General features: G+C 69.8%; 58 protein-coding genes (2 of these 58 only partly in view). 30 read left to right on the top strand and 28 right to left on the bottom strand.

Going from position 1 to position 54,578, the window contains the following annotated elements; translation table 11 throughout:
- The 4 genes from AB0E56_RS03875 to AB0E56_RS03860 form a co-directional block, all read left to right on the top strand.
- Window positions 1-506: the 3' portion of a DMT family transporter gene (locus AB0E56_RS03875; RefSeq protein ID WP_359796800.1), read on the top strand. It extends 388 nt beyond the left edge of the window; only the last 506 of its 894 coding nucleotides appear in the window; the start codon falls outside the window, past its left edge; it ends in the stop codon at window positions 504-506.
- Between the two features lie 40 nt (window positions 507-546).
- Window positions 547-1,206 carry a GTP cyclohydrolase II gene (gene ribA / locus AB0E56_RS03870; protein WP_359796798.1) on the top strand — a complete coding sequence of 220 codons (660 nt, stop codon included), beginning with the start codon at window positions 547-549 and terminating at the stop codon, window positions 1,204-1,206.
- Window positions 1,207-1,223: 17 nt separating this feature from the next.
- Window positions 1,224-1,694: a MarR family transcriptional regulator gene (locus tag AB0E56_RS03865; protein ID WP_359796796.1), complete on the top strand. Its 471-nt coding sequence runs from the start codon at window positions 1,224-1,226 to the stop codon at window positions 1,692-1,694.
- Window positions 1,695-1,772: 78 nt separating this feature from the next.
- Window positions 1,773-2,126, top strand: coding sequence for a helix-turn-helix transcriptional regulator (locus AB0E56_RS03860; protein WP_359796795.1), 354 nt, complete (start codon window positions 1,773-1,775; stop codon window positions 2,124-2,126).
- Between the two features lie 156 nt (window positions 2,127-2,282).
- Here the strand turns inward: AB0E56_RS03860 and AB0E56_RS03855 are convergent, their stop codons facing one another.
- The 3 genes from AB0E56_RS03855 to AB0E56_RS03845 all read right to left on the bottom strand — a co-directional run bounded on the left by AB0E56_RS03855 (window position 2,283) and on the right by AB0E56_RS03845 (window position 5,045).
- Entirely contained in the window at window positions 2,283-2,876 is a 594-nt protein-coding gene (locus AB0E56_RS03855; RefSeq protein WP_359796793.1) for an ATP-dependent Clp protease proteolytic subunit, read from the bottom strand.
- Window positions 2,873-3,487, bottom strand: a complete 615-nt coding sequence (locus tag AB0E56_RS03850) for an ATP-dependent Clp protease proteolytic subunit (RefSeq protein ID WP_359796792.1) — start codon at window positions 3,485-3,487, stop codon at window positions 2,873-2,875. Before AB0E56_RS03850 ends, AB0E56_RS03855 begins: the two co-directional genes overlap by 4 nt.
- A gap of 130 nt (window positions 3,488-3,617) precedes the next feature.
- The gene (locus AB0E56_RS03845; protein ID WP_359796791.1) at window positions 3,618-5,045 is read right to left on the bottom strand and encodes a hypothetical protein; all 1,428 of its coding nucleotides are present in this window, start codon (window positions 5,043-5,045) and stop codon (window positions 3,618-3,620) included.
- A gap of 213 nt (window positions 5,046-5,258) precedes the next feature.
- Between AB0E56_RS03845 and AB0E56_RS03840 the strand changes: the two genes are divergently transcribed.
- Window positions 5,259-5,726 carry a hotdog domain-containing protein gene (locus AB0E56_RS03840; RefSeq protein ID WP_359796789.1) on the top strand — a complete coding sequence of 156 codons (468 nt, stop codon included), beginning with the start codon at window positions 5,259-5,261 and terminating at the stop codon, window positions 5,724-5,726.
- Here AB0E56_RS03840 and AB0E56_RS03835 read toward each other — a convergent pair.
- Window positions 5,660-6,901, bottom strand: coding sequence for a PLP-dependent aspartate aminotransferase family protein (locus AB0E56_RS03835; RefSeq protein ID WP_359796787.1), 1,242 nt, complete (start codon window positions 6,899-6,901; stop codon window positions 5,660-5,662). The genes AB0E56_RS03840 and AB0E56_RS03835 overlap by 67 nt on opposite strands.
- Before the next feature lie 113 nt (window positions 6,902-7,014).
- Between AB0E56_RS03835 and AB0E56_RS03830 the strand changes: the two genes are divergently transcribed.
- Both AB0E56_RS03830 and AB0E56_RS03825 read left to right on the top strand, forming a co-directional pair.
- Window positions 7,015-7,482, top strand: coding sequence for an Lrp/AsnC family transcriptional regulator (locus AB0E56_RS03830; protein WP_359796785.1), 468 nt, complete (start codon window positions 7,015-7,017; stop codon window positions 7,480-7,482).
- Window positions 7,483-7,554: 72 nt separating this feature from the next.
- Window positions 7,555-9,264 carry an AMP-binding protein gene (locus AB0E56_RS03825; RefSeq protein ID WP_359796783.1) on the top strand — a complete coding sequence of 570 codons (1,710 nt, stop codon included), beginning with the start codon at window positions 7,555-7,557 and terminating at the stop codon, window positions 9,262-9,264.
- A gap of 4 nt (window positions 9,265-9,268) precedes the next feature.
- On the opposite strand, the gene AB0E56_RS03820 is transcribed toward AB0E56_RS03825, so the two are convergent.
- Together AB0E56_RS03820 and AB0E56_RS03815 are read right to left on the bottom strand one after the other, a co-directional pair.
- Window positions 9,269-9,673: a hypothetical protein gene (locus AB0E56_RS03820; protein ID WP_359796782.1), complete on the bottom strand. Its 405-nt coding sequence runs from the start codon at window positions 9,671-9,673 to the stop codon at window positions 9,269-9,271.
- Window positions 9,674-9,807: 134 nt separating this feature from the next.
- Window positions 9,808-11,280: an MATE family efflux transporter gene (locus tag AB0E56_RS03815; RefSeq protein WP_359796780.1), complete on the bottom strand. Its 1,473-nt coding sequence runs from the start codon at window positions 11,278-11,280 to the stop codon at window positions 9,808-9,810.
- Between the two features lie 153 nt (window positions 11,281-11,433).
- Here AB0E56_RS03815 and cycA point away from each other — a divergent pair, with 153 nt between their 5' ends.
- On the top strand, window positions 11,434-12,900 hold the full coding sequence (cycA, locus tag AB0E56_RS03810) for a D-serine/D-alanine/glycine transporter (protein ID WP_359796779.1): 1,467 nt from the start codon (window positions 11,434-11,436) through the stop codon (window positions 12,898-12,900).
- Between the two features lie 6 nt (window positions 12,901-12,906).
- Here cycA and AB0E56_RS03805 read toward each other — a convergent pair whose 3' ends face one another.
- Window positions 12,907-13,350: a DUF2871 domain-containing protein gene (locus AB0E56_RS03805; RefSeq protein WP_359796777.1), complete on the bottom strand. Its 444-nt coding sequence runs from the start codon at window positions 13,348-13,350 to the stop codon at window positions 12,907-12,909.
- A 121-nt stretch (window positions 13,351-13,471) separates the two neighbouring features.
- Here AB0E56_RS03805 and AB0E56_RS03800 point away from each other — a divergent pair, with 121 nt between their 5' ends.
- Window positions 13,472-14,080, top strand: a complete 609-nt coding sequence (locus tag AB0E56_RS03800) for a hypothetical protein (RefSeq protein ID WP_359796775.1) — start codon at window positions 13,472-13,474, stop codon at window positions 14,078-14,080.
- 19 nt (window positions 14,081-14,099) lie between these two features.
- Here AB0E56_RS03800 and AB0E56_RS03795 read toward each other — a convergent pair whose 3' ends face one another.
- Together AB0E56_RS03795 and AB0E56_RS03790 are read right to left on the bottom strand one after the other, a co-directional pair.
- Entirely contained in the window at window positions 14,100-14,723 is a 624-nt protein-coding gene (locus AB0E56_RS03795) for a response regulator transcription factor (RefSeq protein ID WP_359796773.1), read from the bottom strand.
- The gene (locus tag AB0E56_RS03790; protein ID WP_359796771.1) at window positions 14,720-15,958 is read right to left on the bottom strand and encodes a sensor histidine kinase; all 1,239 of its coding nucleotides are present in this window, start codon (window positions 15,956-15,958) and stop codon (window positions 14,720-14,722) included. The genes AB0E56_RS03795 and AB0E56_RS03790 overlap by 4 nt, the downstream gene beginning before the upstream one ends.
- 94 nt (window positions 15,959-16,052) lie before the next feature.
- Here AB0E56_RS03790 and AB0E56_RS03785 point away from each other — a divergent pair, with 94 nt between their 5' ends.
- From AB0E56_RS03785 to AB0E56_RS03765, 5 genes are all read left to right on the top strand, one after another.
- A complete protein-coding gene (locus AB0E56_RS03785; protein ID WP_359796769.1) occupies window positions 16,053-16,706 on the top strand; it encodes a YigZ family protein in 654 nt (217 codons plus the stop codon).
- A 77-nt stretch (window positions 16,707-16,783) separates the two neighbouring features.
- On the top strand, window positions 16,784-17,704 hold the full coding sequence (locus AB0E56_RS03780) for a DnaJ domain-containing protein (RefSeq protein WP_359796768.1): 921 nt from the start codon (window positions 16,784-16,786) through the stop codon (window positions 17,702-17,704).
- 64 nt (window positions 17,705-17,768) lie between these two features.
- The gene (locus AB0E56_RS03775) at window positions 17,769-18,191 is read left to right on the top strand and encodes a Fur family transcriptional regulator (protein ID WP_359796766.1); all 423 of its coding nucleotides are present in this window, start codon (window positions 17,769-17,771) and stop codon (window positions 18,189-18,191) included.
- Window positions 18,192-18,258: 67 nt separating this feature from the next.
- The gene (locus tag AB0E56_RS03770; protein WP_359796764.1) at window positions 18,259-19,725 is read left to right on the top strand and encodes a catalase; all 1,467 of its coding nucleotides are present in this window, start codon (window positions 18,259-18,261) and stop codon (window positions 19,723-19,725) included.
- 161 nt (window positions 19,726-19,886) lie between these two features.
- A complete protein-coding gene (locus AB0E56_RS03765) occupies window positions 19,887-20,687 on the top strand; it encodes an alpha/beta hydrolase (RefSeq protein ID WP_359796763.1) in 801 nt (266 codons plus the stop codon).
- 13 nt (window positions 20,688-20,700) lie between these two features.
- On the opposite strand, the gene msrA is transcribed toward AB0E56_RS03765, so the two are convergent.
- On the bottom strand, window positions 20,701-21,243 hold the full coding sequence (gene msrA, locus AB0E56_RS03760) for a peptide-methionine (S)-S-oxide reductase MsrA (RefSeq protein ID WP_359796762.1): 543 nt from the start codon (window positions 21,241-21,243) through the stop codon (window positions 20,701-20,703).
- Entirely contained in the window at window positions 21,240-21,728 is a 489-nt protein-coding gene (gene msrB / locus AB0E56_RS03755; RefSeq protein ID WP_359796760.1) for a peptide-methionine (R)-S-oxide reductase MsrB, read from the bottom strand. Before msrB ends, msrA begins: the two co-directional genes overlap by 4 nt.
- 153 nt (window positions 21,729-21,881) lie before the next feature.
- On the opposite strand from msrB, the gene AB0E56_RS03750 reads away from it, so the two are divergent.
- Window positions 21,882-22,799 (top strand): DUF808 domain-containing protein, encoded by a 918-nt coding sequence (locus AB0E56_RS03750; protein WP_359796758.1) that lies wholly within the window; start codon window positions 21,882-21,884, stop codon window positions 22,797-22,799.
- 23 nt (window positions 22,800-22,822) lie between these two features.
- On the opposite strand, the gene AB0E56_RS03745 is transcribed toward AB0E56_RS03750, so the two are convergent.
- A complete protein-coding gene (locus tag AB0E56_RS03745) occupies window positions 22,823-24,172 on the bottom strand; it encodes a DUF222 domain-containing protein (RefSeq protein ID WP_359796757.1) in 1,350 nt (449 codons plus the stop codon).
- Between the two features lie 141 nt (window positions 24,173-24,313).
- Here AB0E56_RS03745 and AB0E56_RS03740 point away from each other — a divergent pair, with 141 nt between their 5' ends.
- The 3 genes from AB0E56_RS03740 (at window position 24,314) to AB0E56_RS03730 (ending at window position 27,318) form a co-directional block, all read left to right on the top strand.
- A complete protein-coding gene (locus AB0E56_RS03740) occupies window positions 24,314-24,841 on the top strand; it encodes an N-acetyltransferase family protein (protein WP_359796755.1) in 528 nt (175 codons plus the stop codon).
- A 4-nt stretch (window positions 24,842-24,845) separates the two neighbouring features.
- Window positions 24,846-25,559 carry a nicotinamide riboside transporter PnuC gene (pnuC, locus tag AB0E56_RS03735; protein WP_359796753.1) on the top strand — a complete coding sequence of 238 codons (714 nt, stop codon included), beginning with the start codon at window positions 24,846-24,848 and terminating at the stop codon, window positions 25,557-25,559.
- A gap of 376 nt (window positions 25,560-25,935) precedes the next feature.
- A complete protein-coding gene (locus AB0E56_RS03730; protein ID WP_359796752.1) occupies window positions 25,936-27,318 on the top strand; it encodes an LLM class flavin-dependent oxidoreductase in 1,383 nt (460 codons plus the stop codon).
- A gap of 9 nt (window positions 27,319-27,327) precedes the next feature.
- Here the strand turns inward: AB0E56_RS03730 and AB0E56_RS03725 are convergent, their stop codons facing one another.
- Together AB0E56_RS03725 and AB0E56_RS03720 are read right to left on the bottom strand one after the other, a co-directional pair.
- On the bottom strand, window positions 27,328-27,504 hold the full coding sequence (locus AB0E56_RS03725; RefSeq protein WP_359796751.1) for a hypothetical protein: 177 nt from the start codon (window positions 27,502-27,504) through the stop codon (window positions 27,328-27,330).
- A 9-nt stretch (window positions 27,505-27,513) separates the two neighbouring features.
- Entirely contained in the window at window positions 27,514-27,879 is a 366-nt protein-coding gene (locus tag AB0E56_RS03720) for a DUF4406 domain-containing protein (protein ID WP_359796750.1), read from the bottom strand.
- A 54-nt stretch (window positions 27,880-27,933) separates the two neighbouring features.
- Here AB0E56_RS03720 and AB0E56_RS03715 point away from each other — a divergent pair, with 54 nt between their 5' ends.
- Entirely contained in the window at window positions 27,934-28,686 is a 753-nt protein-coding gene (locus AB0E56_RS03715) for a DeoR/GlpR family DNA-binding transcription regulator (RefSeq protein WP_359796749.1), read from the top strand.
- Here AB0E56_RS03715 and AB0E56_RS03710 read toward each other — a convergent pair.
- Together AB0E56_RS03710 and AB0E56_RS03705 are read right to left on the bottom strand one after the other, a co-directional pair.
- Window positions 28,665-28,841 carry a hypothetical protein gene (locus AB0E56_RS03710; protein ID WP_359796748.1) on the bottom strand — a complete coding sequence of 59 codons (177 nt, stop codon included), beginning with the start codon at window positions 28,839-28,841 and terminating at the stop codon, window positions 28,665-28,667. The two genes, AB0E56_RS03715 and AB0E56_RS03710, sit on opposite strands and share 22 nt — an antisense overlap.
- Before the next feature lie 157 nt (window positions 28,842-28,998).
- On the bottom strand, window positions 28,999-29,736 hold the full coding sequence (locus AB0E56_RS03705) for a MerR family transcriptional regulator (RefSeq protein ID WP_359796747.1): 738 nt from the start codon (window positions 29,734-29,736) through the stop codon (window positions 28,999-29,001).
- 61 nt (window positions 29,737-29,797) lie between these two features.
- Here AB0E56_RS03705 and AB0E56_RS03700 point away from each other — a divergent pair, with 61 nt between their 5' ends.
- From AB0E56_RS03700 to AB0E56_RS03675, 6 genes are all read left to right on the top strand, one after another.
- Complete coding sequence (locus tag AB0E56_RS03700; protein ID WP_359796746.1) at window positions 29,798-30,244, top strand: DUF6194 family protein; 447 nt, start codon at window positions 29,798-29,800, stop codon at window positions 30,242-30,244.
- Entirely contained in the window at window positions 30,241-30,774 is a 534-nt protein-coding gene (locus tag AB0E56_RS03695; protein ID WP_359796745.1) for a putative immunity protein, read from the top strand. The genes AB0E56_RS03700 and AB0E56_RS03695 overlap by 4 nt, the downstream gene beginning before the upstream one ends.
- A gap of 53 nt (window positions 30,775-30,827) precedes the next feature.
- A complete protein-coding gene (locus AB0E56_RS03690) occupies window positions 30,828-31,505 on the top strand; it encodes a response regulator transcription factor (protein WP_359796743.1) in 678 nt (225 codons plus the stop codon).
- 16 nt (window positions 31,506-31,521) lie between these two features.
- A complete protein-coding gene (locus AB0E56_RS03685) occupies window positions 31,522-32,814 on the top strand; it encodes a HAMP domain-containing sensor histidine kinase (RefSeq protein ID WP_359796741.1) in 1,293 nt (430 codons plus the stop codon).
- 79 nt (window positions 32,815-32,893) lie between these two features.
- Window positions 32,894-33,748: a hypothetical protein gene (locus tag AB0E56_RS03680; RefSeq protein ID WP_359796740.1), complete on the top strand. Its 855-nt coding sequence runs from the start codon at window positions 32,894-32,896 to the stop codon at window positions 33,746-33,748.
- A 19-nt stretch (window positions 33,749-33,767) separates the two neighbouring features.
- Window positions 33,768-33,995, top strand: coding sequence for an RNA-binding S4 domain-containing protein (locus tag AB0E56_RS03675; protein ID WP_359796739.1), 228 nt, complete (start codon window positions 33,768-33,770; stop codon window positions 33,993-33,995).
- 50 nt (window positions 33,996-34,045) lie between these two features.
- On the opposite strand, the gene AB0E56_RS03670 is transcribed toward AB0E56_RS03675, so the two are convergent.
- Both AB0E56_RS03670 and AB0E56_RS03665 read right to left on the bottom strand, forming a co-directional pair.
- Window positions 34,046-34,459, bottom strand: coding sequence for a hypothetical protein (locus tag AB0E56_RS03670; protein WP_359796738.1), 414 nt, complete (start codon window positions 34,457-34,459; stop codon window positions 34,046-34,048).
- Window positions 34,456-35,364 (bottom strand): RNA polymerase sigma-70 factor, encoded by a 909-nt coding sequence (locus tag AB0E56_RS03665; RefSeq protein ID WP_359796736.1) that lies wholly within the window; start codon window positions 35,362-35,364, stop codon window positions 34,456-34,458. The genes AB0E56_RS03670 and AB0E56_RS03665 overlap by 4 nt, the downstream gene beginning before the upstream one ends.
- 216 nt (window positions 35,365-35,580) lie before the next feature.
- Between AB0E56_RS03665 and AB0E56_RS03660 the strand changes: the two genes are divergently transcribed.
- Window positions 35,581-36,336, top strand: a complete 756-nt coding sequence (locus tag AB0E56_RS03660) for an SDR family oxidoreductase (RefSeq protein WP_359796734.1) — start codon at window positions 35,581-35,583, stop codon at window positions 36,334-36,336.
- Between the two features lie 43 nt (window positions 36,337-36,379).
- On the opposite strand, the gene AB0E56_RS03655 is transcribed toward AB0E56_RS03660, so the two are convergent.
- The 6 genes from AB0E56_RS03655 to AB0E56_RS03630 form a co-directional block, all read right to left on the bottom strand.
- Entirely contained in the window at window positions 36,380-38,857 is a 2,478-nt protein-coding gene (locus AB0E56_RS03655) for an FG-GAP-like repeat-containing protein (RefSeq protein ID WP_359796733.1), read from the bottom strand.
- Between the two features lie 51 nt (window positions 38,858-38,908).
- Window positions 38,909-40,423, bottom strand: a complete 1,515-nt coding sequence (locus AB0E56_RS03650; protein WP_359796732.1) for a hypothetical protein — start codon at window positions 40,421-40,423, stop codon at window positions 38,909-38,911.
- Window positions 40,416-42,950 carry a family 78 glycoside hydrolase catalytic domain gene (locus tag AB0E56_RS03645; protein ID WP_359796731.1) on the bottom strand — a complete coding sequence of 845 codons (2,535 nt, stop codon included), beginning with the start codon at window positions 42,948-42,950 and terminating at the stop codon, window positions 40,416-40,418. The genes AB0E56_RS03650 and AB0E56_RS03645 overlap by 8 nt, the downstream gene beginning before the upstream one ends.
- 64 nt (window positions 42,951-43,014) lie before the next feature.
- The gene (locus tag AB0E56_RS03640; RefSeq protein WP_359796729.1) at window positions 43,015-44,283 is read right to left on the bottom strand and encodes an extracellular solute-binding protein; all 1,269 of its coding nucleotides are present in this window, start codon (window positions 44,281-44,283) and stop codon (window positions 43,015-43,017) included.
- Window positions 44,284-44,325: 42 nt separating this feature from the next.
- Window positions 44,326-45,150, bottom strand: a complete 825-nt coding sequence (locus tag AB0E56_RS03635) for a carbohydrate ABC transporter permease (protein ID WP_359796727.1) — start codon at window positions 45,148-45,150, stop codon at window positions 44,326-44,328.
- Window positions 45,147-46,082, bottom strand: coding sequence for a sugar ABC transporter permease (locus tag AB0E56_RS03630; RefSeq protein WP_359796726.1), 936 nt, complete (start codon window positions 46,080-46,082; stop codon window positions 45,147-45,149). Before AB0E56_RS03630 ends, AB0E56_RS03635 begins: the two co-directional genes overlap by 4 nt.
- Before the next feature lie 159 nt (window positions 46,083-46,241).
- Between AB0E56_RS03630 and AB0E56_RS03625 the strand changes: the two genes are divergently transcribed.
- On the top strand, window positions 46,242-47,108 hold the full coding sequence (locus AB0E56_RS03625; RefSeq protein ID WP_359796724.1) for an AraC family transcriptional regulator: 867 nt from the start codon (window positions 46,242-46,244) through the stop codon (window positions 47,106-47,108).
- Between the two features lie 33 nt (window positions 47,109-47,141).
- Here the strand turns inward: AB0E56_RS03625 and AB0E56_RS03620 are convergent, their stop codons facing one another.
- From AB0E56_RS03620 to AB0E56_RS03610, 3 genes are all read right to left on the bottom strand, one after another.
- Window positions 47,142-47,936 (bottom strand): SDR family oxidoreductase, encoded by a 795-nt coding sequence (locus AB0E56_RS03620; protein ID WP_359796722.1) that lies wholly within the window; start codon window positions 47,934-47,936, stop codon window positions 47,142-47,144.
- Complete coding sequence (locus AB0E56_RS03615; protein WP_359796720.1) at window positions 47,933-49,015, bottom strand: enolase C-terminal domain-like protein; 1,083 nt, start codon at window positions 49,013-49,015, stop codon at window positions 47,933-47,935. Before AB0E56_RS03615 ends, AB0E56_RS03620 begins: the two co-directional genes overlap by 4 nt.
- A 104-nt stretch (window positions 49,016-49,119) precedes the next feature.
- Window positions 49,120-49,734: a class I SAM-dependent methyltransferase gene (locus AB0E56_RS03610; protein WP_359796719.1), complete on the bottom strand. Its 615-nt coding sequence runs from the start codon at window positions 49,732-49,734 to the stop codon at window positions 49,120-49,122.
- 117 nt (window positions 49,735-49,851) lie between these two features.
- Here AB0E56_RS03610 and AB0E56_RS03605 point away from each other — a divergent pair, with 117 nt between their 5' ends.
- Both AB0E56_RS03605 and AB0E56_RS03600 read left to right on the top strand, forming a co-directional pair.
- Complete coding sequence (locus tag AB0E56_RS03605; protein WP_359796717.1) at window positions 49,852-50,388, top strand: Chromate resistance protein ChrB; 537 nt, start codon at window positions 49,852-49,854, stop codon at window positions 50,386-50,388.
- Window positions 50,385-51,584 carry an MFS transporter gene (locus AB0E56_RS03600; RefSeq protein ID WP_359796715.1) on the top strand — a complete coding sequence of 400 codons (1,200 nt, stop codon included), beginning with the start codon at window positions 50,385-50,387 and terminating at the stop codon, window positions 51,582-51,584. The genes AB0E56_RS03605 and AB0E56_RS03600 overlap by 4 nt, the downstream gene beginning before the upstream one ends.
- Before the next feature lie 96 nt (window positions 51,585-51,680).
- On the opposite strand, the gene dnaB is transcribed toward AB0E56_RS03600, so the two are convergent.
- Window positions 51,681-53,054 (bottom strand): replicative DNA helicase, encoded by a 1,374-nt coding sequence (gene dnaB, locus AB0E56_RS03595; protein ID WP_359796714.1) that lies wholly within the window; start codon window positions 53,052-53,054, stop codon window positions 51,681-51,683.
- A gap of 529 nt (window positions 53,055-53,583) precedes the next feature.
- On the opposite strand from dnaB, the gene AB0E56_RS03590 reads away from it, so the two are divergent.
- Window positions 53,584-54,578, top strand: partial view of a hypothetical protein gene (locus AB0E56_RS03590; RefSeq protein WP_359796712.1) — the 5' portion only. 22 nt of this gene lie beyond the right edge of the window; only the first 995 of its 1,017 coding nucleotides appear in the window; it begins with the start codon at window positions 53,584-53,586; its stop codon lies beyond the right edge, outside the window.

Genomic DNA, 54,578 nt, shown 5'->3' with positions numbered 1-54,578 from the left:
GAGCAGCGCTGGCCTTCGTGGGGCTGCTGTTCATCGCCGGCCCCGACGCGTTCGCCTTCACGCTGGGCACGGGCGAGATCGTCACCATGATCAGCACCCTGCCCATCGCCGCAGAGATCATCCTGATCAGCCTCTTCGCGGGCAGGATCGACCTCGGGCGCATCACCGTCGTCCAGCTGCTGACAGCCGGCGCGCTGGGGCTGTTGACGATGCCGGTGGTCGGCGAGGCCGTCCCCGAGTTCTCCTGGATCTGGGTCGGCTGCGCCGTCGGGCTCGGCGCGGCGAGCTGCCTGATCCAGCTGACCATGAACTGGGCGCAGAAGTCGGTGTCGCCGACGCGCGCGACCATCATCTACGCCGGGGAACCCGTGTGGGCGGGGGTCATCGGACGCATCGCCGGCGAGCGTCTGCCCGCGACCGCGCTCGTCGGCGGAGCCCTGGTCGTGCTCGGCATCCTGGCGAGCGAGCTGAGGCTCGTGCGGCGGCGGAAGGAAGACTCCCTCTAGCCGTCGGGAATACTCCCCCGCTCCGTGCGTTGCACCGGGCATGATTGAAACTTCAACCGTCGCTCCGGTCGCCACGGAACGCACCCGCGTCCGCGTGCCGCTGCGCTTCGGCGACGGCTTCTCCACCACGGCCGACGTGGTCACGTTCGACGGCCTCGTCGACGCACGGGAGCACCTGCTGCTCGGCCTCGGCGACTGGCGCGCGGCACTCGAACGCGCGAGCGCGGGCGGAGACGCACCGCTCGTGCGCCCCCACAGCGAGTGCCTGACCGGTGACGTGTTCGGATCCGAGCGGTGCGACTGCGGCCCCCAGCTGCGCGAGGCGGTCGAGCGGATCGCGCAGGAGGGCGGCTTCCTGCTCTACCTGCGGCAGGAAGGGCGCGGCATCGGCCTGTACGCGAAGCTCGACGCCTACGCGCTGCAGGACGCGGGCCTCGACACGTACGAGGCGAACGTCGCCCTGGGTCACGGCGAAGACGAGCGCGACTACACCGTGGCAGCGCAGATGCTGAACGCGGTCGGCGTCGACGGCATCCGCCTGCTCAGCAACAACCCCGACAAGGCCGTGCAGCTCGAGGCCCTCGGCATCCGTGTGACCGAGCGGGTCCGCACCGAGGTGCACCTGTCGGAGTCCAACTCGCGCTACCTCCAGGCCAAGCGCGACCACACGGCGCACACCCTCGACCTGTCGGCGGCGTGACACTCCAGGAGGGCACCATGACAGCGGAGCAGCATCGACGGCGACTCGACGACACCGAGATGGCGGCCTGGCTCCCCGTCATCCGCTTCGTGCAGCTGCTCCCTCAGGTGCTGGATCGCACCCTGAAGGAAGAGGTCGGCCTCAACCACGCCAGGTACGCGATCCTCGTCACGCTCGCCGGTCAAGGTGAGGGAGCCGTCACGATGACGGAGCTCGCCCGCATCGCCGGCCTCAGCCGCTCACGCCTCAGCCACGCCCTCGACTCCCTGGAGGAGCGCGGCTGGGTGGAGCGCACCTCGTGCGGCACCGACAAGCGCACGCTCTCCGCCGCGCTCACTCCGGAAGGCCGGGAGATGCTGCGCACCGCCGCACCCGTGCACGTCGAACAGGTGCGCGAGCTGGTGCTCGACCCCCTCAGCCCGGAGGAGCGGGAGCAGCTCGCGTCGATCCTCGGCAAGCTGCTGCCCGGGGTGACCGCGGCGCTGTAGCGGGTATCGGCCGCCCCCCGCGTTCTGCTCTGAGCAGAACCGCTCGAAGCCTCCGGAACGGGCGGCATATCGTGAGGCATGGCCGACCTTCTCTCCTTCCCGCCCGCTCCCCGCTCCGACCGTCCGAAGTCCCACGGCCCCGAGCCGTTGTGGCGCCACCTCCTGGGCGATCAGCTGCGTCGACGTCGACACGACCGTGAGGAGACCCTCACGGCCACCGCGGAGAAGGCCGGCGTCTCTCCCCAGTACCTCTCCGAGGTCGAACGCGGGCTGAAGGAGCCATCGAGCGAGATGATCGCCGCGATCGCCGGGGCCCTCGACACGAGCCTGATCGAGCTGACGAGCGCCGTGGCCGACGAACTCCGCTCCGCCACGGTTCCGGCATCCGCGGCCGTGTCCGCGTCGCGCACCTCCTTCGCCCTCGCCGCCTGACCCGCCCGATCCGTCCGTCCTCCCGTCCCGTCCGCCTCGCCCGTCCCGTCCGTCGGGGACACCCGTCGGGAGTATTCGCGGATGTCGGGAGACACGCCGTCCGTCCGCCCGACATCCGTGCATCCTCCCGACAACCGTCCCCCCGTACCCCCGGGATCACACGGTGCGGGGCCCGAGCACCCTGTCGATGAGGCCGTAGTCCTGCGCGGCGGATGCCGTGAACACGCGGTCGCGGTCGGTGTCGGCGCGCAGCTCCTCGACCGTCCGGCCGCTGTGCCTGGCGAGGATGTCCTCCATGTCCGAGCGCACCCGCACCACCTCGTCCGCCGCGAGGATCAGGTCGGGGATCGCACCGCGCGACTGCCCGGCCGGCTGGTGCAGCACGATGCGGGCGTGCGAGAGGGCCGCACGCTCCCCCGGGGCACCCGCCGCGACGAGCAGCGCCGCCGGACCGATCGCCTGCCCGACGCACGTGGTCGCGATGGCCGGACGGATGTGCTGCATCGTGTCGTAGATCGCGAGCGCGGCTCCGGGATCGCCGCCCTCGCTGTTGACGTAGAACTGGATGCCGGATTCGGGGCTGTCCGCGTCGAGGTGCAGCAGCTGCGCGATGAGCGCGTTCGCGACCCCGGCGTCGATCCCCGTGCCGAGGTAGATGACGCGCTCGGCGAGCAGGTGCGAGTAGACGTCCATGATGCGCTCGCCCCGCGGATGCTGCGCGATGACGTTGGGGATCGTGTAGCCGCTCATGCGCCCACCCCCAGCCCGACGTGCGCGCGTCGACGCGGCATCACGTCGGCGATCGAGGCGACGATCTCGTCGATGAACCCGTACTCCTGGGCCTGCGTCGCGGTGTACCAACGGTCGTGCAGGGAGTCTTCGAAGATGCGCTCGATCGGCTGGCCGGTGTCGTCCGCGATGAGACCGAGCACCGTGTCGCGCATGTGTCGCAGGTCGTCGGCCTGCGTCTCGATCTCGACCGCCGAACCGCCGATGCCCGCCGACCCCTGATGCATGAGGATGCGTGCGTGCGGGAGTGCCCTGCGTTTTCCCGGAGTGCCGGCCGAGAGCAGGAACTGCCCTGCGCTGCACGCGAGTCCGAGCGCGAGTGTCGCGACGTCGTTGGGGACGAGTCGCATGATGTCGCGGATCCCGAGCATCGACGGCACCGAGCCGCCCGGCGAGTGGATCCAGAGGGCGATGTCGGCCGTCGGATCCTCGGCCGACAGCGCGAGCAGCTGCGTCATCAGCAGCGTTCCGTTGTCGTCATCGAGGGCGCCGTCCAGCACGAGCACCCGCTCGTGGAACAGCGCGCGCCGGGCTTCGGGGCCGAACTGCGGGAGGGAGTTGTCTTCGCTCATGCCCCCAGCATCCGTCTGCGCCAGGTCACCGGTGGCCGTTTCCGCCCTGGGCGGCTCTGCCCTGAGCGGATGCCGGTGGGGCGGCATCCGCTCAGGCCCGGGGGGTGGGGTGGGGTGGGGAGGGGAGGGGTCAGGCGGCCAGGGCCAGGGCGCGGCGGTGGGAGATGCGGTGGCCGATCCAGAAGCCGATCGCGATCAGTCCGGCCAGGACGATGCCGAGGATCCAGGGCAGCGTCGACGGCGCCGCTCCGGCTGTGGCGGCGGCAAGCGTGCCGGAGCCGTCCGCGATCAGGCCGGTGCCGGCGGCGAGGTCGGCGGCTCCGGTCTGCAGCGCGTCGCCGCCTGCCGCGAGGTCGTCGGACCCACCCGCGAGCGTCGTCGCGCCGTCGGAGAGCTTCGCGATGCCCGTGTCGAGGGCACCGGAGCCGGACTGCAGCTCTCCGACCCCGATGGCGAGCGCGCTCGCGCCCTCGTTCAGGCGCGCCGCACCCGCGCTGAGGTTCACGGTTCCGGAGGAGAGGGCGGACGCGCCGGTGGAGAGCGTCTGCAGCCCGGAGGCCAGCCGCTCGGCGCCCGCGGAGAGCTGCGAGGTCCCGGAGTGGAGCTTCTGCGCCCCGGCCGCGAGCGCGGGAGCGCCTTCGGGGGCGACGAGGGCGACGGTACCGGGCCAGCCCTTCGAGGGGTCGCCGTGCACGATCGCCCCGACACCGGCAGTGACCTTCGCCGCACCGTCGGCCGCGCCGACGAGTCCCTGGGCGAGAGCGGGAGCTGCGGCTGCGGGTGCCGCCAGGGCATCGACCTCCTGGTCGACGCCGGCCGCGAGTCGGGCGAGCGCCTGCAGCTGCGGGTTCGTGGGGTCGGCTGCGAGAAGGCCGGCGAGGCCGTCGGCGAGCTGCTGGGAGTGACCGGGCGCCGTCGCGGCGACACCCTGGAGTGCGGCCTTCGTGTCGGGGTGGGCGAGCGTCAGCACCGACGACGTCACGCCGGCGCGCAGAGTGTCGCTGAGCGTGCTGGCACCGGAGAGCACACCGTTCGCGTACCGGTGTGCGCCGTCGACGCCTGCGGAGAGCTTCGCCGCCCCGGCGGCGACCGTCGCCGCACCGGCCTCGGCCTGCACCAGCTTGGTCGAGAGCTCCTGCGCCCCGGCGAGCGCGGTCTGCGCTCCCCCGCTGACCCGGCCGGCGCCGTCGACGGCGGTCGATGCACCGGCCGCGAGGCTCCCCGCGCCCTCGGCAAGGGTGGTCGCTCCGACTGCCGCCTTCGTGGCGCCGTCGCTCAGCTTCTGCGAACCGGAGTGCGCGGCTGCGGCACCCGCTGCGAGGTCGTCGCTGCCGTCGGCGAGCAGGTCGGCTCCGGCGGCGAGGTCATCGGCCCCGGCCGCGAGGTCGGCAGAGCCGTCCTTCGCGGCCACGGTGCCGTCGGCGAGCTCGGATGCTCCGGCGGCGATCTTGCTCGTCGTCACGAGGAACAGGATCACCATCGCGGCCAGCAGCAGGCTGAGCACGATCACGGCGATGCGCATGCCGGTTCCGTGCGCGTGGGGTTTTACACTCGTCATCGAGGACTCCCAGGGTCAGTGGCGTCGTTGCCACGGGCGACTGTATGGGCGCGCCGACACTCCCCTTCAGGATTTGCCGGTCGAAACCAAGTCCCACCACGTTCGATACTCAGTTTCTTGTGGTGAGTGCACAATTCCGGTCCGAAGCCGCTGTGCGCTCCAGGAAAACGGCCCGTAACATCGCCGACTCACAGCGCTCGTACCCTCGTGTCCATGGCGAAGCAGAAGACACCGGCCTGGTCGGAAGACGGACTCACCTTCCGCACCCGCAAGTGGGTGCGCCCCGAGGACCTCAATGCGAACGGCTCGCTGTTCGGAGGGAGCCTGCTCAAGTGGATCGACGAGGAGGCCGCGATCTACGCGATCGTGCAGCTCGGCAACTACCGCGCCGTCACGAAGCACATCTCGGAGATCAACTTCGAGGCATCGGCCGTGCAGGGCGACCTCATCGAGATCGGCCTGCAGGCCACGCACTTCGGCACGACCTCACTCACGATGCGTGCCGTTGCGCGCAACATGATCACGCGCAAACGCATCCTGACGATCGACAAGATCGTGTTCGTGAGCCTCGACGACGACGGGACGCCGACCCCGCACGGTTATCGGGAGATCACCTACGACCGTGACCGCATGCCGACCGAACGGGTCGCGACGGGCACCATCCGGCTCCCGGCGGTCTGAGCGTCGAGCGCCTGGAAGGCTCCGGCGAGATCGGCGATCAGGTCGTCCACATCCTCCAGCCCGATCGACAGGCGGAGCACATCGGCGCCGGGGCGGGCCTCCGGCGGAACCGGGCGGTGTGTGAGCGCGGCCGGGTGCTGGATCAGCGAGTCCACCCCGCCGAGGGAGACCGCGTGCGTGAAGAGCGTCGTCGCCGTGGTGACCGCTGACGCCGCAGGGAAACCGCCCCGCATCCGCATCGCGATCATCGCGCCCGTCCCGCGCATCTGCCGGTCGAGGATGCCCCGAGGGTCGCCGTCGAGCCCCGGATAGAAGACCTCGGCGACCTCCGGACGGTCGATCAGCCACTGCACCACCCGGCGTGCGCTCTCCTGCTGATGGCGCACCCGCACCGGCAGGGTCGTGAGTCCGCGGTGCAGCAGATACGCCCCGAGCGGATGCAGCAGCCCCCCGGTGACCGCGCGCACGCGGCGCAGCGCCTCGGCGGTCTCCTCGCTGCAGGCGACGACGCCGGCGATCACATCTCCGTGCCCGCCGAGGTACTTGGTGGCGCTGTGCAGCGACATCGCGGCGCCCAGGTCGATCGGGTTCTGCAGCACCGGAGTGGCGAAGGTGTTGTCCACCACGACGGGCACGGCGCCGGCCTGGCGCACGACGTCGGCGATGTCGGCGATGTCGAGCGTGGGGTTCGCCGGGGTCTCCACCACGACCAGTCCGGTGTCCGGACGCACGCTCGCCGCCACCTCGTCGGGGTGGCAGTAGGTGGTCTCGACGCCGAGCAGGCCGGAGCCGAGCAGGTGGTCGGTGCCGCCGTAGAGCGGGCGGACGGCCACCACGTGCCGCGCCCCTGTCGCGCCGGTGTGGGCGAGGATCACCGCCGTCATCGCCGCCATGCCCGACGCGAAGGCCACGGCGGCCTCAGCGTGCTCGAGCTCGGCGAGAGCCTCTTCGAAGCGGGCGACCGTCGGGTTCCACAGCCGCGCGTAGACCATGCTGCCGTCGGCGGGCGGTCGACCTCCTGTGGCCATGGCCTCGTAGGAGTCTCCGCCGCGCTCGATGTCGGGCAGCGGGTTGGTCGTCGACAGGTCGATCGGCAGCGCGTGCACTCCGAGACCCTCGAGGTCGGAGCGGCCGCCGTGGACGGCGACGGTGTCAGGATGCAGCGGTGCAGTCATGCCCTCCACGTTGCCGGAATCACGATGAATCCGCAGGAAGTCGACAGAAGTCGCCGGAGATCTGACCGATGACGCTATTCTGAGCGAGATCCGGCCGGCGAGAGGGGACCGTGTTGGCGAAAGCACAACTCGACGAGATCGACCTCGAGCTGCTCGCGGCGCTCACCCGCGACGCCGAGATCACGAACAAGGCGCTCGCGCATCGGCTGGGTCTCGCCGACTCGACCTGCGCCCACCGCGTGCGGGCGCTCCGCGAGCGCGGTGTCATCCGCGACACCCGCATCCGGGTGGACGGGTCCGCCCTCGGCTACCCGCTGCAGGCGATCATCAAGGTGCGCCTGGCAAACCACACCGGCGCGAAGGTCACTGCCCTGTTCGACGCACTCGCAGGCATCCCTCGCGTGCTGCAGGTGTTCCACGTCGCCGGTGTCGACGACTTCCTCGTGCACGTGGCGGTGGAGGACGCGACGGCGCTCCGCGACATCGTGCTCGAGCACATCACGATCCACCCTGTGGTGCGCGGCACCGAGACCCAGCTGGTGTTCGAGCTTCGCGACGGCGCCGGGCTTCTTCCCGGCTGACGGCCGGATGTCACGGCGACCACGTCGTGCGAGAGGATGGAACGCACGTCCGCACAGGAGCAGAGGAGCACCATGAGCCGCAGCGCCACCGCAGCCACCGAGAAGATCCGCGAGATGCGGGACTTCCTCTTCGCGAATGCGACCGACTATGCGGCAGCCCGCGCCGGTTTCGCCTGGCCCGACGTCGACGAGTTCAACTTCGCGCTGGAGTGGTTCGACGTGATGGCCGCCGAGACGCCGGATCGCCCTGCCGTGCAGATCGTCGAGGCCGACCTCAGCCTGCACGCCTGGACGTACGGAGAGCTCTCCAGCCGCTCCGATCAGGTCGCCGCGTGGCTCTCGGGACTCGGCATCCGCCGCGGCGATCACGTGATCGTGATGCTCAACAACACCATCGAGCTGTGGGAGGTGATGCTGGCGATCACGAAGATCGGCGCCGTGTCGATCCCGACCTCCACCTTGCTCTCCTCCTCCGACCTCGAGTACCGCGTGCAGCACGGACGTGCCGGCGCGGTCGTGACTCTCGGAGCACTCGCCGACCGCCTCGACGGCATCGACAGCAGCATCCTGCGCATCGGCGTCGGCGCGGACATCCCTGCCGGATGGGCGGGCTTCCACGACTCGTCGTCCGCGCCGACGGACTTCGAGCCCGACGCACCGACCCCGGCGTCGGACACCGCGCTGCTGTACTTCACCTCGGGGACCACCAACCGTCCCAAGCTCGTGCAGCACACGCACGTCTCGTATCCGATCGGCCACCTGTCGACCATGTGGTGGCTCGGCGTGCGGCCGGACGACGTGCACCTCAACATCTCGTCCCCCGGCTGGGCGAAGCACGCGTGGTCGAGCTTCTACTCGCCGTTCCTCGCCGAGGCCACCGTCTTCGTCTACAACTACGACCGCTTCGACGCGAACGCGCTCATGCAGATCATGGACACGCATCACGTGTCGACGTTCTGTGCGCCGCCGACCGTGTGGCGGATGCTCATCCAGGCCGACCTCACCAGGCTCGGTCATCCTCCGCGCGAACTCGTCGGCGCGGGCGAGCCCCTGAACCCCGAGGTCATCGACCGCGTGCGCGACGCCTGGGGCGGCACGATCCGCGACGGGTTCGGACAGACCGAGATGACCGCCTGCATCGGGAACTCGCCCGGCCAGACCGTCAAGGTCGGATCCATGGGGCGGCCCCTGCCCGGCTACCCGGTCGTCCTGCTCGACCCGGTCACCGGAGAAGTGGTCGACGGTGAGGGCGAGATCGCCCTCGACCTCTCGCACCCGCCACTCGGACTCATGGCCGGGTACTACGACGATCCCGAGAAGACCACCGAGTCACGCATCGGCGGCTTCCACCACACGGGTGACATCGCGGTGCGCGACGACGACGGTTACCTCACCTATGTCGGACGCTCCGATGACGTGTTCAAGGCCTCCGACTACAAGATCTCGCCGTTCGAGCTCGAGTCGGTGCTGCTGGAGCACGACCTCGTGGTCGAGGCGGCCGTGATCCCGAGTCCGGACCCGACGCGGCTGGCCGTGCCGAAGGCCTACGTCTGCCTGGCCCCCGCTGCCGGCGCTGCGGAGTCGGACGCGGCACGCGCCATCTTCGCCTACGCGCACGAGCGGTTGTCGTCGCACCTGTGGGTGCGGATCATCGAGTTCGTGCCCGAGCTGCCGAAGACCATCTCCGGGAAGATCCGTCGCGTCGAGCTGCGCGCACGAGAGGCCGCCCGCGTGGAGTCAGGCGACGAGTCGGGGCAGCACCGCGACCGCGACTACCGCTGAGCGCTCAGGGCACGATCGCGATCGAGGCGGTCGCCGTCGTCGCTCGCGCGGGCTTGGACACGGCGACGGCCGGCTTCACCGCGGCCGGGAGCGGTTCGTCGGGCGTGCGCTGCGGGCGCTCGACACCCGACGCGTTCACGATGGCTCGGACGACGCCGCCGATCGTCAGCATGGCGACGAGCGCCGCGCACGCCAGGATCAGCGGCAACCACTGCTGAGCGAACGATGCCGTGACGCTCATCAGCGCGCCCACGATCCACAGCCCGACAGCGCCACCCGTCACCGCACCGGAGCCGCGGATGATCGCGACCGCAGCGACGATCGCGCAGACGCCGGCGACAGCCGCTCCCACGTATCCGATCGGCACCATCACCGCAGCCAGATCGCTGGCCACTCTCATTGTCGTCATGACGACCCCCCGTCAGCGGAAACCCCGCTACCTCGACAGTAGAAGTGTGTCGCGGAAAGGCCATCCGTCTCAAGTCCCATCCGCGTCATCCTCGAGACGGATATCCGCCGGATGACGAGGCGCCGGGGGTGGGCTCAGCTGCGGCTCGGCCAGCGCAGACGACGCGGCCGTACGACCCGCACCGGCTGGGTGACCACGGCGTCGACGACCATGGAGCCGTCTGTCGGCCCGACGATCGCGATCGCCGAGGTCTCGGTCGCCTCCGCCGGGGCGATGGGCAGCCTGCCGAGCGCCCGGTGCGCGCGCACGTACGCCGGCACCAGCAGCACGATCGCCCCGACCCACGCGAGCGGGTTGCTGAGGGCCACCCCGTCGAACCCGATCCAGGCACCCAGCACGATGGCCGCCCCGACGCGCATGACCAGTTCGATCACACCTGTCACGGTCGGCACGAGCGTGTGGCCAAGGCCCTGGAGCGCGCCGCGCAGCACGAAGAGCATGCCGAGCGCCCAGTAGCCGCATCCGTTGATGATGAGCATCTGGTGCGCCATGTCGACCACGTCGTCCGAGCCGTCGCCGATGAACAGGCGGACCATGGGTGCGCCGAACGCGATCAGCAGCCCGCCGAGCACCACGCCGGCGCCGACCGACATCCAGGTCGCCTCGACCACGCCGCGACGGATGCGATCGGGGCGGCGGCCGCCGTGGTTCTGCGCCGCGTACATCGAGACCGCGAGGCCGAGCGACGACAGCAGCGCCACGGCGAGGCTGTCGACGCGGGATCCGGTCGTGTAGGCGGCGACGGCGTCGGCGCCGAGGGTGTTCAGAGCCACCTGCACCGTGAGCGTTCCGATCGCGATGATCGACGCCTGGAACCCCATGGGCAGGCCGAGACGCAGGTGCTCGGCGATGTCGGCGCCGGTGACCCGCCAGTCCGCGCGACGCAGGTGCAGCATGGGCAGCCGGCGGCGGACGAACTCCAGGCAGAGGGCGACCGAGACGGCCTGCGCGATCACCGTGGCCAGCGCTGCACCGGCGACGCCCCATTCGAGGGGGCCGACCATCAGCACGACGAGGCCGACGTTGAGCGCACACGAGACCGTGAGGAAGACCAGCGGCGTCCTGGAGTCGCCGATCGCGCGGATGATCGCCGAGAGGTAATTGAAGAACATCGTCGCGCTCGCGCCGAGGAAGCTGATCTGCGTGAAGATCGTCGCCTCCGGCATGAGTTCGGCCGGCGTCTGCAGCAGGGCCAGGATCGGTCCGGCGAGGAGCGGAGCGGCGACCGTCAGGATCACGCTCGTGATCGCGCTGAGGATCACCCCCGTCGCGACGGATCGACGCACGGCGGCATCGTCGCGGGCGCCGAACGCCTGGGCGATCGGGATCGCGAAACCGCTGGTCAGGCCCCAGGCGAATCCCAACAGCAGGAACAGCAGACTGCCGGTCGCACCGACAGCCGCGAGCGACGTGACGCCGAGGTGTCTGCCGACGACGATCGCGTCGGCGAACTGGTAGAGCTGCTGCACCACGTTGCCGAGGAGGAGCGGGATGGAGAAGGCAAGGATGACGCGCCAGGGGCGGCCCGTGGTGAGGGAGGTGGCCATGGAGGAGAGGCTCGCAGAACTGGGGGGGTGGATCGGGGCCGTCCCAGCTTATCGAATCGTTTCGGCGCAGTATGCCGGATCGCGGTTCGAAAGGGCGCGGATGGACGCAGGTACCGTCGGAGCGACACCGTCGACGACGACCGGAGGACGCACGTGACGAAGCACCACACCGAGGCAACCGGACGAGAGAGCGACGCCACGGACGACGGCGAGGGGCGGCAGCTGCGGCGAGCGCTGAGCAACCGCCACATCCAGCTCCTCGCGATCGGTGGCGCCATCGGCACCGGCCTGTTCATGGGCAGCGGGAAGACGATCTCTGTCGCGGGTCCGTCGGTGATCTTCGTCTACATGATCATCGGGTTCATGCTGTTCTTCGTCATGCGGGCGATGGGCGAGCTGCTGCTGTCGAACCTGAAGTACACGTCGTTCAGCGACTTCGCGAGCGACCTGCTCGGACCGTGGGCAGGTTTCTTCACGGGGTGGACCTACTGGTTCTGCTGGGTCGTGACCGGTGTCGCCGACGTGATCGCGATCGCCGGGTACACGGATGCGCTGCTCCCCGGCATCCCACTGTGGATCCCCGGGGTGCTGGTGGTCGTGATGCTGCTGGCCCTCAACCTGCCGACGGTCGCCGCGTTCGGCGAGATGGAGTTCTGGTTCGCGTTGATCAAGATCATCGCGATCGTGGCGCTCATCCTCACAGGTCTCGTGATGATCTTCACCGGGTTCCAGCACGACGCCGGGACCGCGAGCTTCTCGAACCTGTGGGATCACGGCGGCATGTTCCCGCACGGCTTCCTGGGCTTCGTCGCCGGGTTCCAGATAGCGGTGTTCGCCTTCGTCGGGATCGAGCTCGTCGGCACGGCCGCAGCCGAGACCAAGGATCCGAAGCGCAACCTGCCCAAAGCCATCAACGCGATCCCCATCCGCGTCTTGCTGTTCTACGTGGGAGCGCTCATCGTGCTGATGTCCGTCACCCCGTGGACCGAGTACGTGGCCGGGGAGAGTCCGTTCATCGCGATGTTCGCCCTCGCCGGACTCGGCATCGCCGCCACCGTCGTGAACCTCGTGGTGCTGACCTCGGCGATGTCGAGCGCGAACTCCGGGATCTACTCGACCTCGCGCATGGTCTTCGGCCTGGCTCAGGACGGCGACGCCCCGCGCGTGTTCGCCCGCCTCTCCCGCCGCCGCGTGCCGCAGAACGCCCTGTTCCTCTCGTGCATCCTGCTGCTGTCCGGCGTGGTGCTGCTCTATGCGGGCAAAGACATCGGCACCGCCTTCGACATGGTCACCACGGTCTCGGCGCTGTGCTTCATGTTCGTCTGGACGATCTTCCTGTGCAGCTACCTCGTGTACCGGCGCACCCGCAAGGACAAGGTCGCGGCGTCGACGTTCCGGATGCCGGGCGGCGTGTTCATGGTCTTCGTCGTGTTCGCGTTCTTCGTGTTCATCCTGTGGGCTCTCACGACGCAGCCCGACACGCTGACCGCGCTGCTCGTGACGCCGATCTGGTTCGTGCTGCTGATCGTGGCGTGGCTGTTCGTCCGCCGGTCGCCGAACCATCTCGCACGTCACGAGGCGCACATCGCCCACCTCCGCGACGAGTCCGTCGGAGAGTAGACCCGATCAGGCGCGCACGGAGTCGGCCGGAACGGCAGGCTTCGCGGCGAACAGGCGCTTCCGCAGAGCGAGGAACAGCAGCACCATCCCTGCGGTGAGCAGGATGTGCCCCGTGCCGGCGATCCCCGCGATCATCTTCGACGACTCCTGCCCGAGCACCGTGAGACAGCCGTGCCAGAACAGCGTCGCCGAGGTCAGCACGAGTCCGGCGATGTAGGCCCAGAAGAACCAGCCGAACAGACGGCTCTCGGAGAGCGTGAACACCTTCTCGAGCAGCAGCACGATCACCAGCACGACGAAGCCGAGCACGAGCAGGTGCGTGTGCACGAGCCCGAGCTGCGTGGACTCCCCCTCCGGGAAGCCGTTGATCTTGGTGAACTCCCGGTAGAAGAGTCCGGAGGCGACGCCTGCGAGCATGGAGGCGAACGCGGCGTAGAAGAGCCTGCGCATGGGTGGTCCTTTCGAGTCGCATCCAGCCTCCGCGCCGTGCGCACATCACGGATCCATCGAACGGTGGAGACGCGGCGCCCGCCTCTTGCGCGCCCGACCGGAGGTGTGGTGACCTGTGGGCATGAACTTCTTCCCTCCCGACCCCGAGATCCCGGAGCCCGAGGAGAGCGAGTCGGAGCGGCAGCCGTGGTGGCAGGCCCCCGAGGACGAGCTGCCGGTGCTGCTTCCCGTCTCGGAGACCTTGGCCGTCAACGACCACCTGGCGTTGGGGCTCATCGGCGTCGCGGTGTACAGCGACGGCGTGGAGTTCCGGCTGGAAGGACGGCTCCGACGCGACGGGCTTCCGGCAGCGGAATGGAACGAGCTGTGCGCCGACTTCGTGGGGCACGGCCCGATGGGCGGACCGACGAACCCGGCCGGCCGCCTGCGCTTCGGCCTGGTGCTCGGCGACGGCGAGAAGGTCCTCGTGGAAGGCTTCCCGTACTTCGGCGGAGAGGCGCAGGCATCGGACACGACCGCGCACTCCCTCTCGCGCAACAGCGCGGGCGCGAGCGGCGGAAGCCACAGCTACTCGTCGACCGATCGGCTGTGGCTGTGGCCCCTGCCGCCGGAGGGTCCGATCGAGTTCGTGATGCAGTGGCCCGCACTCGACGTCGATGAGCGGCGCATCGTGCTGGACGGGTCGGCGATGCGCGATCTCGCCACGCGCGTGCAGCGGTTCTGGGACTGAGCGGGATCCCCGGACCGCCTCAGAGCAGTCCGGTGTCGCGGGCGATGGCGATGGCGCGGGCGCGACTGTCGGCGCCGAGCTTCTCGAACACGTGCACGAGGTGCGTCTTCACGGTCGCCTCCGTGACGAACAGGGTCTTCGCGATCTCGCGGTTCGATGCTCCGGTGTCGAGCAGCCGCAGCACATCGAGCTCCCGATCGGTCAGGCGCACCCGTGGCGCGCGCATGACCTGCACGACGCGTTCGCTGAGTTCCGGCGTGAGCACGAGCCCGCCCGAGGCCGCCTGTCGGATCGCGCGCACGATGTCATCGGGAGCGACGTCTTTCACGAGGTAGCCGGCAGCCCCCGCCTCGATCGCCCCGAGGATCTCGGCGTCGCGGTCGAACGTCGTCAGGATGATGACGGCCGGCGCCGGGCTGTCCGCTCGCAGCGCGGCGGTCGTCTGCACGCCGTCGATCCCCTGCCCCAGCCGCAGGTCGCAGAGCACGACATCCGGGTGCAGATGCCGGGCGAGCAGCACGGCCTCCTCGCCGGAGGACGCCTCGCCGACCACGTCGATGTCGTCGCGACGGTCGAACAGCGAGCGCACACCCGCACGGACGATGGGGTGGTCGTCGACGAGCAGCACCCGCACGGCGGTCATGACACCCCCCGATAGGGAAGATGGGCCGAGAGCGCGGTGCCGTCACCGGGCGCGCTCTCGACGTCGAGGCCTCCGCCGAGCTCACGGAGCCGCGCGCGCATCGAACGCAGACCGTAGCCACCCCCTCGGGCGTCCACCCCGCCCTGGGCATCCCACCGGGTGGCGTCGAACCCCACCCCGTCGTCGACGATGTCGAGTCGCACCGCGTCGCCCGCGTCGGCCAAGGTGACCACGACCCGCGACGCGTCGGCGTGGGCACGGACGTTCGCGAGGGCGGACTGCGCGGTCCGCAACAGGGCGACCTCCGCGTCGGTGCCGAGCGACGGCAGGGCGTCGTCGGCGTGGAGCGTCGCCGCGACCCCGGTCTCGTCGGCGAGGCGTTCGAGCATGCGGGCGAGGGCATCGCCCAGCGCGGTGGACTCGAGTTCGGCGGGCATCAGCGCGTTCACGATGCGCCGGGCATCGGCGAGGCCCTCGGCGGCGAGCGCATCGATCTGTCCGAGAGCACGCGCGTGCTGCGGGGGGTCGTCGGAGGTGAGGGCCGAGCGCGCCAGCATGCCGATCGATGACAGACCCTGCGCGACGGTGTCGTGGATGTCCCGCGATACCCGCGTGCGTTCCGCGCTGGCGCCGGACTCGCGCTGCGTGCGGGCGAGCTCGTCCTGCAGCGCCGCCATCTCCTCCTGCGTCGCGACGAGCGAGGAGATCAGGCGACGTCGTTCGCGTCCGTCGCGCACGAGCTCCAGATACCCGCGGGAGATGCCCAGCGCGAAGACGCCGCCGACGAGAGGACCGATCACGTTGGCATAGCTCGTCGCACCCGTGTGCACCATGGGCGCTGCGACCACGACGGCGAAGACCAGCACGCTCAGCGCCACGGCCCACCGCAGCGGCATCACGAACCCCGCGAGCAGCCACAGCGGGAACGCGAGCCAGACGAACTCCGGCGACACGACGACCGCTCCGAGCCAGATGAGGGTCAGTCCGAGCAGCCACCAGGTCGCCAGACGGCGATCCGCGGTGCGATCGCTGACCAGAAGACCCCCGCCGTACCAGCCGAGGAACACGAGAGAGAGCGAGAGCACCCATGGCAACGGCACCCCGTCGCCCACCGCACGCCAGGCGCCGATCACCACCAGCACCACGGTGATCAGGGCCTGACCGATCCGGATCGACCCGACCAGGCTCGCCCAGGTGCGCGCGGGCCGCGGAGGTGGCTGGTCGATGGACGGCATGCTCACATTCTTCCCCCGACGCGCCGACGGCACCTCCATCGTTCGGTCGATCCCATCCACCGGAGAGGTTCCGGGCGTCGGTATCGTGAAGGAGGTGACCTCCGCCCGCAGCTACCCCGCGACCATCGCGGGCGCGGTCGAACACGAGATCGTCGTCCGAAAGTCGCGCTTCCTCACCCTCGTCGAGCCCGTCTCGTCGGTCGCACAGGCCGAGGTCGTTATCGCCGGCATCCGCAGGCGCGCGTGGGATGCCAACCACAACTGCACCGCGATGGTCACCGGGCTGCTCGGCGACCAGGCGAGGTCGTCGGATGACGGGGAGCCGTCGGGGACCGCGGGTATCCCCATGCTCGAGGTGCTGCGCCGGCGCGAACTGACCGACGTCGTCGCGGTGGTGACGCGCTACTTCGGCGGGGTCAAGCTCGGGGCGGGCGGTCTCGTCCGCGCGTATTCCTCGGCGGTGTCAGAGGCTCTCGACCTGGCCGCGCTCGTGCGTCGCGCGGCGCTCCGGCAGGTGACGCTCGAGGTGCCGCACGCGGACGCCGGGCGCTACGACAACCTGCTGCGCGACTGGGCGTCGCATCATGGCGCGACGCTGGGCGAGCCGACGTACGCGGCGACCGCCACGCTGGAGCTGTGGTCGCCCGAGGCCGAGCTCGCTCGCCTCACCGCCGACCTGGCCGCGGCATCCGCCGGTTCGGTCGTCCCCGTCATCGGCGTCGAACGCATCGTCGACGTCCCCGACTGACCCATTCCGCGAGCGCTCCGAGCCCGCCCATACAGAGCGCCGGTTATCCTGGATGCCGCGGTCGCGGAGGGAGAGCGATGTTCGACAGTCCGCTCTCGGCCTCGGCCTACGAGATCCTCGGCGTCGACCCCGCGGTCGATGACGTCGAGCTGCGCCGCGCCTACCGTCTGCGGCTGCGTCAGACGCACCCCGACACCGGCGGCGATGCGGCGGTCTTCATCCAGGTGCAGCGCGCGTGGGAGCTGATCGGCACCGTGGAGGGTCGCGCCGCCTACGACCGGCGCACCGGCGTGACCCACGAGACCGGGGCCGGATGGAGCGGGTGGCGACCGCAGGCCGCGCGCACCGATACGCGTCCACGGGCACGGTCGTACGGTCATCCCGGTGGCTGGCGGCGCGAGCGCTATCTGGCCCTCATCCGCGAGTGGGCGGGGCGCGGCGTCGACGTTCCCGATCCCTATGACCCCGCGCTCGTGCGCTCGGCCCCGCGGGACCTGCGTCGACTCCTCGCCGACGCCCTCGCGGAAGAGGCCACCGCACGGACGGTCTCCGAGCTGGGCATGGGCTTCACGGTCTGGCACGACGTCGTCGCCGGAGCAACGGCCGACGACAAGCTCGACCACGTGGTGCTGGGCCCCTCCGGTCTGTACGGCGTGATGTCGGAGGACTTCGGCGGGGTCGTCGGCTTCCGCCGCGGAGAGATCACCGGCCCGAGCCTCGGTACCCGCGCACCCGTCACGGCGGCGCTCGGCCGCATGCGCACGATCGCGAAGGCGGCGCGGGTCAGATTCAGCGGCGCGATTATCGTGCTCCCCGACGACGACCTCGCCCAGGCCGTGACCCCCCTAGGCACGAGCCGTGGCGTCCCGGTCGTCGTCGTGCGCCGCAGCGCCCTCGCGATGGTGCTGCGCCAGGGCGTCCCGCAGGCCAGGGCCATCGGCGGCAACGAGCTCTTCGACGTGCGCACCCGGCTGCAGCAGACCGTCCGCTTCGTCTGACGCGCCACGACATGCCAGCATCCTGTTCTTTTGAACAACTCAAAAAACGGGGTATGCTCGAGACATGGAGACGGAACTCGACTCGGCGCTTCGCGACGCCGGGCTGCGCGCGACCGCTGGTCGTGTCGCGGTGCTCGAGGCTCTGGACTCCATGGCCCATACGGACGCGGAACGGGTCTACCGCACCGTGTCCGAAGTGCTGCCGACCACGTCGATCCAGTCGGTGCACAACATCCTCGCGGACCTGACGACGGCGGGCCTCATCCGCCGGATCGAACCGGCAGGCTCCGCGGCGCTCTACGAGCGGCGCATCGGCGACAACCACCATCACGTCGTCTGCACCTCCTGCGGTGCGGTCGGCGATGTGGACTGCGTCGTCGGCGAGGCGCCGTGTCTCACCCCGTCCTCGGCGGGGGGATTCACCGTCCAGACAGCCGAAGTCACCTTCTGGGGCCTCTGCCCCAGCTGCCAGAACGCCGCGCAGTAACAGCCGTCGATCACCCCATCCTCCGGTGGGGGTATTCGTCGCGCCTGCGCGGAGAAGGAGAAACACCATGACGAACCCTGCCACCCCGACACCCGCCACCACGACGCAGACCGGCACGCCGGTCGCCAGCGACGCGCACTCCCTGACGGTCGGCGCCGACGGCCCCACGGTCCTGCACGACCGGTACCTGGTCGAGAAGCTCGCCTCGTTCAACCGCGAGCGGGTGCCGGAGCGCAACCCGCACGCCAAGGGCGGCGGCGCCTTCGGCACGTTCGTCGTCACCGAAGACGTGTCGGCGTACACGCGGGCTGCCGTGTTCCAGCCCGGAGCCGAGAGCGAGACGCTCATCCGCTTCTCGTCCGTCGCCGGCGAGCAGGGATCGCCCGACACCTGGCGCGATGTGCGCGGCTTCTCGCTGCGCTTCTACTCGACCGAGGGCAACCTCGACATCGTCGGCAACAACACCCCGACCTTCTTCCTCCGCGATGCCATGAAGTTCCCGGACTTCATCCACTCGCAGAAGCGCCTCGGCGACTCCGGTCTCCGCGACGCCGACATGCAGTGGGACTTCTGGACCCTCTCGCCCGAGACCGCCCACCAGGTCACCTACCTCATGGGCGACCGCGGACTCCCCCGCAGCTGGCGGCACATGAACGGCTACGGCTCGCACACCTACCAGTGGGTGAACGCCGCAGGCGAGCGCTTCTGGGTGCAGTACCACTTCCTCTCCGCGCAGGGCGTCGAGGCCATGGGCGCCGACGAGGCGGAGAAGCTCGCCGGCTCGGATGCGGACTTCTACCGTCGCGACCTGTTCGACGCGATCGGCCACGGCGAGCACCCGTCCTGGGACGTGTACGTGCAGATCATGCCCTACGACGAGGCCAAGGCCTACCGGTTCAACCCCTTCGACCTCACCAAGACCTGGTCGAAGAAGGACTACCCGCGCATCAAGGTGGGCACGTTCACCCTGAACCGCAATCCGCAGAACTTCTTCGCCGAGATCGAGCAGGCCGCGTTCTCGCCGGGGAACCAGGTGCCAGGCACCGGGATCTCTCCCGACAAGATGCTGATGGCTCGCGTGTTCGCGTACTCCGATGCGCAGCGCTACCGCATCGGTGCGAACTACAACCAGCTTCCGGTGAACCAGCCCCACGCCGCCGAGACCCGCAACTACATGCACGAGGGTCAGATGCAGTACCGCTTCAACCCCGCGGAGCACCGCACGTACACCCCGAACTCCTACGGCGCGGCCGGCGGTCCGGCAGCGGATCCCGTGGCGGGCGTCGAGGCGAGCTGGGAGGCCGACGGCGAGCTCATGCGCTCGGCGGCGACCCTGCACGCCGAGGATGACGACTTCGGCCAGGCCGGGACCCTGTATCGCGAGGTCTTCGACGGCGAGCAGCGCGTCCGATTCCTCGAGACGCTGACCGGTCAGGGCCGTTCGATCACGATCGACGAGATCCGCGAGCGGTTCTTCCAGTACTGGACGAACGTGGATGCTGAGCTCGGAGCGGCGCTGCGCGACCGCGTCTGATCGACGGCGGCACATCGAGACAACGCATTTTCGCCGAGACCCCCTCCCGCGCACTGCAGGAGGGGGTCTCGGCGTTCGAGGCGACCGATCCCGGCACCCGGGTCATCGGCTTCGGCGTGCTGCGCGGACCCCGCGGCGGGCGGGAGGGCCAAGATGGAGACGTGGCCGTCCCCCTCTCCGACCTGAACCGCATGCCCGACCCGCAGCACGTGTACGCGGCCGACGGCACCCGCCTCGCGACGTACACCTGGGGCGAACTCGACGCGCCCGTCGTGGTGATCGTGCACGGCTTCGCATCCAACGCGCGTGACAACTGGGTGCTGACCGGCTGGGTGCGCGAGCTGCTTCGGGCCGGGTACCGCGTGCTGGCGCTCGACCAGCGCGGGCACGGGCTCAGCGAGAAGCCGCACGACCCGGTCGGCTACCGCATCCGGACGCTCGTGACCGATGTCGAGACCGTCATGGACACGTACCTCGTTGACGATGCGGTCTACGTCGGGTACTCGCTCGGCGCGCGCGTGGGCTGGGAGGTCGTGCGTGAACTCCCGCACCGCATCGGGCGCGCGGTCCTCGGCGGCGTGCCGGACGGCATCCCGCTCGCCCGGCTCGATCTCGACCAGGTGCGCGCCTACATCAGCGACGGCACCCCGGTCGCCGACGCGACGACGCAGAACTACATCGCCCTGACGGAGCGGGTACCGGGGAACGACCTGCAAGCGCTGGTCGCCCTCGCGGAGGGGATGCGCTCATCCGGGATGATCGACCCCGATCCCTCGGACGCGCCGATCCGACCGATCCTCTTCGCCACCGGTTCGAAGGATGCGATCATCGAGGGCTCGCGCGCCTTGGCGGACGCGGCCCCCGACGGTCGCTTCTTCGAGATCCCGAACCGGAATCACTTCAACGCTCCGGGTTCGCGGGACTTCAAGGAGGCCGCGGTGGCCTTCCTGTCAGAGGTGTAGCGGTCGCCTGGGGTCAGACGACGGCTTCGTCCCGCTTGGGCAGCACCCATCCCGCACGCGGGAAGTGGCAGGTGTAGCCGTTGGGGTACTTGATCAGGTAGTCCTGGTGCTCCTCCTCGGCCTGCCAGAACGGACCGGCGGGCTCGATCGTGGTGACGGCCTTGCCCGGCCACAGGCCCGAAGCGTCGACGTCGGCGATCGTGTCGCGTGCGACCGCCTCCTGCTCGGGAGTGAGCGGGAAGATCGCGGAACGGTAGCTCGAGCCGATGTCGTTGCCCTGACGGTCCTTCGTCGACGGGTCGTGGATCTGGAAGAAGAACGCGAGGATGTCGCGGTACGTCGTCTTGGTCGGGTCGAACACGATCTCCACGGCCTCGGCGTGACCGGGGTGGTTGCGGTAGGTCGCGTGGTCGTTCGAACCGCCGGTGTAGCCGACGCGGGTGTCGAGCACGCCGGGCTGGCGGCGGATCAGGTCTTCCATGCCCCAGAAACAACCGCCGGCGAGGACGGCGGTCTCGGTCCCAGGTGTACGGGTGATGGTTCCGGTGTCGGTCATGACTGCTCCTCGGAGGTGTCGGTGGTCGCGGCGGGGGGTGTCTGCGCGAAGAGGGGGCTGTAGCGACCGTACCCCTCCTGCTCGAGGTTTTCCGCCGGGATGAAGCGGAGCGCGGCGGAGTTCATGCAGTAACGCAGCCCTCCGTCGGCGCGGGGGCCGTCGTCGAAGACGTGCCCGAGGTGGCTGTCGGCGACCGCGGAGCGCGCTTCGGTGCGCTTCATCCACAGCGAGCGGTCGGTGCGCGTGGTCACGGCATCCGCGTCGATCGGCTTGGTGAAGCTCGGCCAACCGGTGCCGCTGTCGAACTTGTCGGTCGACGAGAACAGCGGCTCGCCGGAGACGACGTCGACGTAGATGCCGTCGTCGTGGTTGTTCCAGTACGCGTTGCGGAACGGCGGTTCGGTCGCGTCCTGCTGCGTCACCTCGTACTGCAGCGGGGTGAGGCCGCTGACGGCCTCGGGGGTCTTGCCGTAGTCGTTCGACATGATCTGACTCCTTGTCCGACGTCGCTGGCTGCGGCGTCATAGAGGAGAACCGTCGATGGCGCCGTTTTGGTCCCGCAGGCCTGGGAGCGCGCTGTGAGTTTCTGCCGAGTCGATAGAGTTGCTCCGCACTGCACACCGCCCGAGGGGAACCACATGTCCGTAGGACTGCTCGCCGTCGTCGACGACATCCTGAGCGCCGCGATGAAGGCCTCGGCCAAGGCGGCGGGCGTCGTGATCGACGACGCCGCGGTCACGCCGCAGTACGTGCAGGGCATCACCCCGGCGCGCGAGCTGCCCGTGGTCGGCAAGATCGCGCTCGGCTCGCTCGCGAACAAGTTCCTCATCATCATCCCGGCGGCGCTGCTGCTCACCGCGTTCGCGCCGTGGGTGCTCCCCTATCTGTTGATCCTCGGCGGAACGTACCTGTGCTTCGAGGGCGCCGAGAAGGTGCTGGAGTGGTTCGGCGTGCAGCACGGCCACGCCGACGAGGGCGCCCGCGATGAGAAGAAGCTGGTCCTGGGCGCGGTGCGCACCGACCTGATCCTGTCGACCGAGATCATGCTCATCTCGCTGGCGAGCCTCGAGAAGGGGCTCGATGTCTGGGCCACCCTCGCCATCCTCGCGGTGATCGCGCTTCTGATGACGGGTGTGGTCTACGGCGCGGTGGCGCTGCTGGTGAAGATCGACGACATCGGGCTGAAGATGGCGAAGAACTCGGTGCGACGCGTGCGCCATACCGGCACCAGGATCGTGCGCTCCATGCCCGCGGTGTTCCGCTTCATCAGCGTCCTCGGCACAGTCGCGATGCTCTGGGTCGGCGGCCACCTCGTGCTCGTGAACCTGGGAGAGGTCGGCTGGCACTTCCCGGTCGATGTGCTGCACGCGGTGGAGCACGCGCTCCACGGCCTCGGCCCCGTCGTCGTCTGGATCGTCGACACGATCATCTCCGCGATCGCCGGTCTCATCCTGGGGCTGCTCATCGTCGGGATCGTGCTGGGTATCGCGAAGCTGTTCGGCAAGGAGCCGAACTTCCACGAGGGCGAGGAATCGCCCGCCGACGTGCACGTCTGACGCGGACGCGCCCACGCTCACCCTCACGCCGCGATGTCGTAGCGGGCCCTGCCCCCGAGCCTCGGTCTGCGGTGCGGATCCACGGTCGGCGGCGGGATCAGCCACACCCGCGCGGTGAACCCGCATCCTTCGATCCTGATCTCCCAGTCGTTGTCGTGGATGCGGTGATGACAGCTCTCGCAGAGCAGCACACCGTTGTCGAGATCGGTCGGCCCGGTGTCCCGCTGCCACCACCGCAGATGATGCGCCCTGGTCAGCTGCGGAGGCAGCCCGCACATCACGCATCCGCCGTCACGCTCCACGAGCGCCAGCCGCTGGGCTCGGGTGAACAGGCGCTTCTCGCGGCCCCACTCGAGAATCTCACCGGCACCGCCGAGGACGGCCGGGATGACGCCCCCGCCGGCCGCCATCCGACGACACGCGGAGATGCTGACCGGCTCGTCGACACCGTCGACCGTCGCGAAGCCGGTGCCGGCGGTCAGGTCATCGAGCCCGACGCGCACGACGACGGTCGCGCCGGACACCGGAAGCCCGCCGTTGTCGCATCCGCTCACATGCGCGCAGATCTCGGCGAGCGCATCGGCCTGCAGCATCGCGACCGAGCGCCGGTCGGCATCGGGGGCCTCGGGATCGAGCACGTGCGCTCGCGCCTGGAACGTCGCGGTGACGTACGCCTGGATCGCCGCCTTCACGGGAGCGCCGGAGGCGACATCGGTCTGCAGCGTCAGGTGCAGCGACCCGTCGCGCTCGAACATCGTCAGAGAACGCCGCGACCGCGCCTCGTCCTCACGCGGAGCCACCCCGTCGGGGTCGAGCCAGGCCTCTGCGTGCACGACCAGCTTGCGCACGTCGTCGAGCGACAGCCCCGCCGCCCGATCGACCAGAAGGCGCTCGGCCTCCCCGATCCGTTCGATGCCGACCTTCAGCCGCGCACGGTCGAGCAGGGTGACGATCGATGCCGCCGCTGCCGCGCTGAGCGCACCCTCGCCGATCGCGCGCTGCACGTGGGGGTACCGGGGCGGCAGAGTCTCGCCGATGAGGTTCGCCCGCGGCGCGGTCGCCTCACCCACCTTCACCAGCCGGGCCGCATCACCCGTGGACCCGCCCGTCGTCGCGGCGATCATGGTGGCCGGGGTGCGGAAGCCCTGTTCCTTCGCGAGGCTCGCCGCCCCCAGTTCCGGCCGCGATTCACGGGCGATGGTCGCCGCGAGCTCGGCGTGGATGCCGTCGAGCCGACGCTGCACCAGTCCCATCGCGCTGTGAGCCTCGATCAGTTGAGTCCGTGTGAACTCCGCCGCGTTCCCGGCATCGGCCCAGGCGCTCTCGAGGCGCTCCACGGCCTCGAGGAGCGGGGTCAGATGCGGATTGGCCATGCCTCCAGTTTAGAACATATCTTCGATATTCTGGAGGTCGCGGCATCCGGGGTTCCGGCATCCTGCTAGCGTCGGCGATGCGCACCCGAAGCGCGGCAGCACGATGCGCACCCCGTGCAGCAGAAGAGAGACCATCCGCCGATGACAGACGTCCGAATCAGGGATGCCGAGACCGCCGACCTCGAGACGATCACCGCGATCCACAACCACGCGGTGCTGCACACCACCGCGATCTGGAACGAGCACGAGATCGACCTCGCCGACCGCGTCGCCTGGCTCGCCGACCGCACCTCCCGCGGCTACCCGGTGATCGTCGCGGTCGACGGCGCGGGCGTGCTCGGCTACGCCTCGTACGCGCAGTGGCGTCCGCACAGCGGCTACCGGCACACGGTCGAGCACTCCGTCTACGTCCTCGACGGCCAGCACGGCCGCGGCATCGGCACCGCTCTGATGACGGCGCTGATCGAGCGCGCGAGAACTGCGGGCATGCACGCGATGATCGCCGGCATCGAGAGCGGGAACGCCGCCTCCATCACCCTCCATGAACGACTGGGCTTCGTCGAGGTCGGGCGGATGCCGCAGGTGGGCGCCAAGTTCGGCCGATGGCTCGATCTGAGCATGATGCAGCTCGTGCTCGACGATCGACCGTCCCCCAACCCCGCCGCCTGATCCGATGGACCTCCTGCAGTGGTTCGTCGACGCCTTCACCTCGCAATGGGTGCTTCCCGGCGGACAGACCCTCCTCGTCCGTGAGGTCGTCGGCAACGCCTTCGGTCTCGCGAGCGCCCTCGGGGGCATGCGGCGCAAAGTGTGGGCCTGGCCGGTCGGCATCGTCGGCAACGTCCTGCTGCTCACCGTCTTCCTGGGCTCCGCGCTGAGTCCCGATCCCTCCCTGCCGCATCTGCTCGGGCAAGCCGGCCGGCAGGTGATGTTCATCGCCGTCGCGATCTACGGATGGATCCGCTGGCGCAACGCGGAGGGCGGACGGGTCGTGCCGAGGTGGGCGCCGACCCGCGCTCGCATCGGCCTCATGGCCGTGATGATCGTCGGCACGGTCGCACTGACGCCGCTCTTCCGGGCACTCGGGTCATGGGAGCCGGTGTGGGCCGACGCCTGGACCTTCGTCGGGTCGCTGCTCGCCACATACGGCATGGCCAAGGGGTGGACCGAGTTCTGGCTCATCTGGATCGCCGTCGACGTGGTCGGGGTGCCCCTCCTGTTCAGCTCGGGGTATTACGCCACGGGCCTCATGTACGTCTTCTACGGCGGCTTCACCGCGACCGGGTTCTTCATCTGGTGGCGCGCGCAGCGGAGGGCCGCACAGCCCATCGAGATCCTGCCGCCCGACCCGAGTCCCCGCCGCCCCGACGACGGAACCGGCACCTGACGGAACCGCGCCGCCACCCCGCCGCGCCGCCACCCACCCGCGCCGCCACGCGGCACCGCCACCCCGCGGCACAGATGTCGGATGGCCGCACGGATGTCGGACCGATACCGGTCACACGGCCCGACATCCGTCCACCGGTCCGACATCCGTACCGGCACCCCGCCGACATCCGTCCATCGGCCCGACATCCGTACCGACACCCCGCCGACACCCGTACCGACATCCGGCCCGACGCCCCGGCCCGACGCCCCGGCCCGACGCCCCGGCCCGACGCCCCGGCCTGCCGCCCCGGCCTGCCGCCCCCGGCCCCCGGAATGTGTCCGTGCGTGTCGGGGAGACTCGACCCCGTGACGCGACCTGTCGTTTCATGGACCCCATGACCCGTCAGATCCGATTCAACGCCTTCGACATGAACTGCGTCGCCCACCAGTCGTCTGGCCTGTGGCGGCATCCGGACGACCGGTCACGGCAGTACAACACCATCTCGTACTGGACGGATCTGGCGAAGCTGCTCGAGAGCGCGACCTTCGACGGCATCTTCATCGCCGACGTGCTGGGCACCTACGACGTGTACGGCGGCACGAACGAGGCCGCGATCCGCAACGGCGCCCAGGTGCCGGTGAACGACCCGATCCTGCTGGTCAGCGCGATGGCCGCGGTCACCGAGAACCTCGGCTTCGGCATCACCGCCGGCACCGCATTCGAGCACCCCTATCCGTTCGCGCGCCGCCTCAGCACGCTCGACCACCTCACGCAGGGCCGCGTCGGATGGAACGTCGTCACCGGGTATCTGCCCAGCGCCGCGCGCAACATGGGCCAGGAGGACCAGCTCGCGCACGACGACCGCTACGACCACGCGGACGAGTACGTCGAGGTGCTCTACAAGCTCTGGGAAGGGTCATGGGAGGACGACGCCGTGGTCGAGGACCGCGAACGCGGGATCTTCACCGACCCCGCCAAGGTGCACCCGATCGGGCATGAGGGCAAGCACTTCAGCGTTCCCGGCATCCACATCTCCGAGCCGTCACCGCAGCGCACCCCCGTCATCTATCAGGCCGGGGCGAGCCCTCGGGGCGTGAAGTTCGCGGCCGAGAACGCCGAGGCCATCTTCGTCGCCGCCCCGTCGAAGGAGGTGCTCGCCGGCACTGTGAAGCGCATCCGCGATGCCCTCGAGGCTGCCGGCCGCGATCGGTACGACGCGCGCATCTACACGCTGCTCACCGTGATCACCGCCGCGACCAGCGAAGAGGCGACCGCCAAGCACGCCGAGTACCTCTCCTACGCGAGCCCGGAGGGGGCGCTCACCTTCATGTCGGGGTGGATGGGCGTGGACCTGTCGCAGTACGCCGAGGACGAGCCGGTGGGGAACGTCGAGTCGAACGCGATCCAGTCGGTGCTGCAGCACCTGAAGGAGGAGGCCGACCTCGGCCGCGAGTGGACCGTCGGGGACTTCGGCCGCCACAACGCGATCGGCGGCCTCGGCCCCACGATCGTCGGATCCGGCGTCGAGATCGCCGACGAACTGCAGTCGTGGGTCGACGAGACCGACATCGACGGCTTCAATCTCGCCTACGCGGTCACGCCCGGCACGTGGCAGGACATCATCGAGCACGTGATCCCGGTGCTGCGGGAGCGGGGGGCGTACCCGGAGGAGTATGCACCGGGCACGCTCCGCAACAAGCTCCACGGTCGCGGCGACCGCGTGCAGGACTCGCACCGTGCCGCGAAGTACCGCGTCGGAGCGTTCGCTCGGGTGTGAGCGGCGCTCTCAGTCGTCGCTGCGGCTGAAGATCCCGCGGAGGATGAGGAAGACCACAACGGCCACCACCGCGACGATCGCGAGCTTGAAGATGAAGGCGAGCACCGAGAACAGCGCGCTCACGATCCACCACGCGATCACCACGGCGAGGACGACGCCGAGGATGGTCCAGATGTTCTTGGTCATACCTCCAGCCTACGGAGTCGCGGCGACAGGGATCTCCTCCAGGGACCGGTAGACCGGCAGCCCGAGTTCCTGCGCGATCTCGACGTCTTTGTCTGCACCCGAGGATTCCCCGGGGAGGCGCAGGACGGCGTCGCAGTGCTGCAGCAGTCGACGCGCCGTCTCGTACATCACATCACCGTCTCCGTCTTCGGTCGCATCGAGGGTCCGCAGCACAGGAAGCGCGACCCATTCGCCGATCATCGGCACGTGGCCCCGACGGAAGATCGGACCGGATGCCTCTTCGAGGCGGGCCAGGTTCTGCGCGATGAGGTCGGGATCGCCGTCGGTCCCGGAGCGGTAGGGGCCGGCGATCAGGATCAGGAGTGGCTTTGTCATGAGGGACACTGTAATCTGAATCATGCATAAACGTGCAACTTCGTGAGGAAACATATGCTCGCTGCTCAGCGCAAAGATCACCTGCTCGACCTGCTCGCCCGGGACGGCCGCGTGGTGGCGAAGACCGTCGCCGACGAGCTGGGCGTGTCGGAGGATGCGATCCGCCGCGACCTCCGCGATCTCGCCGAGGAGGGGAAGCTCGTGCGGGTCTACGGGGGCGCCCTGCCGGTGCCCACCGTCGAACGACCCGTGAGCGAACGCCGGGATGTCGCCACCGAGAGCAAGGAGCGTGTCGCCCGCCGAGCGGTCGAGCTCATCCGCCCCGGGGCCACCATCGTGCTCGACGCCGGGACGACGACCCTCGCGCTGGCGCGATCGCTGCCGTCCGGCCAGGACCTCACCGTCATCACGGCCAGTCCTGCCGTGGCGCTCGCGGTCGCGGAGCACTCCGACGCCAGGGTGATCATGGTGGGCGGAGAGCTCTCCCGCCATTCGATGGTCGCCGGCGGCGCGCTCGCCATGGAGGCGCTCCAGCACCTCGCGGCGGATGTGTTCTTCCTCGGCGTGACCGGCGTCGACCCGGCGCACGGTCTGACAACGGGCGAGATCGACGACGCCGTGGCGAAGCGGGCTCTCGCGTCGCGCTGCACCGAGACGGTCGTGCTCGCCAGCGAGGAGAAGATCGGCGTCGCCGCGCGCTACCCGGTTCTGCCGCTCGACGCGGTATCCGCGATCCTCACCGATCCACTCGACGCGAACCCTCTCGCGGCAGAACTCGAGGCACGCTACGACTCCCCGCGGTGGTGAGCCGAGCCGAACTTCTCCCGATCCTTCCGGGGCGGGTCGGCCCTGTCGATCCGCCAGAGCACGAACGCGACGACGCCGAGGAGGATGACGAAGAGCACCTCGCTGGAGATCTCGAACACGGTCGCGGCACCCGCGATCGCTGCGACGGAATTCACATCATCCTCCGACTTGCCTCGCCCTTCGCGTCGTGATCCGCCACGGGCTCGTTATCGATCCGTTACATATGTAGCAGCGGGCGAAGCGAGGGAACAAGCGCGGAGCGCGTGCGCATATCGATATGCCAGGGTGAACGCGGCGAGACCACCGCGACCGTCACCTCGCACGCAGGAGCTGACCGTCGGAGTCGGCGGTGACGAGCAGTGCGTGCAGGTGCCCGGCCGCAGCGAGGAGGGCGACGCTGCGGCGGGTCAGGGCCGCGAGCCGCTCCGCGAGGATGCGCTGCACCTCGCCGGTGTGGGCGTGCGCGCGCACCTCGACGAGGATGCGGGAGACCGCGGGGATCGTGTAGCCCCCGGCCCGTAGCGCCGCGACGATCCGCGCCTCAGTGATCGCCGCAGACCCATACGACCGCACGGACGACACGCTGCGAAGCGGATGCACCACCCCCTCACGCTCCCAGTGCCGCAGGGCCGACGGCCGCACGCCGAGCGCCTGAGCGAGCTCGCCGATCGTCATCGCATCGCCCTCATCGAACGCGTCGTCGGCTTCGTCCAGGGCGACGTCGAGTCCGCGCAGAGCCTCCGTGACGCGAGAGCGCTCGGCCGCGATCTCGGCGTGCAGCACGTCGATCCGCTCCGCCGCCCTGTCGACCGATGCCACGACCAGCTCCGGCATCAGGCGCCTCGCCGGCACGGGACCGATCGCCGTCGCCATCGCGCGGTACGCCAGCAACGCCGACTCGTGTCGAGGCCCGTAGCGGCGATACCCGTTCGATGCGCGTTCGGCGGGCGGGAGGACGCCGAGCCGTTCCAGGTCACGCACCTGCTGCGTCGAGTAGCCGGCGACGGCACCGAGCGTCGCCGTGGTGAACTCCACTTGAGGGTTTCGCATCTTTATCCCCACTATCTCGGCATTTAAGTCCACATAAGCACTCCACCCTCACTCTTGAAGCATGGAAATGCACGAGATCATCGAAACGGTCCGCGGCTTCGACGGCGCCCTCGTCGTCAGTCCGCAGGAAGGCGACGCGTTCCCCCCGCTGTCCTGGGGCGACGCCTACTTCTACCACGCCCCCGACGGACGGATGCCCGAGCGCACCCAGCCCTACGGGACCATCATCACGAAGGACTACCCCGACGACACGTCGTCCGCACTGAGCACCCCCGGTCGGTTCCGGGTCAACATCCACGTCGGGCGCGCGCAGGCCGACGCCCTCTGCCCGACGGAACCGGAGCCGACCGCGGTCGACGTGTTCCGCCGGCATCCGCTGTACGGCGCGTCGGGATGGGTGTGCGTGATCGACCCGGCGGAACGGACGGGCGCTGTCGTGCTCTCCCTGCTCCATGCCGCTCACGCTGCCGCACGAGCGCGCACCCGGCGCCGCGAGGAACGCGCATGACGACGGTGCAGGGCATGACCGAGGCCGACCGACGGATCGTCGCCGCATGGGCCGCCGACTGCGCCGAACGGGTCCTGCCCCTGTTCGAGGCCGAGGCGCCGGGCGATGGTCGTGCCCGCGACGCCATCGCCAGGGCCCGGGCGTTCGCACGAGGTGAGCTCTCCGCCGCAGGCGAGATCCGCCGACGTTTCGTCGCCGGCCGCGCGGCACGCAGCGCGACGTCGCGTGCAGGTGCCGCCGCCGCCCGCTCCGCGGCCCAGGCCGCCGGCGTCGCGCACATGGGAGCCCACGCGCTCGGTGCCGCCGCCTACGCCGCTGTGGCGGTCGAACTCGCGCACCCCGAGGACGCGCGCACCCGCAGGAACGAGGTGGCGTGGCAGCTCGAGGCACTCCCGCCGGACGCCGCAGCCGCGCTGAGGCGCCTGCCACTCGTGGGGGAGGATGCCGCGGGCCCCCTCGGTCCCGGGCTTCTGGCGTCGGGCACGCTCGGGACGGTGATCCGCGAGATCCAGGCGCATCTCGGCACCTGACCGGTGGCGAGCGCTTCAGCCCCGATTCAGCGTTCACCGGCCACACTGGAGGAATGCGGATCCTGGTGGTGGACGACGAGGTGCGCCTCGCCGAGGGGGTGCGCCGTGGGCTCGAGGCCGAGGGCTTCGCCGTCGACGTCGCCCACAACGGCGTCGACGGGCTGTGGCGAGCGCGGGAGACACGGTACGACGCCATCGTTCTCGACCTGATGATGCCCGGCATGAGCGGGTGGAAGGTGTGCGAGGCGCTGCGCGCGGAGGAGAACTGGACGCCCGTGCTGATGCTCACCGCGAAGGACGGCGAGTGGGACCAGGTCGAGGCGCTCGAGACCGGGGCCGACGACTACGTCACCAAGCCGTTCTCGTTCGCCATCCTGGTCGCGCGGCTGCGAGCACTCGTCCGGCGCGGGGCGGTCGCACGCCCGGCGATCCTCGAGGCTGGCGATCTGCGACTCGATCCGGCCGCGCACCGCGTGTGGCGCGGCGACACCCCGGTGTCGCTGACCGCACGGGAGTTCTCGGTGCTCGAGCACCTCATGCGCCACCGCGGTCAGGTGCTGTCGAAGCGCGCCCTGATCGAGGGCGTCTGGGATGACGACTTCGACGGCGACCCGAACATCGTCGAGGTCTACGTCGGCCATCTCCGCCGCAAGCTCGACAAGCCGTTCGGGCGCGAGGCGATCGAGACCGTCCGCGGTGCGGGCTACCGACTGGCGGCAGACGGTGGCTAGCCGGGGCTGGCGCTCGGTGCGCGCCCGGACCACACTCGGAGCGACGGCCGTCGTCGCGGTGGCCCTGCTCGTCGGCGCCCTCTCGTTCTACGGCGTGCTCAGCGCGAGCATGCACAGCAGCACCGAACGCGCCGCCGAGCAGCGGCTCGAAGAGCTCGCGGACCGCGCGGGAGGCCCCGGCGGAAAGGGCATCGATGCGCTCGACGACGAGATCATCCAGATCATCGGGCCGGATGGCGCCGTGCGCGCGGCGAGCGAGGACGCGCGTGACGCGCTCGGCTCGACCCCCCTCCCCCTCGACGACGATCCGCAGACGATGACCGTCGACGGCGACCGCGTGCTCGTCGTCTCGGAAGACATCGAGGGAGACCGGACCCTCGTGCTCGCCGTGCCGATGGACGACGATGCGGAGACCCTCGCCACGGTCGCCACCCTGCTGGCCGTCGCCGTGCCCGTCCTGCTGCTGCTCGTGGCCGTGACCACCTGGCTGGTGGTCGGCCGCGCCCTCCGCCCGGTCGAACGCATCCGCGAGGAGGTCGACGGCATCACGGCTGACCGCCTGCACCAGCGCGTCCCGGTGCCGGAGACGGCGGACGAGATCGCCGCCCTCGCCACCACCATGAACGGCATGCTGGATCGACTCGATGCGGCGGCCACCGCGCAGCGCCGCTTCGTGTCGGATGCCTCGCACGAGCTGCGGTCTCCGCTCGCGACCATCCGTCAGCATGCCGAGCTCGCCCAGGCGCACCCCGACGTCACGAGCATCGCCGAGCTCGCGGAGGTCGTCTCGGAAGAAGGTCTCCGCCTGCAGGGGATCGTCGAGTCGCTGCTGCTGCTCGCCCGCCTCGACGAGGGCGCCGGCACGAACGCGGAGGCGGTCGACCTCGACGACATCGCGCTGGGCGAGGTGCGCCGGATGCGGGCAGCCGGACTCGACGTCGACGGCTCGGGGATCCATGCCGCCAGGGTGCACGGCGACCCGCGCCTGCTCGGCCAGCTGGTGCGCAACCTGGCCGACAACGCCGTGCGGCACAGCCGGGGTCGGATCGCGATCGGCGTGACCCCCGCGGGAGGCCACGTGTTCCTCACGGTCGAGGACGACGGCGCCGGTGTCCCCGCCGCGGAGCGCGAGCGCATCTTCGAACGCTTCGTGCGCCTCGACGAGGCACGCAGCCGCGATGCCGGGGGCAGCGGCCTCGGCCTCGCGATCGCGCAGGGCATCTCGACCTCCGCGGGCGGGCGCCTCACGGTCGACGACTCCCGCTGGGGCGGCGCCCGGTTCGTCCTCACCCTGCCTCTCTCCGCCTGAAGGTGCGGATCGCCGGATCCTGAAGAGGTCTTCAGGACGCTTCAGCGAGGCTTCAGCGCTCGCGGGAGACCATCGAGACATGGACGACAAGACACCCACCCCCGACCAGACGCCCGAGTCCACTCCCGAGAGCACCCCGGATGCGCAGACCGTCCCCGTGACCTCGGCTCCGGCCGCCGCGACGACCTCGACCGGCTCCGGCTCGCACCCCACGTCCCCCGCCCCTGGCGACGCCCCGGCCCCCGCCCCCGGCGACGCCCCCGCCGCGAAGCCCGGACGCAAGCGCGCCCTGCTCATCGGCGGCGGCATCGCTGCGGCTGTGATCCTCGCAGGAGGCGGCGTCGCGGTCGGTGCGGCGATCGGAGACGAGTTCGGCGACGACGACGACCGGCCGTCGATGTCCGACGGGCCCCGCCACGACGACGACCGGCACGACGACCGCCCCGGCGGCGACCGGCGGGATGACGACGGCCCCGGTGACCGCGGCTCCTCGGAGGGCCGCGGACCCGTCACCGGAATCGGCACCGCGTCCGCCGATGACCTGATCGAGATCGCGGATGCCGCACGTGGCGCCGCCGACGGCGAGGTGACCTCGATCGATGCGAAGCGCGACGGCACGTGGGAGGTGGAGCTCACGAATGCGGCGGGCGATGAGGCCGAGGTCAGAGTCGAGGAGGACCTGTCCGCATCGGTCATCTCCACCGACAAGGGCGACGGCGACGACACCGGGCCCGCGCTGAGCCTCGACGACGACACGATCCGCGCTCTCGTCACGGCCGCCCTTGCCGAAGCGGACGGCATGATCACCGACCTCGATGTCGACGCCGATGACGTGAGTCCCTACGACGCCTCGGTCCTCGCCGCGGACAACCGCTCCGTCGACATCGATCTCGACGCCGAGTTCGCGGTCGTCGGCACCGACATCGACGACTGAGTCGCGTTAGCATTCAGAGATGACCACCCCGGATCGGATCGACGACATCTCCATCGGCGGTGAGGTGATCCGGCTCGGGCAGTTCCTCAAGTTCGCCGGCCTCCTCGACTCCGGCGGAGACGCCAAAGAGGTCATCATCGACGGCTACGTGACGGTCAACGGCGAAGTGGATCGCCGTCGTGGACGCCAGCTCCGCGACGGCGACCTCGTCTCGTTCGAAGGCCGCACCGTCCGCGTCCGCCCCTGACCGCGCGGACCGCGGCGGGAGGCCTCGCCGGTCGCGGCCGACGGTGACGGTCAGCCGCGATTCCAGTGCCGGAGCTTGTCCGGATTGCACACCACCCACACCCGCGCCAGCCGTGCCCCGCGCGTCTCGGCGGTCACCGCGGCGAACACCACGCCGCCGCGGGAGAGCACGAACCCCGGGGCGCCGTTGATCGACGCCGTTCGTGCCGCGGACTCCCCCGATGTCGCCTCCGCCGACGCCACCTCCGCCAGAACGGTCGCTGCGTCGCAATCCCCTTCGACCGGACGCCTCATCGCGTCGACGATCCCGCCGCTGTCGACGATGACGACCGCGTCCGGGCGGAGCAGTTCACGGATCCCCTCCGAGTCCGCCGCCAGCATCCGCTCGGCGAGACGCTCCATCGTCACCGGGTCCACGACACCGCGATGGCCCGGACTCCGCCACGGACGACGCTCCGCGGTCATACGTCGACCGCGGTGACGTGGCCGAGCTTCTGCGGGCTCATCACCCAGAGGAGCTGGAGGATCCCGTCGGCCGACGTCGTCACGGTGACCATCGTGGTGACGACGCCGTTCTCGATGAGTGTCGCCGCCGGCTGCCCGTTGACGTGCACCCAGCCGATCGACTTGCCGGTCCAGAAATGGTGCGCGAACGCCGCGACGAACTTCGCCACCCTTCCCCGCCCGATCACCGGGATGCGTGCGGCGAGCTTCACGCCGTTGCCGTCCGTGTAGCTGACGACGTCTTCGGCGAAGAGCTTCTCCAGCTCCTGCGCGTCTCCGTGCTGCGCCGCGCTGAGGAACGCCTCGAGCAGGCGCCGCTGGTCCGAGGGCGCGACCGTCGACTGCCGCGCGGAGGCCAGGTGACCCCGCGCGCGGCTCACGAGCTGTCTGGCGCTCACCACGCTCGTCGAGATGACCTCTGCGATCCGAGGGTAGGGATAGTCGAAGGCCTCGCGCAGGATGTAGGCGGCGCGCTCGGTGGGTGTCAGCTTCTCGAGGGTCAGCAGGATCGCGAACTGCAGGGCCTCCGCGCGCTCGGCGCCGAGCGCAGGGTCGTCATCCGTGTTCACGGGTTCGGGCAGCCACGGCCCGATGTAGGTCTCGCGGCGCGAGTGCGCGGACTGGAGGACGTTGATCGAGAGCCGCGTCGCGATCGTCGCCAGGAACGCCGCCGGCTCGGCCACCCGCCCACGGTCGGTGTTCTGCCACCGGATCCAGGTGTCCTGCACGATGTCTTCCGCGTCGGCAACCGTGCCGAGCATGCGGTAGGCGATGCCGAACAGACGCCGGCGCTGCTGCGCGAACACCTCCACCGCGTCGTCGAGGTCGTCGCGTTGCGGGCTGCGGTCGTCATCCGTCGAGCCCATGGGCCGGATCTCCTTCTCCTCAGCCGTCCGTCGCATCCCGTCCGCCCCATTCTGGCCTCTGTCCTGCGTGCAGAGCGCCGTCGACAGCTCTGACCGTCCAGCCGCCGGTTCTGTGACACCGCGTTCCCGTCACACATCAGCCGTGTCACACCCGGGGCGCGACCCCGGTCATATCTGTAGGCGCCACAGGGTGCCGCTCAAACGAAAGGCGTGGACATGGCAAAGATCGTCGTCATCGGAGGCACCGGCCTCATCGGCTCGAAGGTCGTCACGAAGCTCAGGGAACACGGCCACGAGGCCGTCGCGGCGTCGCCCAACACGGGAGTGAACTCCCTCACCGGCGAAGGGCTCGCCGAAGTGCTGGTCGGCGCGGACACCGTCGTGGACGTCTCCAACTCGCCCTCGTTCGCGGCGGACGACGTGCTCGAGTTCTTCACCACCTCGACCCGCAACCTGCTGGCCGCCGAGGCTGTGGCCGGGGTGACCCACCATGTCGCCCTCACGATCGTCGGCACGAACCGGCCGCAGAGCATCCCCTACTTCGCGGCGAAGGTCGCCCAGGAGCAGCTCATCCGCGATTCCGGCATCCCGTACTCCCTCGTGCACGCGACGCAGTTCTTCGAGTTCGTGGGGAGCCTCGCCGACATCTCGACCGAGGGTGACACGGTCAGCCTGCCCGGCGCCCTCATCCAGCCGATCGCCGCGGAGGACGTGGCGACAGCCGTGGCGCGCACCGCCGCCGGCGCCCCCTCAGGGGACTTCGAGATCGCGGGGCCCGAGGCGTTCGGCATGGATGAGTTCGCCCGCCGCGCACTCTCGTTCCGCGACGATCCCCGCACGGTCGTCCGCGACGACAGCGCCCCGTACTACGGCGCGCAGATCGACGAGCGCACTCTCATCCCGATCGAGGGCGCGCACATCTTCGAGACGACCCTCGAGGAGTGGCTGCCGCTGAACCCGCCGCGCGCATGACGTGCGCCGAGTGGGGGCACGTGCTGCGCCCCCACTCGACGCCCTACTGGTACGTCACGGTCGCATCCCACGCGGTCGTGTCGTAGGCCGCGGTGCTCCGGGCCTGGGTGACGAACACCAGCCGGTCTCCGGCCGCGAGGGTCACCGGCACCCGGAAGGTGCGGGCCGAGGCGTTCGTCAGGGTCAGCCCCGTGGTCCCGCTCGGCCAGATCTGGGTGTTGTTCTTGAGGATGCGCACGACCACCCCGTCACCGCCCGCGTCGGGCTTCGAGACGACGCCGGTGACCGTCGCACTCCCGGCGGCGGGGGCGACGTAGACGCGTGCGGCGTCGGCGCCGACATCCGGGTGCTGCGTGTCGGACCGGATCTGAGACCATGTCGCCGTCCCCTTCCAGCGGGAGTTCGCCGCATCCCACGTCATCGGAGTGATCACGCGCGAGCCGCTCGGATACGTCCACTGCTCGTACGACCACCCTCCCGCGCCCTGCGTGGAGCCGAAGTCGGACTTCGCATGGTGTGCGGCCTCGGGATGCTTGAGCTGACGCACGAAGTCCTTCGTCATGTTCCAGTACATCGAGTTGTCCACCACCCCGTCGGTGTTGATCCACTTCTCGGCGGGCGCGACCAGACCGCTCGTGTCGGCGACCTGCACCGACGTCTCCTCGGCGAACTCGTTGAACGAGTTGATCACCACGCTCTCGGGTGGCGTCGGCCGGTCGAGGATCCGCCGCCAGGTCTTCTCGATGTAATAGAGCCCGTTCTGACGCGAGACGGGCGTGTAGCCGGGGATGTTGTTGTTCCACCCCGGCATGGTGAGCATGACCTCGTCGTTCGACGGCGATCCGTCAGGGCCGAGCTGCCAGCCGTACTCGCCCGGCAGAGCGCTCGACGCGAAACGCACGGTGAAGTGATTCGACGCGCTCTTGTCGCCGGTGTACGCGCGCCACGCATTCTGCGTCGAGACCGGCGCATAGACCACGAGAAGAGGCTTCCCGTCGACCTCGTGATAGTGCTCAGGCCCGCCGATCGCAGGATCACCGGCGAACTCAGCCCAGGTCTGCGCGGCCTCCTGCTCGATCGTCACCGGGGTGCCGGTCCACTGCACGCGGCCGATGGCGAAGGCGTACCGGATGTCGCGTTTCGAGGGCTGCGCGTTGTGCACCGCGATGCGCGCGGCGACATCCGCAGCGCGGTTGAGGATGGCGCCGCTGACGTTGTTCAGTCCGTTCGTCTCGTCGAGCAGGAGCCAGTCGATCTCGGCACCGGAGATCGTGTTCAGGTGCTCGTCGATCACCGCGGGGTTGCCGCTGTCGTACGTCTGGTAGCTGCCGAGCGTGTACGGCACGTACCGGATCGCCGGCTTGCCGGGGAACCCCGCCCAGGTGTTCGTCGACACGGTGTCCGCCGTGCGATAGCGCTGGGCGTTCCACGTTCCACCGCCGACCCCCGCGGTGAAGGCGACGGTCGCCTTCCACCCGTACCGGTCGCCGGAGATGTTGCCCTGCATCAGCCGAGTCGCCCCCACACCGAAGCCCGTGTGCAACGGGATGTTGTCGGGCGAGATGGCCTTGAGCGCGCGATCGTATTCGCGACCCATGAGGTCGCCGCCGACACCGTCGCCCGTCACGTCGGCGTTGAAGTACACGTAGGGCTCCGCGTAGCCGTCGCCGTTGCCATCCGTGACGAACTGGTCGTTCGACCCGATGCCGTGCGTGGTGGTCCAGGCGGCTGCGGTGCCGAACGAGCTCCCGGTCGACGGCGTCGTGTACCAGGATCCGTCCCACGCCGCGAAGTACACCGCGTCCGCCTTGCCGTCGCCCGTCGCATCCGCGAGGAACTGGCGGGTCGTGTTGCCTCCGAAGCCGGTGCGCCACGTCGTCGGTGCGGCGAAAGCCGAGCCCGACGAGGTCCCGACATGCCACGTCCCGCTGTTCACTGCGCCGGAACCGTTGGTGAAGGTGGCGAGATCCGCGCGCCCGTCTCCAGTCACGTCGGCGACGAATCGAGCGTTGGCGCCCGCCCCGGTGTTCGCCCTCCAGAGCGTGTACTGCTGGAACGACGTGCCGGATGAGAGGGCGACGTACCAGTCTCCCGGCTGCCCGTCGCCGTTGCCGTCGGCGGAGAAGTAGGCGATGGCATCCGAGCGTCCGTCGCCGTTCACGTCGGCCATGAACCGCTCGCTCGACCCTGACCCGTGACCGGCGACCCAGGCGGTCGGCGCCGCGAACCCGGTTCCGGTCGACAGGCCGACCCGCCACACACCGGACGACTCGAAGGTCACGGCGTCGTCCTTGCCGTCTCCGTTGACATCAGCCAGGAACTGACTCGCGCTGGCGGCGCCGTGCCCCGTCGCGGAGGTGATCGGAAGGGCGGGGACCTTCGAATACCAGGTGGCGTACCAGATCCCGACATCAGGCACGTCAGGATCGGCGACGGCCTCGGCGGTGGCAGGGGGCGACACCGTTCCCGCGCCGACGAGCGCGAGGGCGGCGAGTGCCCCGAACAGGCTGCGATATCTCATGTGCTCTCCTTTGAGCGTCCGGCATCGGTGCCGGTCCGGTTCCGGTCTTTCTCAGCGCCGCCTCTCGGCGTCGGATGCGAGGTCCAGGCGCGGGCCGTCCGCGCCGGGGAAAGTGCCCGTGAACTCCGACAGGAGTCGCGGCGGCGCCTCAGGGACGTCGAGGTCCCGCACGCGGAGCACGGGGCCCATGCGCTCGACCTCGACACCTTCGACCTGCTCGCGACGCAGCGGGAAGGCGAGGTCGACGGTCTGCGTGGCGCCGACCCGCGCCGGGAGCGACACCGTACGCGTCACCCCTTCCATCACGACCTCGACCACGAAGTCCGCTGCCGTCTCCGGCGCGTCGACGACGGTGAAGGCGACGGTCGCCTCGCGCGGAAATCGCGTGATCTGGCGGATGCCCCATCCGCCCGCCTCCGTGCGCGCGCGGTGCGTCCCGGAGTACAGGTCGCGCACCACCAGCGCATCGCCGTTCCACACCGCCGCGGTCTCCCGGCACTCGAGCAACCCGATCGCCCCGCGGATGGTGCAGCACCAGTGCGCATCGGGCTCGATCGCCCGGAGCACCGGGTCGCTCGGTGTGGCGATCGTGTCCAGACCGAAGCTGCCGTCGAGCCGCTCGGCGAACGCCAGCCCGTTGTGGGCGATCCGGGCGATATCCGTGCGGTAGCGTTCGTCGCCGGTGAGGGCGTGGAGCGATCCCGCGACGCCGACCGAGTCGACGATCGCGCACGGCTCCGTCCAACTGTCCGGTCGGCCGAACCAGTTGAACGTCGCGTGGTTGAGCGTGCGGGCCTCGCGCGCGTACGTGTCGTAGAGCGCCATGGCCGTCTGCCCGGACTGCTCGTCGCCCGTGCCGACGGCCCAGTCAGCGAGGTTGCGTGCGGCGGCGAGCACGGCGTGCAACTGCGCCTTGTGCGCGACGACGTCCAGTGTGCTCACGGTCTGCGTCAGCTCGACGATGAGAGCCCCGAGGTCGGATCGACCGCCGTGCAGCGCCGCCGGCACGAGCGCGTTCAACGACAGGAGCACGCACCACACGTCACTCGACACCGCCCAGCCGTCGATCACCTCGGTGGCGGTACCCGACGGAGCGCCGCCGAACGCGGGGATGACGCGCTCCCACGGATAGTCGCGTCGCCGAAGAGCGGGCGCGATGAGCGTGTCGATCACTCGGAGCGCCGCCCGCCGGGAGCGGTCGTCACCGGTGACGTGGAAGAACTGCAGCAGGCCGGCGGCGACCCAGCCGTGACAGGCGACCTGCTGCTCGTCGAGGATCTCCCCGACCTCGGGACCGAGGTATCCGCGCGGCGTCAGGGCCTCGAGCATGGCCTCGTTCAGGAGGGTCGCGCGCTCGAGTGTCGGCATCCCTGCACGTGCATACCGGGCGAGAGAGAGCAGGAGGCGTCCGGCCAGGTCTCCCGGCCAGTCGCTCGCGAGAGTGCTCTGCATGACGGCGCTCACCTCGTAGTCCGCTCGGAGCAGTCGCTCGACCGAGGCTCGGAGCGCACGGTCCTCGTCGAGTGCCGACACGAACTGCGGGGCGTGGGGACGGACGTCAACCATGAGTGCTCACCTCGACGGCGGTTGCGGGGATGTCGGAGTCGTCCGTGACGTACTCGTGCCGACCGGGCTCGATATCGTGCGGCGCGACGCCCGGGATCAGGACTCTCGCCCGACCGTCCGTCGGCACGTCGATCTCCACCCGCACGCGGTGCCCCTCCCGCTGCCACGCCACCCGGTAGGTGCCACTCGCCGAGTGGTAGACCGACGAGGCGCTCGGCACGGCTGCCAGGAAGACCGGAGCGATCACCGCCGCCCGCCAGGCGACCGACGTGGGGCTCTGACGCAGACCCGCGACGTCGCTCTGCAGCCAGTGATCGATCATCCCGAGCATGAAGTGGTTGTTGGACCCCTCACCCACGGCCAGCCGCTCGGCCGACCAGGTCTCGGCGAGCGCCGTCACTCCGCGGGAGAGCTGCATGCCGTATCCCGGAACGTCGGTACGCGCGATCGTACGGTGGACCAGTTCGGCGTGCCCGCGGCGGTGCAGCATGTCGACGAGCAGGGCGAAGGTGACCTCGCCGACCGTGAACGCGCCGCCGTCCGCCTCGATGCGCGCGAGCAGCTGCCCGAACAAGGCATCGGCCGCCGCGGAGTCGCCGCGCTTGCCGGCGATGTCAGAGAGGATCACGAGTTCGGTCTGGCCTGCACCCGGACGGGGGCTCTCGTATCGACGCAGCGCGCGGAGGACGACTCGGATCTGTTCCCTCAGGGCCGCCGCCCAGACGGGATCACCGACGACCCCCGCGACGACCTCGGCGGCTTCGAGCACGCGAAGGTAGCCGTGAGAGGCGACGAGCTCACGGGGCGCGGTCGCGTCGATCGCGATCCAGTCTCCGAGGCCGAAGTCGATCAGTCCGGCCACCGCGCGACTGTCGAGATACGCGACGTACGCCTTCATCGCCGCGATGTTGTCCTCGAGGACGCGCAGGTCGCCGTACTCGCGGTAGTGCGCGAGCGGAAGGTGCACGATGACGCCGCCCCAGTTGACGTCGAACCGGAAGGCATCGTCGTCGCCGAGATAGCCGTGGCCGCTGAAATCGACGAACTCGGGGACGATGTTCGGAATGGCTCCCGAGGGCAGCTGTGCGACGTTCGCGTGGTGCAACATGTCGCGCAGGTGCGCCTCGACGTCGTAGCCGCGGGCGATCGCGTCGAAGCAGAAGTGCAGCTGTTCCAGCCAGCCGAGCTTCTCGCGGTGCGGGCAGTCGGTGAAGACGCTGTGCATGTTGCCCTGCACGGCCCGGTCGATGACATCGTGCAGCCTCTGCAGGAAGGGGTCTCCGCTCTCGAACCGTCCCGCTCGCGCATTGGCGGCGCGAACGACGTGGGCACTGACCTCCGCTCCCTCGGCCGGGCCGCGGAGTTCCACGTACCGGAAGCCGTGATAGCCGAAGCGCGGCGACCACGACCCGGAGTCTCCTGCCGGGATGCGCACGCTGTCGAAGATCGGCGTGCCCGTGCTGTCCTGATCGACCCCGTCGGGGCCGATCAGCTCGGCAGGGTGCAGCTCCAGGACGCGGTCGGCGGGGTGGGGCTGCCACCGGACCTCGGGCACACCCGCGAGATTCACCCCGAAGTCGACGACGCGTCCCCGGGCCCCCTCCCAGGAGGATTGCTCCTCTCGGGTCTCCACGACGGCGAGCGGCGGATGCTCCGGCCACCAGATCCGCGTGGCACCGCCGTCGACGGCCACGGCGGCTGCGGCATCTGCGAGGTCGTGCTGCCAGGGCTCGATGCCGGCCGCGTCGAAGTCCTCGCCGCCGTACCAGTGCGCGGCGGTCGTCGCGCCTCGACCCGTGCGCGTCCGGCCCGGCGCGGTCGTGGTCGTCCGGGTGCCGTCCCCGAACTGCTCGATCATGGCGAGCAGCCGCGGGGCCTGATGCTGCGCGACGAACTTGCTGTAGCGTGCCGGGTCGTCGGAGATCCAGTACGGCCCTGATGCGATCTCGACCGTCACCGTGTGGGGTCCGGGATCGAGCGGGCCGAGGTCATGCGTCGCCGCCGAACACTCGGTGCGCAGGTCGCTGTATCCGGGGCCGAGCACGCCATCGGCCAGGGACTGACCGTCGACGCGCACCTCGACCACGCCGGGTGCGGCGAGGTGCAGGAGTGTCCGGGTGTCGGAGGGCCGTGAGTCGATGGCGAACGCGAACCACACGGTGCGGTCGTCGCGCTCGGCGCGCGCGATGGCGACATCGGGGTGGGCGACCCACTCCGCACCTGCGGCGGCGAGATCCGGGGCCGTCGTGAAGCCACGCCGGGCGCTCCATCGTGTTCGCCCGTCGCGCTGCACGCCCACCCGCCATCGCACCAGGCGGCTCGTCGGTCGGGGCAGCACGATCGATCGCGCGTCTGCACCCAGCACGTGCGGAAGCTCGTCGGTCGATCCGCCCTCGAGTTCCACGATGATCGTGTCGTCGGGCCGCAGCGGTTCGTCGGCGACCCAGCTCAGACGCACCGACGCCGAGTCGACGCCGAGTGGAGACTCGAGCCCGTTGACGCGCAGGCGGGAAAAGGTGTTCGGCATCAGCTCGTTCTCCGTGAGGACGGGCGTGAGGTGGCGCGCCAGGCACGGCCCGCCACCTCACGGGCTAGTTGTCGGCGAGGTCCTTGGCGAAGGCCGCATCGAGCCGCTTCGCCGCCGCCTCCGGCGAGTCCGACCCGAGGATGACCGTCTGGCTCACTTCGTTCAGCTCGAGCTGGGTCGCCGTCCCTGGCCATCCCTGGTCGGGCCACGTCGCCGTCTTCCCCGACACGACGTACTCGAGGACCGTCGCCTGGTTCGGGCTGTCGGGGGTGAACGAGTCGTTGGGCAGCGAAGGAGCGCCCTTCGACGCGGTCGCGTACGCGTTCTGTGCGTCTGCGGTCGCCAGGAAGTCGATGAAGACCTTCGCGGCCTCCTGGTTGTCCGACTTCGCGTTGATGCCGAATCCCGACGAGTCGGCCGCGGCGAGGTAGTTGTCACCCGAATCGTCGACGGGGAAGGCCGCGATCGAGAAGGTGGTGCCCTCGGGGGCGACCTCTTCGAGCGAGGTGGTGTCGGAGAAGGCGAACGTGGCGAGCGCCCGACCCGTCGCGACCTGTTCGAAGGAGACGTTCCACTCGGTGCCGGTCGGTCCTTCGTTGAAGCATCCGGCGGCGAGCATCTCCTGCTGCATGGCGAAGGCGTCCACCCATGCGGAATCGGCGAACGACTCCTCGCCGTCGATCTGCGCGACCGTGAAGTCGGGGTTCGGTCCGTAGAGCAGCGGCGCCAGCATCGCGTAGCTCGGGACGGCGCTGCCACCCTTGAGGAACATCGTGTAGGCCACCTTGCCGGCGTCCTTCGCCGCCGCGCAGAGGTCGAGCACTTCGGAGTACGTCTCCGGGATCTCGAGGCCGAGCTCCTCCATCGTCTGGTCGTTGTAGACGGGTCCGAGGCCGAGCGCGCCGATGGGAACCGACAGCAGTTTGTCGCCGTTGCCGAAGAGATTGTTCTGCGTCGGGGACAGCTCTCCTGCCCACTCGGCACCGCTGAGATCGACGAGCTGCGCGGCGTCGTCCAGGGGGACCACGCTCACGACGTTGCCGGCGCCCGGGAACGTGCGGATGACGTCGGCGGCGGTGCCGGCGGCGAGACCCGTGCGGAGGAAGGTGGGGTAGTCGCTGCCGCCGTCCTGGATCTCGACGGTGATCGCGGGATGAGCCGCCTCGAACTCGTCGACGACCGCCTGCAGCGGCACGACGTTGTCGGTGGCGATGGTGAGCGTCGTCTGCTCGCCGGCCGAGCCCGTGTTCGCGGGTTCGTCGGAGGTCGAGCAGGCGGTGAGGGCCAGGACGGCGACGATGCCGACAGCCGCGGGTGCACTGCGTTGTAACATGCGGGTTTTCCTCTCGGGTGGGGCAGGGGGGGTGGCTGAGTCTCAGCCCTTCAGACCGCCGGCGAATCCCTGGATGATGTACTTCTGCAGAAGGAAGTACGCGATCAGGATCGGGGCGGCTGAGATCAGGAGCGCGGCGAAGACCGCCGGCCAGTCGGCATAGTAGGTGCGCACGAATCCGCTGATGCGCACGGGCAACGTCTCGTTGCCGGTCCCGGAGAGGAACAGCAGCGGGATGAAGAAGCTGTTCCAGATCGAGATCACGTTGAGGATCGCGACGGTGCCGATCGCCGGCCGCAGCAGCGGGACCACGATGTGCCAGAAGGTTCGGATCGGGCCGCATCCGTCGAGGGACGCCGCTTCTTCGAAGTCGCGGGGAGTCTCGCGGAGGAACATCGTGATGATGAACACGGCGAACGGGATCGAGCTGCCGGCCCCGGCCAGGATCACCGAGAGCAGGCTCCCGTTGAGACCGAGGTCGCGCATGCTCAGGAACAGCGGGAGCACCCCCAGTTGCGCGGGCACCACCAGTCCGATCATGAAGAGGTAGAACATGCCGCGGGACCAGCGGGATCCGAGCCGTGCCAGAGGATAGGCGGCGAGCGAGGCGGCTACGAGCACCAGCAGGATGCTGGCCACCGCCACGACCGCGCTGTTCATGAGCGCGGCGCCCAGGTGGCCGTCCTGCCACGCACGGCCGAAGTTCTCGACGCTGTACTGGCCCGCGATGACGAAGGCCCCGGTCGGGTTGTGCGGCGCCTTGAGCGAGAGGTTGACGAGCGCGAAGAGCGGGAGGAGGAAGACGGCCGCGAGCGCCCACAGAGCGATCTCGAGCGACAGGGTGCGTCCCGTGTAGCGATTGATCATCGGTCGACCTGCTTCGAGGTGAGGCGGTATTGGATCGTGGCGAGCACCGCGACGACGATCGCCATCACGGTGGCGAGGGCGGTGGCGTATGGCACATCGCCTCCCTGGAACCCGACCTTGTACACGACGGTCGAGATGGTCTCGGTGGCCCGCGCCGGTCCGCCTCCTGTCATCGCGTACACCTGGTCGAACTGGGCCAGCCCGTTGATGAGCGTCAGGAGGAGGTTGATGACGACCGCGCCGTTGATGAGCGGGAGCACCACGGAGAAGAACCGGCGGACGGGCCCGGCGCCGTCGATCACCGCCGCCTCGATCACCTCCGACGGCAGGGACTTCAACCCGGCGAGGTAGATGACCATCGAGAAGCCCGTGAACTGCCAGAGGTAGGCGACGCATACGGCCCCGAGAGCGAACTGCGGGTCACCCAGCCAGTTCTGCTGCAGCGAGTCGAGACCCAGAGCTCCGAGTACGGCGTTGACACCGCCCGTCGGTGCGAGCAGATAGCTCCAGATGTAGCCGCACACGAGCGGTGTCAGCACGACGGGAGCGAAGAAGATGGTCCGCAGCACCCCGCCGCTCTTGACGACCGTGTTGAGCGCCAGAGCGAGCAGCAGACCGAGGACGTTCTGCAGGACCATCGTGATCGCGGCGAACACGAAGGTGTTCAGCAGTGCCGCTGTCGCCAGGGGATCGGTGAACACCTCGACGAAGTTGCCGAAGCCGATGAGATCGAAGTCGGGACTGATGCCGTCCCAGTCCGAGAACGCGAAGACGGTTCCCCGCGCCGAGGGCACCAGGGTGACGAAGGCGTAGAGGAGGAGGGCCGGAACGATGAACCAGAGGGGGACGTGCGCGCCGCGCCACCGCCGTCGGCGGGGCGCTGCGAAGGCGCCGCTCACCGGTGGTGCGGTCTTCTGTTCGGCATTGAACATGCGTGTACTGCTCCCTGATGTCTCGCGTCGTCGCCCAGCGGGTGATATCGACAATCCTGTCCGGCACCATGGGCGGCCTGCCAGCACGATGCTGCTCATCACTAGCACGATCCTGCCGCGTGTCTTCCCAGACATCCTCCGCTATGCGAAAGTGAGCGGGTGGTTGTCCGCTACCCGTCCATCCAGCGCTACGAGGTGTTCCGCGCCGGCGCCCTCCCGATCGCCTCCAACGACGTGCCCGCGCTCGGCGGCATCCCCGAGCACACGCACGACTACCTGGAGATCGCCGTCGTCTCACGCGGCACGGGTGTGCATGTGACGCGCGAAGGTCGCCGCCCGCTGCGGCACGGGTCTGTGATCATCATCCGTCCGGGCTCCTGGCATGCGTATCGCGACACGGATGACCTGTGGACCTTCAATCTCTATCTGGCCCCGGAGCTGCTGCTTCGCGAACTCTCGTGGATCGTCGAATACCCGGATCTCGCGCGGGCTCTGCTCGGCGGCGAACCCAATCTCGGGGAACTCGACGAGGAATCGTGCTTGCAGGTCCTGGGCTGGCTCGGTCAGATCATGCAGCACTCGCGCTCCACGCACGCACCGACTCTGATCGGATTGGCGACGTGCGTGCTCGACTCGTTCAGCGCACTCGCGCTCTCCCCGCAACCGGCCACGGATAGCACGATCGCACGCGCTGTCATCACGATGATGAATCTCATGCAGGACGATCTCAGCGCACGCTGGACCATCGCCGACCTGAGCAAGGCCGCGAACTTCTCCCCTGCCGTCGTGCACCGTGTCTTCAAGACGCACGTCGGCATCTCGCCCATGGCGTGGCTCACCCGTGCACGGGGCGAAGCCGCGGCGACGCAGCTCGCCCTCACCGACAAGCACGTCTCCGAGGTCGGTCAGGCCGTCGGATGGGACGACGCGAACTACGCGAGCCGCCGATTCCGCTCGCTGTACGGCCTCACGCCCAGCGAGTACCGGAGCCGCTTCCAGCGTGAGGATGCCGCGATGCTCCGGTGACACGTCGACGTGACCCCCGGTCGGTTCGTCGTGTCACTCGCCGCGGAACCGTGCCGCCAACGCCGGGTCGACCTCCACGGAGCCGAAGGAGGCCGTCCAGGCGCCGTCCACCGCGATGGACTCGCCGCTGAGGTACGGGGCCTCGTCCGAGAGCAGGAAGGCCGTCACGGCTGCCACCTCTTCGGCACGGGCGATGCGCCCCATGGGCGGTCCCTCTGCGAGGCCGCGTTCCTCGGCTTCGGGATCGGGCGATGCGGCGATCTTCGCCTCGAGGTGCGGGGTGCGCACCCCTCCCGGTGCCACCGTGTTGGCGCGGATGCCGAGCCGGCCGTAGCTCACCGCCACGCTGCGGGTCAGGGCATCGATGCCACCCTTGGTGAACTCGTACGCGCCGTGGTGCGGGTGGCTGGCGCGGCCGTGGATCGAGCCGACGTTGACGATCGCCCCGGGCAGGCCCTGGTCGATGAACGCCGAGACGGCCGTCGAGCACCCCCAGATGTAGCCGAAGCCATTGATCCCGAGGATCTCGCGCACGACGTCTTCATCCAGTTCGTGCAGCGGCGTGTGCTTCGTGATGCCGGCGTTGTTGACCCACCCTGCCAGCGGTGCTCTGGCGAGGGCGGCCTCCGCCGCCCGCTGGTGGGCGCTGCGCTCCGACGCGTCACCGAGCACGACCTCCGCCACGATGCCCTCCTCGAGCGTCCCCGACCCCGGTGAACGCTCGAGCCCCACGACGATCCATCCGTCGGCCGTCAGGCGCTCCGCGATCGCGCGACCGATGCCCTTGCCACTGCCCGTCACCACGACGCTGCGTGCGGATTCGATCATGAGAGGCCCCTTTCGAAGGCGAAGACGGACGGATCGAGCGTGAAGCCGAGTCCCGGTGCATCCGTCGGGCGCACCCGACCCTCGAACGAGGGACCGCCGACGATGAAGGACGGCGCGGGGTCGTAGGGGTTGCGTCCGCGGGCGAAAGTCTCGACGCCGATGCCCAGGTGCGCGGTGACCTCCGGATAGACGTGGCCCGAGACGGGCACCTCACGTGCCGACGCCCAGGCGGTCATCTCGAGCGCGGGCGTGATGCCGCCGATGGCCACGACGTCGAGGCGGAGGGCATCCACGCCGCCTTCCTCGACGAGGGCATGGAGCACGGCCGGGTCCGTCACCTCGTCGCCGACCGAGACGGCGAGACCGGACTCGCGACGGATGCGGGCGCAGCCCGCGGCGTCCTCGGGGAGCAGCGGATCCTCGAGCCAGGTGAGACGCGGGTCGCCCCACCGCGCGATCTCCGCGAGCGCGGTCTCGGCGTCGGGCCAGCCGAAGCCGACATCGACGATGAGGCCGGTCTGCGCGGGCAGTTCGCTGTTCAAGAGCGCGAGCAGTTCGCGCATGTACGCGGGGTCGGCGACGCGCGAGATCTTCACGTTCGCCCATCCGTCCGCCTGGGCGAGCACCTCGTCGGCGACCTCGCGGGGAGTGCGGTCGGGAGAGGGATACGCCGCGACGAGGATCGAGTCGCGGGGGGCGTCCCCCGTGCCGAGGAGCTGCCACAGCGGCACACCGGCGCGACGAGCAGCGACGTCCCACAGCGCGATGTCGACGAGCCCGATCGCTCGACGGACGAGTCCGACGCGTCCGACGATCGCGCTCCCCCGCAGCATCCGGTTCCAGGTCGATGTGGGGTCGTCGGCGTCGGCTCCCCGTGCGTGCGCGGCCACGAGACGCTCGACGATCTCGGCCATCGGCGCCTCACGGGAGAGGCAGTACGAGACACCCGCGATGCCATCGGCGTCAGTCACCTGGACGGCGCTGTACTCGCGTCGCGCGACGGTCATGGCCCCGAGCTGGAGCGGCGCCGGCAGCGGGAGCTGTGCCGTGGCGGTTTCGATGCGAGCGACCGTGGTCATGTGTCCCCTTGGAAGGCGATTTGCTATAGCAAACACGAGCATAGCCGCAGAACCGCTCTCCGCGCGGGTTCGATTCCCGCGGACGTGCCGGCGATGCCAGCGGCTCAGACCGCGAGCGCACTGATCGACGCGTGCGGTCGGCGACCCTCGTCCACCCTGGCTTCGCTGTCGACGACGACGAATCCGGCCCGCTCGAGCTGTGCCGACATGCCGGGCCGCGACCAGTAGTGCGCCGTCGTCACCGCGTGGGGAAACGCCTCGCCGTCCACCCCGTCGAAGAAGCCGACCAGCAGCCCTCCGCCCTCACGGATCGCGCACCGCGCGGCGGTGAGGAGCGTCGGCAACTCGTCCGGGCTCGCGTGGATCAGCGAGTACCAGGCGAGAACACCCCCGAGGGAGCCGGGGCGGACGCCGGCGTCGAGCAACGATGCCACGCGGTAGGAGACGTGCGGGAATCGCGCCGACGCGGTCGCGACGAACGCGGGCACCAGGTCGATGCCCTGCGCCTCCCGCCCCCGATCGGCGAGGTACGCGGTCCACTGTCCGGGGCCGCACCCCGCGTCGAGGATGGGTCCGTCGATCTCGTCCGCCCATCCAACGATGCGCTTTCGGTCTCTCGCGTCGAGCTGCGCGACGTCGCCGAAGAGTTCGGTGTATTCGGTCGCGCGGGCCGTGTACCCATCGCGCACGCGGCGGTCTGTGCGCGCTCCTGCCAACATGGCCCACCTCTTCCGGTGCCGTCCGAGCATCTTCCTCGTCGACCGTAGCGACCCTCGGGGACATCTGCCGCTCATGCACTCCCCGACTCCGTTGTAACAGCTGTTACAGTTCTTGATGTGACAGATTCCGACGGATGGCTCGTCCTGTTGGTGCAGGTGCCTGCGACGCCGTCGCGGCATCGCGTGGCCGTCTGGCGGGAACTGCGCCAGTTCGGTGCCGTGCCCGCGGGTCAGGGCACCTGGGTCGCACCGGATGTTCCCGCGTGCGCCGCCGGGGTGGAACGTGCCAGGACGCTCGCGCAGCGTGGAGACGGCGACATCCTGGTGCTGCGCACCCAGACCGACGGGGGTGACACCGCCGCGCTTCGCGAGCTGTTCGACGCCGCGCGCGCCGACGACTGGTCGGAGTTCGTCGCCGACTGCGTGAAGTACCGGGCGGAGATCGCGCGCGAGATCGAGAAGAAGAAGTTCACGCTCGCGGAGCTCGAGGAGGAGGAGCAGAGTCTCGACCGCCTGCAGCGCTGGCATCGCACCCTGCGCAGCCGAGACGTGTTCGAGTCGCCGGCGTCGAAGGAGGCCGATCGCGAGCTCGCCGCATGCGGAGCGGACCTCGGCCGGTTCGCCGACCTCGTGTATCAGGCCGTGCACGCATGACGGCGCCAGGCCCCGAGCCCAGGACGGGTGCCATCGCCCCCCTCTACGCCGCGGGCTTCGTCACCGCTTTCGGCGCTCACAGCATCGCGGCGGGCCTCGGCGCGAGCAGCGACGACATCGGTCTCGACCTGCTCCGACTCGGCGCCCTGCTGGCGATCTACGACCTCGCCGAGGTGTTCCTCAAGCCCGTGTTCGGCTCCATCGCCGACAGGATCGGCCCCAAGCCCGTGATCGTCGTCGGGCTCCTCGCGTTCGGATTCGTGTCGCTCGTCGGGGTGTGGTCGTCGAGCACGGTCGCCCTGGCGATCGCTCGGCTCGGCCAGGGAGCGGCGGCATCCGCCTTCTCCCCCGCGTCCTCGGCGACGGTCGCACGTCTGGCCGGCGCCGGCTCGAAGGGCAGGTACTTCGGCCGGTACGGTTCCTGGAAGGGTCTCGGCTACACCCTGGGCCCGCTCCTCGGCGCCGCGCTGATCTTCCTCGGCGGCTTCGCGCTCCTCTTCGTCTGCCTGAGCGCGGTCGCCATCGCCACCGCCGTCTGGGTGGCCATCGCCCTCCCCCGGGTCGAGCCGCTGCCCCGCCCCCGCTACACGATCGCCGACCTCGCACGGCAGACGACCGCACGGGGGTTCCTCGTTCCCACGCTGGTCCTCGCGGCGTCCACCGGCGCGTTGGGAGCTGCGATCGGCTTCCTCCCCGCGCTCGCGAGCAGTCACGACGCTCCGCTGTTCGCGAGCATCGCGATCGCCTCCGTGCTGGCGCTGACCTCGGCGCTCACCCAACCCTTCGCCGGAAGACTCCGCGACAGCGGCCGCCTGAGCGACAGGGCGGGGATGACACTCGGCGTGGAGATCGTCGCGGCCGGCATCCTCCTCGCGGCGTTCTGGCCGTCACTGCCCGTGCTCTACGGGGCGGCGGCTCTGCTCGGGGTCGGAATCGGTCTCGCCACGCCCTTCGCGTTCGCGCACCTGGCCGACACGACGCCGCCGGAACGGATGGGCCGCACCATGGGCACCGCCGAGCTCGGGCGGGAGCTCGGCGACGCCGGAGGACCGCTGCTCGTGGGCGGCGTCGCCGTCGCGGCGACTCTTCCGATCGGCCTCGGCGCACTCGCGGCCGTCGTCGCGATCACGGGAGCGGCGACCAGGGCGCTGCCTCGCGTCGCCGTCCCCGCTCCCCCGGACTCTCGCCCGAGCTGACGAACGTCAGTGAGGTGACGGTCATCGGGGTCGGCGTTCGACACCTGCTCGTCTCACGTCACCGGCGGCCGGCGATTCGCCCCCGACGCTGCCGACTCAGTTGAAGTCGCCGCCGGGGGCCATATCGGCGAAGCGCGAGTAGTGGCCCTGGAATGCGACGGTGATGGTCGCGGTCGGGCCGTTGCGGTGCTTGGCGACGATCAGGTCGGCCTCACCCGGACGCACGTCCTTGTCGTAGACCGAGTCGCGGTGCAGGAGGATGACCATGTCGGCGTCCTGCTCAATCGAGCCGGACTCTCGCAGGTCGCTGATCGCGGGCTTCTTGTCCTGACGCTGCTCGGGACCACGGTTCAGTTGCGACAGGGCGATGACCGGCACCTGGAGCTCCTTGGCGATCAGCTTGAGGCTTCGCGAGAACTCCGAGACCTCCTGCTGGCGCGACTCGACGCGCTTGCCCGAGGTCATCAGCTGCAGGTAGTCGATGATGACCATGCGCAGGCCTTCGCGCTGCTTGAGGCGACGGCACTTCGCGCGGATCTCGACGAGCGTCATGTTCGGGCTGTCGTCGATGTAGAGAGGGGCGTCGTTGATGCGGCCTCGGGTCGCGGCGACGGTCGTCCAGTCGCGAGGGTCGAGGTTGCCCTTTCGCATGTTCTGCAGCGGGATCTGGCCCTCGGCGCTGAGCAGTCGCATCGCGATCTCGCTCTTGCCCATCTCGAGCGAGAAGAACACAGAGGGGAGATCGTGCCCGATGGATGCCGCGCGGGCGAAGTCGAGAGCGAGCGTCGACTTTCCCATCGCGGGGCGGGCGGCGACTACGATCATCTGGCCGCCGTGCAATCCGTTGGTGAGTTCGTCGAGCTCGCGGAAGCCTGTGGGCACGCCGGTCATCGATCCGTCGCGGCCGCTGGCCGCCTCGATCTCTTCGAGGGCCGCGTCGACCGCGATCTGCAGCGGGACGTAGTCCTCTGCGGTCTCGGCGCCGGTGACCGAATAGATCTCGGCCTGGGCGTTGTTGACGATGTCGGTCGCGTCTCCCTCGCCCGCGTAGCCGAGCTGGACGATACGCGTGCCGGCGTCGACGAGGCGTCGGAGGATCGCCCGCTCCGACACGATGCCCGCGTAGTAGCCGGCGTTGGCCGCCGTCGGGACGATGGAGGTGAGGGTGTGCAGATAGTCGGCGCCACCTGCTCGGCCCAGTTCGCCCGTCTTGATGAGCTCGTCGGTGACGGCGACGACGTCGGTGGGCTCACCGTGCGAGTACAGGGAGAGGATCGCCTCGAAGATGAGCTCGTGCTTCGGGACGTAGAAGTCGGCACCCTTGAGCGTCTCGATCACATCGGCGACGGCATCCTTCGACAGGAGCATTCCACCGAGCGCGCTCTGCTCGGCGAGAAGGTCGTGCGGAGGCGTGCGCTCCGGCGGACGCTGCCCTCCCAGGCGCTCCTGTGAGATGTCGGCGATCGACACTATTTTCCCTTCGATGCGACGTTTCCGATGCGATGTCCTGATGAGACGCGTCGGCGGCGGGGCCGTATGGTGCTCGGCCGTCGCGCCACCCTGAACAGCGAAACAGGTGCCTCCGACATTCGGTCGCTCGCCCACGCTACGAGCGACCCTTTCGCCATGCAACACGGCCTGTGGATAACCATGTGGAAAGCGTGCGGACAAAGTCGGAGTGTCTGTGCACAACGGATGTGGATAACTCCGTGGAGGGTGTGCGTCTCGAACTATTTTTACTCCGCTGAACAGGTGATTCCGCTTTCCCCAACCTGTGGATGAGAATCAGTTTAAATCGCGCGTTGAAGGTTGCTCGTCTCGAACGGGGATGTGTAGAACCTGGGGAAAGTCAAGCCGAGATTTCTCCGGGCGCGTCATACCCGTACATCCCCGGAAACTCGCCTCGCACCCCCTAGACAGGACGGCTTCTCGCGAGTATCGTCACCCGCAATCGACGCACCTGTGTCGATGTACGTTGCCTTCGGAGGGGGAGGTCGACGTGGACGTTCGGGCCACCCGACGCGGCGTTCCTGCCGCCGTCCTCTGGGGTGGGATCGGTGTGCTCGCCTGGGCGACGCTGACGGTCCTTCTCGGCGGCGGATCCGCGCACGCGGACGATCAGGATGACGGTCCGCTCGACGGACTCACCTCCCTCGTGAGCCAGACGGTGTCGGCCGTCACGGCCCCCGTCGCCCCGGTCGTCACCGAGGTGGTCGCGCCCGTCGTCACGCAGGTGGTCGCCCCCGTGCAGCACACAGTTCCCCCGGTGGTCGCCGCGGTGACGCAGCCGGTCGTCGCGGCCCCGGTCGTCGGACCGGCCGTGGCCCCCGTCGCACAGACCGTCTCGGAGGCGACGGCAGCGGTCGTCGCACCCGTCGCCGAGGCCATCACGAACGCCCCGGTCGCACAGATCACCGATCCGATCCTCGACACCGTCTCCGGGCTCCCTGTGGTGGGCGACCTGGTCTCCGACCTCGGGATCACGTCAGCCGTCGGCGACCTCGTCGGCGTGATCGACGACACGACCGCGCTTCTCGGCGACGTGACGACCGAGACGGTCCCGCCCGTGCTCGAGGCACTCGTTCCGACGACTCCCGGCGACGGCGACCCCGGCGGAGTGACAGAGCCCGCCGAACCCCTGCCGGACACCGTGGTCGCGGCATCTGTGACGACCACGAGCGCGCGAGCGACAAGGGCGGCAGAGACCTCTCCCGGCATCCTGGACCGACGGGAGGTCGGAACTCCGCCCGCCGCCGTGACCCTCGGCGTCGATGGCACGACTCACGCCGTCGACGACACCACCCCTGTGCCTTCCGGACCCCCGAGCGGGAACCCGCCAGGGGCACCTTCTCCCGCGTCTTCCTCTGCCGGCTCCGGTGGAGGAGCAGGTCCTGCCCACGCGCGCCTCGGCGACGTGGACGCTTCTCCGCTCCGTGCTGGCGAGCGAACCACCGGCGCACCCGACGACGTCCTTCCTTCGTCGCCGGTCGCCGA

Origin of the sequence: Microbacterium sp. NPDC028030 (assembly GCF_040637855.1) — a bacterium.
GTDB lineage: Bacteria > Actinomycetota > Actinomycetes > Actinomycetales > Microbacteriaceae > Microbacterium.
The sequence above is the reverse complement of the archived record's forward strand: the minus strand, read 5'-3'. Positions and strand labels throughout refer to the sequence as shown.

Excerpts from the sequence above, each read along its gene's own strand:
- ribA (WP_359796798.1), top strand. The coding sequence starts at position 547 with ATGATTGAAACTTCAACCGTCGCTCCGGTCGCCACGGAACGCACCCGC.
- AB0E56_RS03865 (WP_359796796.1), top strand. The coding sequence starts at position 1,224 with ATGACAGCGGAGCAGCATCGACGGCGACTCGACGACACCGAGATGGCG.
- AB0E56_RS03860 (WP_359796795.1), top strand. The coding sequence starts at position 1,773 with ATGGCCGACCTTCTCTCCTTCCCGCCCGCTCCCCGCTCCGACCGTCCG.
- AB0E56_RS03855 (WP_359796793.1), bottom strand. The coding sequence starts at position 2,876 with ATGAGCGGCTACACGATCCCCAACGTCATCGCGCAGCATCCGCGGGGC.
- AB0E56_RS03850 (WP_359796792.1), bottom strand. The coding sequence starts at position 3,487 with ATGAGCGAAGACAACTCCCTCCCGCAGTTCGGCCCCGAAGCCCGGCGC.
- AB0E56_RS03845 (WP_359796791.1), bottom strand. The coding sequence starts at position 5,045 with ATGACGAGTGTAAAACCCCACGCGCACGGAACCGGCATGCGCATCGCC.
- AB0E56_RS03840 (WP_359796789.1), top strand. The coding sequence starts at position 5,259 with ATGGCGAAGCAGAAGACACCGGCCTGGTCGGAAGACGGACTCACCTTC.
- AB0E56_RS03835 (WP_359796787.1), bottom strand. The coding sequence starts at position 6,901 with ATGACTGCACCGCTGCATCCTGACACCGTCGCCGTCCACGGCGGCCGC.
- AB0E56_RS03825 (WP_359796783.1), top strand. The coding sequence starts at position 7,555 with ATGAGCCGCAGCGCCACCGCAGCCACCGAGAAGATCCGCGAGATGCGG.
- AB0E56_RS03820 (WP_359796782.1), bottom strand. The coding sequence starts at position 9,673 with ATGACGACAATGAGAGTGGCCAGCGATCTGGCTGCGGTGATGGTGCCG.
- AB0E56_RS03815 (WP_359796780.1), bottom strand. The coding sequence starts at position 11,280 with ATGGCCACCTCCCTCACCACGGGCCGCCCCTGGCGCGTCATCCTTGCC.
- AB0E56_RS03805 (WP_359796777.1), bottom strand. The coding sequence starts at position 13,350 with ATGCGCAGGCTCTTCTACGCCGCGTTCGCCTCCATGCTCGCAGGCGTC.
- AB0E56_RS03800 (WP_359796775.1), top strand. The coding sequence starts at position 13,472 with ATGAACTTCTTCCCTCCCGACCCCGAGATCCCGGAGCCCGAGGAGAGC.
- AB0E56_RS03795 (WP_359796773.1), bottom strand. The coding sequence starts at position 14,723 with ATGACCGCCGTGCGGGTGCTGCTCGTCGACGACCACCCCATCGTCCGT.
- AB0E56_RS03790 (WP_359796771.1), bottom strand. The coding sequence starts at position 15,958 with ATGCCGTCCATCGACCAGCCACCTCCGCGGCCCGCGCGCACCTGGGCG.
- AB0E56_RS03780 (WP_359796768.1), top strand. The coding sequence starts at position 16,784 with ATGTTCGACAGTCCGCTCTCGGCCTCGGCCTACGAGATCCTCGGCGTC.
- AB0E56_RS03775 (WP_359796766.1), top strand. The coding sequence starts at position 17,769 with ATGGAGACGGAACTCGACTCGGCGCTTCGCGACGCCGGGCTGCGCGCG.
- AB0E56_RS03770 (WP_359796764.1), top strand. The coding sequence starts at position 18,259 with ATGACGAACCCTGCCACCCCGACACCCGCCACCACGACGCAGACCGGC.
- msrA (WP_359796762.1), bottom strand. The coding sequence starts at position 21,243 with ATGACCGACACCGGAACCATCACCCGTACACCTGGGACCGAGACCGCC.
- msrB (WP_359796760.1), bottom strand. The coding sequence starts at position 21,728 with ATGTCGAACGACTACGGCAAGACCCCCGAGGCCGTCAGCGGCCTCACC.
- AB0E56_RS03750 (WP_359796758.1), top strand. The coding sequence starts at position 21,882 with ATGTCCGTAGGACTGCTCGCCGTCGTCGACGACATCCTGAGCGCCGCG.
- AB0E56_RS03745 (WP_359796757.1), bottom strand. The coding sequence starts at position 24,172 with ATGGCCAATCCGCATCTGACCCCGCTCCTCGAGGCCGTGGAGCGCCTC.
- AB0E56_RS03740 (WP_359796755.1), top strand. The coding sequence starts at position 24,314 with ATGACAGACGTCCGAATCAGGGATGCCGAGACCGCCGACCTCGAGACG.
- pnuC (WP_359796753.1), top strand. The coding sequence starts at position 24,846 with ATGGACCTCCTGCAGTGGTTCGTCGACGCCTTCACCTCGCAATGGGTG.
- AB0E56_RS03730 (WP_359796752.1), top strand. The coding sequence starts at position 25,936 with ATGACCCGTCAGATCCGATTCAACGCCTTCGACATGAACTGCGTCGCC.
- AB0E56_RS03725 (WP_359796751.1), bottom strand. The coding sequence starts at position 27,504 with ATGACCAAGAACATCTGGACCATCCTCGGCGTCGTCCTCGCCGTGGTG.
- AB0E56_RS03720 (WP_359796750.1), bottom strand. The coding sequence starts at position 27,879 with ATGACAAAGCCACTCCTGATCCTGATCGCCGGCCCCTACCGCTCCGGG.
- AB0E56_RS03715 (WP_359796749.1), top strand. The coding sequence starts at position 27,934 with ATGCTCGCTGCTCAGCGCAAAGATCACCTGCTCGACCTGCTCGCCCGG.
- AB0E56_RS03705 (WP_359796747.1), bottom strand. The coding sequence starts at position 29,736 with ATGCGAAACCCTCAAGTGGAGTTCACCACGGCGACGCTCGGTGCCGTC.
- AB0E56_RS03700 (WP_359796746.1), top strand. The coding sequence starts at position 29,798 with ATGGAAATGCACGAGATCATCGAAACGGTCCGCGGCTTCGACGGCGCC.
- AB0E56_RS03695 (WP_359796745.1), top strand. The coding sequence starts at position 30,241 with ATGACGACGGTGCAGGGCATGACCGAGGCCGACCGACGGATCGTCGCC.
- AB0E56_RS03690 (WP_359796743.1), top strand. The coding sequence starts at position 30,828 with ATGCGGATCCTGGTGGTGGACGACGAGGTGCGCCTCGCCGAGGGGGTG.
- AB0E56_RS03680 (WP_359796740.1), top strand. The coding sequence starts at position 32,894 with ATGGACGACAAGACACCCACCCCCGACCAGACGCCCGAGTCCACTCCC.
- AB0E56_RS03675 (WP_359796739.1), top strand. The coding sequence starts at position 33,768 with ATGACCACCCCGGATCGGATCGACGACATCTCCATCGGCGGTGAGGTG.
- AB0E56_RS03670 (WP_359796738.1), bottom strand. The coding sequence starts at position 34,459 with ATGACCGCGGAGCGTCGTCCGTGGCGGAGTCCGGGCCATCGCGGTGTC.
- AB0E56_RS03665 (WP_359796736.1), bottom strand. The coding sequence starts at position 35,364 with ATGGGCTCGACGGATGACGACCGCAGCCCGCAACGCGACGACCTCGAC.
- AB0E56_RS03660 (WP_359796734.1), top strand. The coding sequence starts at position 35,581 with ATGGCAAAGATCGTCGTCATCGGAGGCACCGGCCTCATCGGCTCGAAG.
- AB0E56_RS03655 (WP_359796733.1), bottom strand. The coding sequence starts at position 38,857 with ATGAGATATCGCAGCCTGTTCGGGGCACTCGCCGCCCTCGCGCTCGTC.
- AB0E56_RS03650 (WP_359796732.1), bottom strand. The coding sequence starts at position 40,423 with ATGGTTGACGTCCGTCCCCACGCCCCGCAGTTCGTGTCGGCACTCGAC.
- AB0E56_RS03645 (WP_359796731.1), bottom strand. The coding sequence starts at position 42,950 with ATGCCGAACACCTTTTCCCGCCTGCGCGTCAACGGGCTCGAGTCTCCA.
- AB0E56_RS03640 (WP_359796729.1), bottom strand. The coding sequence starts at position 44,283 with ATGTTACAACGCAGTGCACCCGCGGCTGTCGGCATCGTCGCCGTCCTG.
- AB0E56_RS03635 (WP_359796727.1), bottom strand. The coding sequence starts at position 45,150 with ATGATCAATCGCTACACGGGACGCACCCTGTCGCTCGAGATCGCTCTG.
- AB0E56_RS03630 (WP_359796726.1), bottom strand. The coding sequence starts at position 46,082 with ATGTTCAATGCCGAACAGAAGACCGCACCACCGGTGAGCGGCGCCTTC.
- AB0E56_RS03620 (WP_359796722.1), bottom strand. The coding sequence starts at position 47,936 with ATGATCGAATCCGCACGCAGCGTCGTGGTGACGGGCAGTGGCAAGGGC.
- AB0E56_RS03615 (WP_359796720.1), bottom strand. The coding sequence starts at position 49,015 with ATGACCACGGTCGCTCGCATCGAAACCGCCACGGCACAGCTCCCGCTG.
- AB0E56_RS03610 (WP_359796719.1), bottom strand. The coding sequence starts at position 49,734 with ATGTTGGCAGGAGCGCGCACAGACCGCCGCGTGCGCGATGGGTACACG.
- AB0E56_RS03600 (WP_359796715.1), top strand. The coding sequence starts at position 50,385 with ATGACGGCGCCAGGCCCCGAGCCCAGGACGGGTGCCATCGCCCCCCTC.